Below are 57,545 nucleotides of genomic sequence, written 5' to 3'. Positions count from 1 at the left end.
GGCTCCGCGCGCGCTGGCCCCTCCAGAATGTTCAGGGATCCGCGCTCCGGTCGCTCGCGTCCCTCGCGAGGCGGCCCGGCGACGCGCGCCCGCGGCCAGCTGAGCCGCGCCGCGCGCCCCGCGGGCGCTTCTATCACGATGTCGGGCGCCGCGGGGCGCCTCTCCCGGGCCGGGCGACCGCGCGAGGCGCCTCGACAGCGAGGGCCGGCGCGTGGTAGCGCGCGGGGGTGAGCTCCACCGCGACCAGCCGCCGGTCAGATCGCCGCATCCTCGTGCTCGGCTCGGGGGGGCGCGAGCACGCCCTCGCGCGCGCGTTCGCCCGATCGCCCTCCGTCGCCGAGGTCATCGTGGCGCCCGGGAACGCCGGGACCCGCGCCGAGGGCGGCGCCGGCCGCGCGCCGATCCGCCGCGTCGACCTCGCCTCCCTGTCCCCCGACGAGGCGACCCGGCTCGCCGTCCGCGAGCGCGCCGACCTCGTCGTCGTCGGCCCCGAGGCGCCGCTCTGCGCCGGGGTCGCCGACGCGCTCGCCGCCGCGGGCATCGCCGTCTTCGGGCCGAGCGGCGAGGCGGCGCGCCTCGAGGGGTCGAAGGCGTTCCTGAAGGAGTTCGCCGCGCGCCACGGCATCCCGACCGCGCCGTTCCAGATCGCGCGCTCCTACGACGAGGCGGCGCGCATCATCCGCAAGCGCGGCGCCCCCATCGTCGTGAAGGCCGACGGGCTCTGCGCCGGCAAGGGCGTCGTCGTCGCGACGACCGTCGACGAGGCGCTCGCGGCGGCGAAGGACATGCTCGTGGATCGCCGCTTCGGCGACGCCGGCGCGACCGTGATCCTCGAGGACGCGATCCAGGGCGAGGAGGCCAGCCTGCACGCCATCAGCGACGGCCACGCGATCTTCGTCCTGCCGGCCGCGCGCGATCACAAGCGGGTCGGCGAGGGCGACACCGGGCCGAACACCGGCGGCATGGGCGCCTTCGCGCCGAGCGCCCGCGTCACCCCCGCCCTGACCGCGCGCGTCGAGCGCGAGATCCTCCGGCCGACGATCGACGGCATGCGCGCGGAAGGGAGGCCCTTCCGCGGGGTGCTGTTCGCCGGGCTGATGATCACGCCCGCGGGGGATCCCGTCCTGCTCGAGCACAACGTCCGCTTCGGCGACCCGGAGTGCGAGGCGCTGATGGAGCTCCTCGAGGGCGACGTCGCCGAGCTCTGCGCGTCGGCCGCGGCGGGCGCGCTGGATCCCGCGGCGGCGCGCGTCGCCCCCGGCCGCCACGCGCTCACCGTCGTCCTCGCGGCGCGCGGCTACCCCACGGCGCCCACGACCGGCGACGCGATCCGCGGCCTCGACGCCGCGGCCGCGGTGGAGGGCGCCTTCGTGAACCACGCGGGCACGGCGGAGCGGGACGGCGCGATCGTCACCGCGGGCGGCCGCGTGCTCGCCGTCACCGCCGCGGGCGACTCGCTCGCGGAGGCGCGGGAGCGGGCGTTCCGCGCCGCGAGCGCGATCGACTTCGACGGCAAGGTGCTCCGCCGCGACATCGGGGTGGACGGAGCGCGCGCGGCCGGGTGACCGGGTGAATCGACGCCATGGAGCCCATCATCGATCTCGCCCCGGGCGCTGAGGAGAACCCGCTCGCCGCGCTGTTCGGCCGGCTCATCCGCGAGCACCTCGCGCGCGACGGCAGGCGCGCGGCCGACTTCCGGGCGCTGCGCGGCTCGGTGCTCGTGGTCGCGCAGGACACCGGTACGTCGATGACGATGCGCTTCGATCACGGGCGCCTCACCATCCACGACGGCGCCATCGGCATCCCGTCCGTCACGTTCTGCGGCGACGAGGCGGCGCTGCAGAAGCTCCCCGACGTCGCGTTCCACCGCTGGCCGAGCCTGCCCAAGGTGGGCGTGCTGCACCGCCGCCAGAGCGGCCCGCTGCGCGAGCTCGCGCGCCTCGTGGCCAGCGGGGAGCTCAAGGTCTACGGCCTCGTCGCGCACCCGCGGCTCATCCTCACGCTGCTCCGGGTCCTCTCGCGCCACGCCTGAGCCGCGCCCGGACCTTGGGCGCCCCCCCCCCGGCGCGACCTGCCGCGCCTCACCGAGCACGCGGCCTGCCGCGCCTCACCGAGCACGCGGCTTGCCGCGCCTCACCGAGCACGCGGCTTGCCGCGCCTTGCCGCGCCCGGCCACGCGGCGCCTTACTGGTGTGACACTGTAAGATGACAGCAGACCTCTACGCCCGCACTCCACGAGCGTTCTTGTAGGCTTGCAAACCAATACCACGCGGCCTGGAAGCTGACTTTTGACGGCCTGTTGGGCTGTTGGTATGGCTCGATCATGGGCATCCGATTGCGCTACCTCGCCCACGATCTCGAGGTGCCGCTCGGCGAGTTCTTCATCGGACGGAGCGCCGACTGCCAGCTGTCGCTCGACGACCCGCTGGTGTCGCGCAAGCACGCGCTGCTGACCGTCGGCGAGGGCGGCGTGGCGATCGAGGATCTCGGCAGCCGCAACGGCGTGCTCATCAACGGCGCCCGGATCACGGGGCGCCAGCTCCTGTCGGACGGCGACAAGATCGCGATCGGGGGGCAGGAGATGTTCCTGCTCGGGGCGATCGAGCCGAGCTCGACGCACTCGCCGCGGAGCGCGCCGCTCTGGACCCGGCAGCAGAACGCGCGCACCGTCGACATGAGCGAGATGTCCTCGGGCGAGGACGACGGCGCGACGGCCATCGCCTCCCGGCGGTCGCTCCCCGGGCTCATCCCGCAGCACCCCGACAAGCGGGTGCACGCGCTCAGCCTCATCGGCAGCGTCGCCGACAAGGCGCTCGCCCTGGGGCGCGTCGACGAGGCCGAGCGCATCCTGCAGCGCTCGCTGTCCGACATCCTGACCAAGGCGCGGGAGGGCGGCGTCGGCGCCGTGCAGCCCGAGCTGGTCGAGAAGGCCAGCACCTACGCGGCCCGCCTCGCGGCGGCGACGACCCGGGGGTCGTGGATCAACTACATTTTCGAGCTGAACACGCGGCTCGAGCTCCTCCTTCCCGCCTACCTCGTCGATGAGCTGTATAGTGTCCTGCGCAAGGTGAAGGCCGTCGACATGTCCATTCTCCGTGGCTATGCGAAGCGGCTCCGCGAGCGTGCAGGAGAACGTACCCCGGCGGAGCGGTTCATCCTCCAGCGTATCGAAGGGCTCGAGCGCCTCGGCGCACTGAAATAGACCATGCCTTTCCGCCTCCGGTACTTGGCGCACGATTTCGAGCTCCCCGAAGGGCCCTTCGTGATTGGCCGGAGCGGCGACTGCCAGCTCTCGCTCGACGACCCGCTGGTGTCACGGCGCCACGCGACGCTGCAGGTGCGGAGCGACGGGGTCGCCGCGATCGATCTCGAGAGCAGGAACGGGGTGTACGTCAACGGCACCCGCATCTCGGGCCAGCGCGAGCTGACCGACGGCGACCGCATCATCATCGGCAGCCAGGAGATGCTGCTCTACGGCGGCGAGGAGTCGCGGCCCCACGACGCCTACGGCGTCGAGTTCCGGCGCGCGACCGCGACGCTCGGCGCGATGGCGCTGACCGAGATGCGCAAGATGTCGGACGACCCGACGGAGCTCACGAGTCCGACCGGGGACGGCGGCTCCAAGGGCTTCCAGTCGCTGCGCCTGCTCGCGAGCCTCGCCGACAAGGCGCTCGCGATGGGCCGGAGCGAGGAGGCCGAGCGCATCCTGCAGACCGTGCTGATCGACATCCTCAGCCGCGCGCGGACGAACGTGCCGCTGGAGATGCCGGCCGCGGAGCTGGCGGCGCGCTACGCGGCTCGCCTCGCCGGCGCCACGACCAAGGGGACCTGGGTCAACTACGCGTTCGAGCTCTTCACGATCGCGCGCCGCCCGCTGCCGGGCCCCGTCGTCGACGAGCTCTACACCGTGGTCCGGCGCGTCAAGTCGCTCGATATCCAGCCGCTCAGGATCTACCTCGACGACCTTCGCCGGATGGCTCCTTCGTTCGGTCCGACCGAGCGGTTCCTGATGCAGCGGATTGAGGGTCTCGAGCGGCTCGTCGCGGCGAAGTAGCGGGCGGCGGGTCGCCGCCGGGCGCCTTGCGAGCAGGCGCGGCGGCCTGAGGCGAGGCGCGCGGCGACGGCGGCGTCGCGCGCGCGGCCGCGCGAGACGCCGGCTGCGGGGCCGCGGGGGAGACCGGCGGCGAAGCGGCGCGCGACGCTGGCGGCGAAGCGGCGCGCGACGCCGGCGGCGAAGCGGCGCGCGATGCCGGCGGTGAAGCGGCGCGCGACGCCGGCGGCGAAGCGGCGCGCGACGCCGGCGGCGCCGCGCGCGAGGTCGCGTGAGACGCCGGCGGCGGGGCGGCGGGGGAGACCGGCGGCGGTGGGTTGCGAGGCCTCGAGCTCGCCTCCGCTTCCTGCCAGCCGAGGTTCCTCGAGGCGGCCTTCGCGATCGCGTCGCGCAGCTCGGGATCGGCGACCTTGCCGAGCTCCCGCCGCACCTCGAACGGGAGCGGCGCCTCCTTCGGCGCCGGGCGGACCTCCTCGCGCCAGGGGGGCCGCGCGACCGGCTCCACCTTGCCGACGCGGAACCGGAGCGACTGCACCGGCAGGCCGCGCGCGCGGAGCTGCGTGGTGATCGCGTCGCCGAGCATCGAGAGCTCCTGCGCCCACGTCGAGCTGGCCGCGCGGACGTGCAGCACGCCGCGCTCCAGCTTGAGCGGCCGCGCGCGCGCCGCGATCCGCGACCCCACCGCCGCCTCCCAGTCGCGGAACGGCATCGGCGCGGTGTCGACCTCCGCCGGCGCGGAGAGCGAGGACTCCCGCTGGATCATCGCGCCCAGCCGCTCGATGCCTCCGCTCCGACGCGCCATGCGAGCCGAGCGTAGCAGCCCGACAGCCCATTGTTCCGGCAGAGCGCGCCGTCCACGCTCGCCCAGCGTCACGGACGGCCGCATCCCGTCGCGCCGCGCAGCGACCAGGACGTTCGACCGCCAGCGCTGTGACTTCTTCGAAGAATTTGAGGGGATGTCTCCGCCCGGCGCCCGTGATCCGACGGAAGCCGTCAGCCGGCGCAAGCGCCGCCACCCGGCCGAAGCCGCAACTGGCCGGACGCCGTCACCCGGCGCCGCATCCTGGACCGGTCATTCTGGAACGATCAGTCCAGAATCGTGCATCCGACAAGCGCGAGCCCGCCAGCACCCTCGCCAGCGAAGGACGACCTCCGCGCTCCGGCGCATCGTCCATGGATTCCGCATCAGTACCGAAGGTGGGACTCGAACCCACAAGCCCGTGAGGACAGCGGATTTTGAATCCGCCGCGTCTGCCATTCCGCCACTTCGGCTCAGCGTTGCGATGTCAGGGAGCTACTGGAACCGTAGATCACCGGGCACGACCCTGGCAACGGTCAGAGAGCAGTCTGAGAGCAGCTCGAGCGCGGCGCGCGAGGGACGGAGCGACGGCGCCGCGCGCCGCGAGGCCGCGCGGCGCCGGATCACACCACGAAGTCCAGCATCTGGAGGCGCGTCAGGTAGTCCTGGAGCGCGGCGGCGTACTCGTCGATCAGGAGGTCGAGCTTCACCAGCGCGCTCCGCTCGTCGACCGAGTCGACCGTCCCGCTCACCGGGATCTCGCGCGCGGGCAGCACCAGCACGCCGCTCCAGTGCGCGCCCTTCGCGGCGTCGCGCAGGCCAGCGAGGCGCAGCCAGCCGTCCGAGAGCTCGACGACCGGGACGAGGGCGCCGCTGTCCAGACGGACGGCGCTCTTCAGCGTGTGGGCCGGCTCGACCATGTAGTGGGAGCGCCGGTTCTTCTCGATGAGATCCTCGAGCGTCGCGCAGATGACCTTGCTCAGCGGCGTCTCCTCGCTGTCGAGCACGAGCTCGAGCAGCCGCTTCATCGCCTTCTGCGTGCGGATCAGGTTCGCGCGGACCTCCTCGAGGCGCCGCGCGTCGCGGCGGATCTTGCCGGCGACCACGTTGAGCAGGTTGTTGTAGAAGGGGTAGGCGACGTCGCCGTGCTCCTCGAAGAAGTCCTGGAGCTCCGCGACGCCGATGCGCCAGATCTCCGAGGGCTGCGTCGTCACCGCGGTCGTCGTCCGCCGGAAGCCGGTCAGCGCGCCGAGCTCGCCGATGGGCGAGATGGGGGTCAGGCGGAAGCGCGTCTCGCCCGCGTCGAGCAGCGCGACCTCGCCCTTCACCAGGAGGAGCATGTGCGTCGGCGCGCTCCCGGCCTCGAAGAGCACATGGCCGTTCGGGACCTCCTGGCGCTGGAACGCCATCATCAGCTCGTCGAGGTGGTCCTCCGTGATTCGCTCGAACAGGGGGATCGCGTGCAGGTCGGAAGGGCGGACCGCCATGGGGTGACACTCCTCTTCAGCATGGGTCGGGAGCATGGGTCGGGCCCCGCGTCCGCGACGTCGCGGGACACGGAGCCTTGCGGCGCGCGGGCTCGGCGTGGACCGCGGAGGGGCATCCTACTCGAGGTCCCGACGCGAGGAAGAGGGATGGTCGCCCCGCCGCGAGCAGCGCGAGGTGGACCGCGAGCCCGCGCACCATCTCGCCTCGTCGACGCGCCGCCGCGCCGGCAAGCATGCACGGCTGGCGGGATCCGGGAGGTGCCGGTAACGTCGCCGGGTGATGCAGTCCGCTCGCCAAGCGCCCCTCGCCGCGTCGCGCCGGGCGCCGCTCCGGCTCCTCGTCATCGGCCTCGCCCTCCTCGTCGTCTCGTGCGGCTCCGCGTCGCCCGGCGCGCCGGCCCCGGAGACGGCCCCGCCGCCGAAGCCGCGCAACGCGGCCGCGATCGCGCAGTCGATCGCCGGGGGGAAGGTCTCGGTGCTCGTCTACGCCGACAGGACCCGGGGCCACCCCATCATGGCGCGGCTCGCGGCGCTCGATCTGTGGGGCCCCGTGCTCGGCGGCACCGGGCTCGATCCGGAGCGGGACCTCGAGCGCGCCTTCGTCACCGCGCCGCGCGCGGACGCGGCCAGCGAGTCGGTGATCGTCCTGGAGCACAACCTGCCGCCGGAGAGGCTCGAGTCAGGGCTCGACGCGCTCCTCTCGCGCAGCCAGCCGCCAGGGACGCGGGAGAGCGAGCTCGGCGTGCCGGCGGTGCGCGTGACCCTCAAGGGGCACACCCGCGTGGTCGCGACCGTGGAGCCGAACTTCCTCGTGGTGCTGCCGGTCGCGCGGGCGCGCGAGGCGCGGCGCTTCGTCGGGACGGGGGGCTTCCCCGATCCGACCGGCGAGGAGGCCGCGTTCGCCACGGCGGTCGACCCGGCGCGGACCCTGAAGGGGCCGCGAGAGGCGCCCCGCGTGCCGCCCACGCTGCGGTCGCTCGAGGCCACCGTGACGCTGGCCAAGGACGGCGGCGCCCTGCTCGCGCTCGACGGCCCGAGCGAGGGCCCCGAGCAGGCCGCGAGCGACGCGGAGTTCCTCAACGAGGAGATCGAGCGCACGACCTCGTTCCGCATCGCCATCGTCACGGTCCGCGTCGTCGATCCGATCGGGTTCTTCGCCGAGGGAGACCGGGTGAAGGCGAAGCGGCGCGTGACGCCAGGGGAGCTCGACAAGCTCTTCGGCCTGCTCAGCGCCGTGCTGCCGCGCTAGGCTGCCGCTCGATGCGACTCGTCAAGATCGGAATCGCCAACGTCAACGCGACCGTCGGCGCCGTCCGCTCGAACACCGACCGGTGCGTCTCGATCGCCCGCTCGATGGCGAGCGACGACGTCACGCTGGCGGTCTTCCCGGAGCAGGTGATCGGCGGCTACGCGGCCGAGGACCTCGTGCAGTGGCCGGCGTTCGTCGAGAGCCAGCAGCGCGAGCTCCGCCGGTTCGCCGAGGAGACGGCGTCGCTCCGCACCGTGTTCGTCATCGGCGTGACCGTCGGCGTGGGAGGCGACCTCTTCAACGCGGGCGCGATCGTCCACGCGGGCCGGGTGCTCGCCTTCTCCCCGAAGGAGAAGCTGCCGACCTACAACATCTTCTACGAGGCGCGGACGTTCTCGCGCGGCATGCCGTTCATGGAGCTCGACGCCGGCGGCGTGCTCTGCGGCGACCGCATCTACGCCTTCGACTTCGGGACGATCGCGGTCGAGGTGTGCGAGGACATCTGGTCGCCCGACGGCCCGATGCGGCGCCGCTGCTACGCGGGCGCCGAGGTCGTCTGCAACATCTCGGCGTCGCCGTTCCGCGCCGGGGTGGCCGGGACCCGGCGCGAGATGATCGCGACCCGGGCGGCGGACAACCAGTGCACGATCGCGTACGCGAACCTCGTCGGCGGCAACGACGGGCTCGTCTTCGACGGCGGCGGGTTCATCAACCAGAACGGCCGCCCGATGCTGGAGGCGCCGCGGTTCCGCGAGGGGTTCTCGGCGGCTGTCGTCGACCTCGACCGGACGACGCGCTGCCGCCGCGAGGCGAGCACCTGGCGCAGCGACCTCGAGGAGTTCCGCCGCGCCTCGCCGCACATGGTCGAGGTCCTCCGGGCCGAGGGGAAGACGGCGGACCGCTCGCGGCTCGCCTACCCCGCCCCGCCGCCCGGCACGACGCCGTTCCTGCCCTCGGCGGCGCTGCCGGCGATCTCCGCGCGCGACGAGCTGCTCGACGACTTCTACGAGGTGCTCGCGCTCGGCGTCGCCGACTATTACCGCAAGATCGGCGCCTTCAAGAGCATCGGCCTCGCGCTCTCGGGCGGGCGCGACTCGCTCCTCACGCTGCTCGTCGCCTGGCGCGCGGTGCAGCTCATCCACCCGGGCCTCGAGGGCGAGGCGCTCCGCGACCGGATGAAGAGCTCGCTCCACGCGTTCTTCATGCCGTCGCGCTACTCCAGCGACGCCACCCACCGGGCGGCGGCGCAGATCGCCGACGACCTCGGGGTGTCGTTCGCGGTGATCCCGATCGAGGACGCGTTCCCGCGGGAGATGGAGGCCGCCCAGGCGATGGTCGGCGGCGACCGGCAGCTCACCGAGCTCACGAAGCAGAACGTGCAGGCGCGCATCCGGGGCGGGCGCATGTGGAACTGGTCGAACACGAGCGGCGCGCTGTTCCTGCAGACGGGGAACATGAGCGAGAAGGCGCTCGGCTACACCACGGTCGGCGGCGACCTCGAGGGGGCGTTCAGCGTGATCGCCAACCTGCCGAAGACGGTGGTCATCGCGCTGATCGAGCGCCTCTCGCAGCGCTTCGGCTTCAAGGGCATCCAGCAGACGCTCGCCACCACCGCGGGGCCGGAGCTCGCCGACAACCAGTCGGGCGAGGCCGAGCTCATGCCGTTCGAGGTCCTCGACGCGTGCCTCTACCTCTACGGCGCGGAGAAGCTCGCCGCCGACGAGGTGGGCGCCGCCCTCCCCAGCCTGTTCCCCGACAAGGATCCCGCCGCGCTGCGGGCGTGGGCCGAGAAGTTCGCGACGCTGTTCTCGAGATCGATCTTCAAGTGGGTGCAGTCGCCGATCGCGATCCACCTCGGGTCGCTCGACCTCGATCGCGAGCGCGCGCTGCAGCTGCCCGTGGTGCAGCGGACCGAGTGGAAGGGCGGCTGAGCCCGCCCGGCCAGCGCGTCAGTTGGCGGCCTTCTCGGCGGGCACCGAGGCGCCGTGCCTGCCGTCCTTCCCGTCCTTCTGGACGATCTCGACGACCTCGTGGCCAGGCGCCGTGGGGGGCGGGGCGGGGCGGATCGAGCCGTCGGGGGAGAAGCGCTCCAGCTCCTCGGTGACGCGGCGGAGATACGCCTGCTTGATGTGGAACGGCAAGAAGGCGCTCTTGAAGCCGGCCACGATGGTCGACTTGATCTCGTTCAGCCCGAATCCCATCTTCGTGTGGCAGTGCCAGAGCTCGTGAGACACCGTCGTGTCGGTGACGAGGCGGTTGTCGGTGTTGACCGTCACCCGCAGGCCGAGGCTCTGATAGAGCTTGAGCGGGTGCGAGGCGAGGTCGCGCACCGCGCCTGTCTGCACGTTCGATGACGGGCAGCACTCGAGCGGGATGCGGTGATCGTTGATGTAGTGGAGCAGGCCGCCGTCCTCGCGCAGGCGACAGCCGTGGCCGATCCGGTGCGCGCCGCAGACGTGGAGCGCCTGGGCGATCGACTCGGGCCCGTACGCCTCGCCCGCGTGGATCGTGCAGTTGATGTTGTTCTGGCGCACGAGCTGGAACGCGGCCTTGTGGTGCTTCGCCGGGTGGTCGTACTCGGCGCCGGCGAGGTCGAACCCGACGACGCCGCGGCTCTTGTACGCCACCGCGAGCTCCGCCATCTCCAGCGACGACTCGGGCGAGATGTTGCGGATCCCGCAGACGATGACGTTGCTCTCGATGCCCAGCGCGTCGCGCGCCGCCCTGAGCCCGGAGAGCACCGCCTCGACCACGCTCGTGAGGCGCAGCCCGAGGCGGGTGTGCAGCATCGGCGAGTAGCGGACCTCCATGTAACGGACGTTCTCGCGCGCGGCGTCCTCCGCGAGCTCGTAGGCGACGCGGTAGAGCGCCTCCTCGGTCTGCAGGACGCGCAGCGTGATGTCGAACGCCTTGAGGTACTCGACGAGCGAGCCGCAGTTCTGACCCAGGTTCATCACCTTGCGCAGCTCGGTCGGCTCGTACGTCGGGAGCTCGACGCGGTGGCCGCGGGCGAGCTCGATGATCGTCTCGAGGCGCAGAGAGCCGTCGAGGTGGACGTGCAGATCGGTCTTGGGGAGCTGGCGGAAGAACTCCAGCGGGAGCTTGCCAGCTAGCTCGGGATGATCAGACATGAGCTATTCTGTCACCCGCCGACCAGCCGCGAAAGGCAGCGGCGGGCGCGATGTGGCTCAAGCCCGCGCCGACTTCGACGACGGCGGCGGCGACCCGGACGACGGCGGCAGCGACCCGGACGAGGGCGCCGCCTCGTGCGCGCCGCGCGAGCGATCCCTGCTGCCCACGAGCACGGCGACCGCGGAAACCCCGAAAAGCGCGACGAAGAGCCACGGGAGCGGCAGGCTCAGCGCGTCGCCGGCTGACTCGCGGCGCAGCGCATCGCGGAGGCGATCGGGGTTGTACCCCACCACGAGCCGCCGCCCGGCGTAGGTCGTGGGGAGACCGCGCGCCTCCATCCGCCCATACATGGCGACGTCTGCGTCGATGGCGGCCTGGGTCGCGGGCGCGGAGAGGCACGCCTCGAGGTCCGTGGAGGAGAGCCCGAGCGGCGCCAGCACGGAGGCGACGCGCTGGTCCGTGAGACGGCCGGGCGGCGCGCTGTAGAGCAGCGCCGCGGCCTGCTCGCGCTTCTCCTCGGGCGCGCAGAGATACGCCTTCGCCGCGGGGAGCGCGCCGGGGTGGCTCGGGAGCGGCACCATCTTGCGCACGTGGCGCAGCCGGTCGCCGTAGGGCTCCTCGATCTTGCTCATCTCGGGGTGCAGCTTGCGGCAGAAGGGGCACTCGAAGTCGGTGAAGGCGACGACCGTGATCTTGCCCGGCTCCTGCAGCGCCGCGATCTCCGGCGGGAGCGTCGGGATGACCGGGTGAGCGCCCCAGAGGAACGGCAGGCCGATCGCAGCGACGGACGCCGCGCCCCACGCCGTCGTGCTCGGCAACCCACCCTGGGCGGCGCGATCGAAGGCCGCGCGCGGCATGCGCCACGCCTGCCACGCGATGAGGGCCGACGTGACCGCGGCGGCGAGGGCCGCGAGGTCGACCGCGACGCACCACCCGCAGAACGCGCCGATCGCGAAGGCCTGCAGCCCGAGGAGCACCGTGGCGCCGAGACCGCCGATGGCCGAGGCGATCGCGATGGCGACGTGGTGCCGGCGCTCGCGCGCGAGCAGCGAGGCGGCGAGCAGCGTCGTGTAGGCGGCGAGGCCGAGGTTCGGCAGCGGCACCCCGAACGGGCGGCTGTACGGCGACACCCGGACGGCGAAGCAGCCCGAGGTGACGCCGCAGAACGCCGGGTCGCCCGCGTTCTGGTACTCGACGACGAGCGCCGCGCTCGCCGTGATCGCCACGAAGAGCGCGAGCCGGAAGAGCGTGACGAAGAACCGCGCGCGCCCGGCCTGCCTGTCTGCAGTCGACGGCGCGGATGCATCGGGGCTCGCCCGAGGACGATCGGGCGCCTCGCGACCAGCCTGTCTGTCGCCGGACGGACGCACCGCGAAGATGTTCCCCCTCGCAGCGAGAAAGACGAGGAGCGTCAGCGCGAGGAGCAGGGCGATCGAGTTCAGCAGCATCGGTCGTGGCGGCTCGAGAGAAGTGCGCTCGATGCATACCGGACCCGGGCGGAGACAGCCAGCGCGAGGAGACTCGTGCTAGTCGAGTTTCATGCGTTCTTCATCTCGAGGAGATTCCCCGACGACCGGCCTGGGCACGCGCCGCCGGGAGGCGGTGGTCGACCTGCTGTCCTCCTTCAAGCGCGCCCTGCACGCCAACGAGATCGCGGAGCGCCTCGGCATCGAGCCGAGCCGCTACTCGAGACTGCAGCGGGTGCTCGAGGAGATGTCGCTGGAGGGCAGCATCGTCGCGCTCCCCGGCCAGAAGTTCCGCGTGAGCTCCCAGCAGGTCGAGGCGCGCGGCGCCGAGCGCGAGGGGACGCTCACCGTGCACCCGCGCGGCTTCGGCTTCGTGTCGCTCGGAGGCGCGGCCGAGGACGTGTACATCTCGCCCGAGGCGATGGGCGGCGCGCTCCACGGCGACACCGTCGCGGTGCGCATCGCGACGCGCTCGCGGCGCGGCGTCGAGGGGGCGGTCGTCCGCGTGATCAAGCGGCGCCACACGCGCGTGGCGGGCGTGCTGCGGCGACGAGGCAGGAGCGCCTGGCTCGAGCCGGACGACGGGCGCGTCCGCGGGCCGATCGTGATCGTGCCGCGCGAGCAGGGCGGGCCGCTCGTGCCGCCCGACGCCGAGGACGGCGCCGCGGCGGTCGTGTCGCTCACCCGCTTCCCGGACCTGCCCGAGGAGAACCCGGAGGGCGTGATCGAGGCGGTGCTCGGGGCGCCCGGCGACCCGAACGTGGAGGTCGCCAAGATCCTGATGCGCGAGGGGATCGAGGAGGAGCACCCGCCGGCGGCGATCGCCGAGGCCGAGGCGTTCGGCGACGAGGTGCCGGCCGAGGCGCTCGAGGGGCGCACGGACCTCACCCACCTGCCCATGCCGACGATCGACCCGGAGGACGCGCGCGACCACGACGACGCGGTCTGGGTGATCCGCGAGGAGGACGGCTCGTACCGGGCCTGGATCGCGATCGCGGACGTCTCGCACTACGTGCGGCCGGGCAGCGCGCTCGACCAGGCGGCGCTCGGGCGCGGCAACTCGATCTACCTGCCCGACCGCGCGATCCCGATGCTGCCGCGGGCGCTGTCGTCGAACCTCTGCTCGCTCCTGCCGGGCGTGATCCGGCTCTGCCTGTGCGTGGAGGTCGAGCTCGACGCGGCGGCGACGGTGCGGCGCGCCCGCGTCATCGAGGGGTACATCCGCTCGGCGGCGAAGCTCACCTACCCGGGCGTGGCGCGCGCGCTCGGCTTCACCGCCGAGCCGCCGCGGAGCCCCGAGGCCGAGGCGTACAGGAGCGACCTCCAGGTGATGTGGGACCTCGCCCGGCTGCTCCGCGGCAAGCGGATGCGGCGGGGCGCGCTCGACCTCGACCTGCCCGAGGCGAAGGTGGTGCTCGATCCGGAGACGGGCGGGCCCGTCGACGTGCAGAAGCGCAGCCACGACCCCGGCGTGGCGAAGGCCTACCAGCTCATCGAGGAGCTGATGCTGCTCGCGAACGAGACCTGCGCGCAGTTCGTCGTCGACCAGAGCATCCCGACCGTCTTCCGGTACCACGCGCCGCCTGACCAGGCGAAGCTCGAGCGCTTCGCGACGATGTGCGGAGAGCTCGGGCTCGCGTTCGACCCCGAGGACGCGACCGACCCGAAGCGGCTGTCGGTGTTCCTGAAGAAGCTCGACGCGCACCCGCAGAAGCAGGTGCTGCACATGCTCCTGCTCCGCGCGATGAAGCAGGCGGTGTACGACATCGCCAACGTGGGCCACTTCGGCCTGGCCTCGAGCGCGTACCTGCACTTCACCTCGCCCATCCGGCGTTACCCGGACATCACGGCGCACCGGGCCATCCGCGCGGTGCTGCGCGGCGAGCGCATCGACCGGAGCGAGGCGGCCATCGAGCGGCTGCGCGAGGCGGCCATCACGGCGTCGGAGCGCGAGCGCAAGGCGATGGAGGTGGAGCGCGAGGTGGTCGATCTGCACCGCGCGCTCCTGATGCGCTCCCGGCTCGGGGACATCTTCGAGGGCACCGTTACGGGCCTCGTGGGCACGGGCGTCTACGTGAACGTCGAGGATCCGTTCGTCGACGTGCTCGTCCGCATGGAGTCGCTCGGCCCGGATCAGTACGAGATCGACGACGAGGGGCTGCGCGTCATCGGCCGCCGGTCGGGCGACCGGATCGCGATCGGCGACGCGACGCTCGTGCAGATCGAGGACGTCGCCATCCTCCGGCGCACGATCTACGGCCGGCGGCTCGCCGGCGAAGGCGCGTCGGACGAGCCGAAGCCGCGCCGGCTGCGGCGCGAGGCGGCGGACGGGCGGGCCACGCGCCGGGTCAAGAGCAGCAAGAGCACCAAGCTCACGAGGGCCGTCAAGGCCGGCAAGAGCGGCGACGGCGGCAAGCGCGGCAAGGCCGGCAAGAGCGGCAAGAGCGGCAAGGGCGCGAAAACTCGAAAGAAGCAGCGGTAGCTCGGCGACAGCCCGGCGCTGACTCGGCAGGAGCCCGCGCGATCCCCCCTGCCCGCCTCCGCCGCTCGACTCGAACACACGAGCGCGCACACCTCCCCAGCCAACCTCAATTCCGCGGACAAGCTCTCGAAACGTTCAAGAAACGCTTCAGAGCATGTCTTCAAATGCTCGAGAAACGACCTTGAAACACCAAGGCGCTCTCCGCGCTCGCGCCGCTGGGCGGCGGACAACCGCTCGAAATCGAGACACGGCACCTTCATTTTCCTTGCGCGGAGAAACCACAATGCTCTCAACTCGTCCACTCTAGGAGAGAGGTAACCAATGCCGAAGCCGACGTATCCCGCCTACAACGCTGGTGACTTCCTGGTCGATTACGAGGAGAAGGTCTTCGAAGACGTCAAGGCGAAGCCGGGAGAGAAGGCGCTGGTCACCTTTCACACCGTGGCCTTCGAGGGCTCGATCGGCCTCGTCAACGTGCTGACGGCGATCCGCCTCCAGCGCAAAGGGTTCGAGACATCCATCCTGCTCTACGGGCCGGGCGTCACGCTCGGTCTGCAGCGCGGCTTTCCCAAGCTCGGCAGCGAGGCGTTCTCCGGGCACCTCGCGGTCAACCAGCAGATCGGCCGCTTCATGGAGGAGGGCGGCAAGGTGTACGCCTGCCGGTTCGCGCTCCAGGCGCTCTACGGCCACGGCGAGCACGCGCTGATCCCGGGGATCAAGCCGGTAAGCCCGCTCGACGTGCTCGACATCCAGCTCCTCCACCGCCGGGACAACGCGTTCGTGGTCCACTCCTGGACGCTCTGACCCGGGCGCCGTCCATGGAGTACGACCGGAAGATCAGGGCGGCCGCCGTGCAGGCCAGCCCCGTCCTCGGCAGCCGGGACGGGACGACCGAGCGCGTCGTCGCCTCGATCGCCAGGGCCGCGAAGGAGGGCGCCGAGCTCTGCGTCTTCCCCGAGGCGTTCGTCCCGTATTACCCGTACTTCTCGTTCGTGCTCCCGCCGCCCGCCATGGGCAAGGAGCACATGCGCCTCTACGAAGAGGCGGTCACCGTCCCCGGCCCGGTGACCCGGGCCGTGGCGGCCGCCGCGCGCGCGCACGGGGTGGTGGTGGTGCTCGGCGTGAACGAGCGCGACCACGGGTCGCTCTACAACGCGCAGCTCGTCTTCGACAAGGACGGCTCCCTCGCGCTCCACCGGCGCAAGCTCACGCCGACCTACCACGAGCGGATGATCTGGGGGCAGGGCGACGGCTCGGGCCTCAGGACGGTGGACACCGCGGTCGGGAGGATCGGGGCGCTCGCCTGCTGGGAGCACTACAACCCGCTCGCGCGGTTCGCGCTCATCGCGCAGCACGAGCAGATCCATTGCAGCCAGTTCCCCGGCTCGCTGGTCGGGTCCATCTTCGCCGAGCAGATGGAGGTGACGATCCGTCACCACGCGCTGGAGTCGGGCTGCTTCGTGGTGAACGCCACGGCCTTCCTGACGCCGGAGCAGGTGCGGGAGATCGCGCCGAACGAGCAGCTCCAGGGCGCGCTGCGCGGCGGGTGCATGACGGCCATCGTGACGCCGGAGGGCATGCACGCGTGCCCGCCGGTGACCGACGGCGAGGGGATGGCCGTCGCGGACCTCGACTTCGCCCTGATCACGAAGCGAAAGCGGATGATGGACGCGGCCGGGCACTACGCCCGGCCCGATTTGCTGCGGCTCTGGATGGACTTGGCGCCGCGGTCGGTCGCGGTCGGCGCCGGCGACCCCAGGGCCTCTTCCCTCGAGCCTGCGGCGGTGGACCATGGATACCCAGACGCTGATCACCGAGCTCCAGTCGTTCGGCCTGAGGCTGGCTGAGGCCCCCGACGCGGACGCCGCGCCGCCGCCGGAGCCCGCCTCCGGCGACGGTGAGGGCCGCCGCGCGTGGACCTCGCGCCGCGGCGGGGCCGGGCCGACCCAGCACGTGGCCGCCACGCTCCGCGGCGCCACGGTGATGATCCCGATCCACACCGACAAGGCGGCGGCCTCGCCGTTCGTGGCGCGGATCGGGCGCGACGGGGCGGGGACCGTGGCGCGGGACGGCGAGGAGCTCGCGCCGATCGCCCTCGTGAAGGCGCCGCGCTTCTACGCGCTCTCGACGCAGGACGGGATCCCCTACCCCAAGATCGCGCTCCTGCACGGCGCGGACGTCCTCGCCTCGACGGTGCTCCAGACGTGCATCCGGTACTCGGAGCGCGAGAAGGCCTGCACGTTCTGCGCGATCGGGCAGTCGCTCGCGGCCGGGCGCACCACCGCGAAGAAGACGCCGGAGCAGCTCGGCGAGGTCGCCGAGGCGGCGGCGCGGCTCGACGGGGTGCGGCACGTGACGCTGACCACCGGCACCCCGCGATCGGCCGACCGCGGCGCGGCGCACCTCGCCGACTGCGCGCGCGGCATCAAGGCGCGCGTCGACCTGCCGGTGCAGGCGCAGTGCGAGCCGCCGGAGGATTTCGCCTGGTTCGAGCGGATGCGCGCGGCCGGCGTGGACAGCCTGGGCATGCACCTCGAGGCGGTCGAGGACGAGGTGCGCGCGGCGGCGATGCCGGGCAAGGCCGAGGTGAGCGTGGCCCGGTACTTCGAGGCGTTCGAGGCGGCCGTGCGCGTGTTCGGGCGCGGCCAGGTGTCGACGTACCTCATCGCGGGGCTCGGCGACTCGCTCGGGTCGCTGCTCGGCGCGAGCGAGCGGCTCATCGCGATGGGGGTCTATCCGTTCCTCGTGCCGCTCGTGCCCATCCCCGGGACGCCGTCGGCCGATCGCGCGCCGCCCTCGGGGGACTTCATGCGAGCGCTCTACACGCGCATCGGCCCGCTGCTCGCGCGGGCGGGGATGCGCTCGACCGACGTGAAGGCGGGCTGCGCCCGCTGCGGCGCCTGCTCGGGGCTCCCGGGCTTCGAGGCAGAAGGCCGGGCCGCGGCGCCGGCTGGACCCGGCGCGGCATGGACATCAACTCCGGAGAGCTCCGATGACGCCACCGTACAGCTTCGAGCTGGTGCAGAGCAGGGAGACGTATCTCGCGTACCTCCGCTTGCGCCGGGCCATCTTCTGCGACGAGCAAGGGCTGTTTAAGGCCACGGACGAGGACGAGCGGGACGCCGCCGCGTTCGCCATCGCCGCCGTGCACGCCATGCACCCCGGCGCGCGCGAGGGCGAGGAGGTCGTCGGCACCGTGCGCATCTACGAGGCGGAGCCCGGCCTCTGGTACGGCGGCCGGCTCGGCGTCGCGCGCGCCCACCGCAAGCAGGGCGTCGTCGGCCGCGGCCTCGTCCACAAGGCGGTGACCACCGCCCACGGCTGGGGGTGCCAGCGGTTCCTCGCCCTCGTGCAGGTGGCCAACGTCCCGTTCTTCGAGAGCATCCACTGGCGCTCCCTCGAGGAGCGGTCGTACCGCGATCACCCGCACCACCTGATGCAGGCCGACCTCGCGAGCTACCCGCCGGGCGACGAGCCGCGCCCGCCCTCCGGGGCGAGGTTCCGCTGATGCTCGCCGGCATCGCGGCAGAGCTGCGCGGCGCGCTCGGCATCCTCGCGAAGCGGGACGTGCAGATCCCGGCGCGGCACCTGTCCGGCAAGGCGGGCGCGGGCGGCGCGAGCGGCGCGGGCCACGCGGTCGAGAGGCCCGCGGCGCTCGGCGACGACTGCGCGGCCATCCCGGACGGGGACGGGTACCTGCTCCTCGCCGCCGAGGGGATCTGGCCGGCGTTCCTCGAAGGAGACCCGCGGTTCGCCGGCTACAGCGCGGTCATGGTCAACATCAGCGACATCTACGCGATGGGCGGCCGCCCCATCGCCGTGGTCGACGTCGTCTGGGGGACCTCGGCCGGCGCGCTGGAGCCGGTCTGTGAAGGCATGGTCGCCGCGTCGCGCGCCTACGGCGTGCCGATCGTTGGAGGGCATACGAGCGCGCGCAGCCCGTACAACGCCCTCGCCGTGGCCATCGCGGGGCGCGCGCGGCGGCTCATCACGAGCTTCGCGGCGCGCCCGGGCGACGTGCTCGTCGCGGCGATCGACCTGCGCGGCACGATGCACGCGGAGCACCCCTTCTGGAACGCCTCGACCGGGGTGGACCCGGCGCGGCTCCGCGGCGACCTCGAGATCCTGCCCGCCCTCGCCGAGGCGGGCCTGTGCGACGCGGGCAAGGACATCAGCATGGGCGGCGTCGCGGGGACGCTGCTGATGCTCCTGGAGACGTCCGGCGCCGGCGCCGTGCTCGACCTGGAGGCCGTCCCGAGGCCGCGCGAGGTGAACCGTCAGTCGATCGCGCGCTGGCTGCTCGCGTTCCCGAGCTACGGCTTCCTGCTCAGCGTGCGCCCCGAGGCCGCCGGGGAGGTGCTCGCGGCGTTCTCGCGGCGGGGCATCGCGAGCGCGGCGGTGGGCGCCGTCGACGGCTCGCGGCGGCTCACGCTGCAGGCCGGCGGCGAGCGGCACACGCTCTGGAACCTCGCCGCGGAGCCGCTCACGGGCTTCGCGGGGGAGCGGGCGCGATGAGCGAGAGCACGCGGGCGGGCGGGCGGGCGGGCGGGATCGGCGCGCCGCTCTCGGTCGCGCTCCTCACGTACTCGACCAAGCCGCGCGGCGGCGTCGTACACACGGTGGAGCTCGCCGAGGCGCTGCACGACCTCGGCGTCGAGGTCTGCATCTACGCGCTGAACAAGGACCAGGGCGGCTTCTACCGCGCGCCGCGCTGCCCCTCGGTGCTCGTGCCCGCCGCGCCCGCGCCGGCGGGGATCGACGCCGTCGTGGAGCAGCGGATCGCGGAGATGACGACCGGGCTGCGCCGGCTCGGGGCGCGGCACGACGTCTGGCACGCCCAGGACTGCATCAGCGCGAACGCGCTCGCGACGCTGCGCGCCGAGGGGCGCATCCCGCACTTCCTCCGGACGGTGCACCACCTCGACGACTACGACAGCCCGTACCTGCGCGCCTGCCAGGAGCGCTCCGTGCGCGAGGCGGACGCGTGCCTGGTTGTCAGCGAGGCGTGGCGGAAGGTGCTCCGGGTCGACATGGGCGTCGAGTCGGCGATCGTCCCCAACGGGGTGAGCCTGCGGCGCTACACGCCGGCGCCGGACGGCCAGGAGGCGGCGCTGCGGGCGCGGCTCGGCGCCACGGGGTCGCCGCTCTACGTGACCGTGGGCGGCGTCGAGCCGCGCAAGAACTCGATCGGCCTGCTGAAGGCGTTCCTCGCGGCGCGGCGGCGGCTGCCCGGCGCCCAGCTGGTCATCGCGGGCGGAGAGACGCTGTTCGATCACGCGCCTTATCAGCGCGAGTTCGAGGCGATCGCGCGAGAAGGCGGCGTGTGGCCGGCGGGCGCGCCGCCAGCGGGCTCGTCGCCGCCGCCGCTCGTGCTCGCGGGCGTGCTCCCCGACGCGCTGATCCCGCCGCTCTACCGGCTGGCGGACGCGTTCGTCTTCCCCTCCGTGCGCGAGGGGTTCGGGCTCGTCCTGCTCGAGGCGATGGCGTCGGGCGCGCCGGTGGTCAGCTCCGCGCAGCCGCCGTTCACCGAGTTCCTCCGGGACGGGGAGAGCGCGCTGCTCGTCGACCCCTCGAGGACAGACGATCTCGCCCGCGCGATGGAGGCTATCCTGGAAGAGGGCGTGAGGCGGCGCCTGCGCGCCGCGGCCATCGAGGCCGCGGCGCGGTACACGTGGGAGAAATCGGCCCGCATCGCGGCCGGCGTGTACCGCGAGTTCCTGGGATCCCGCCGGAGCTAGAGAGAGCCATGCCGGAGATGCGCTTCGTGGTCGAGTGGCCGAGCGGCGAGCAGCAGGTCTGTTACTCGCCGTCTCTCGTCGTGAAGGAGCACATCGAGGTCGGGGAGAGCTACGAGATCGACGACTTCGTCTCGCGCTGCCGGACGGCCCTCGACATCGCGAGCGAGCGGGTCCTCAAGAAATATGGGTTCCCCTGCAGCCTGGCGCGGGCGGAGGCGGCGCGCATCGCCAGCGCGGCCGCGCAGTTCCGCGGCCAGCCCGGGGTCAAGGTCCGAGTCCTCAGGTTCGTCGAGTGATGGCGAGTGATGGCGAGTGATGGCGAGTGATGGAAGGAGCAGCAGATGGTGTCGAAATCGAAGATGGAGCGCCTCCTGAGCGAGCGCCGGTTCCTCGTGTCCGCCGAGCTGACGCCCCCGCGTCACCACGACCTGGAGAAGCTGCTCCGGCACGCCCGGAGCATGGCGGACTGCGTCGACGTGGTGCAGATCAACGATCACCTGCTCTCCCAGGCGCGCTGCGCCAACATGGCAGTCGGCCATTTCGTGAAGCAGGAGGGGCTCGAGCCGGTGCTCCAGTTCTCGCTGCGCCACAAGAACAGGATCGCCCTCCAGGGCGACCTCCTCGGGATGGCGGCGCTCGGGCTGTCCAACATCATCATCCTCGGCGGCTATCCGTGCGCCATCGGCTCGGACCCCGACGCGAAGGAGGTGAGCGACGTCGACAGCTACGCGGCGATCGAGCTGACCCGCCGGCTGACGCGCGAGGGGAAGCTCTTCAACGGAGATGTCATCTCGCCGGCGCCCTACTTCCATGTCGGGACCATCGATTTCCCGTGCGGCGAGCAGGCGATCGCCGGGGCCATGGAACGGCTCAGCGCGAAGATCGACGCGGGGGCGAGCTTCATCCAGGTGCAGGCGGTGTTCGAGCTCGCGTCGATGCGCCGCTGGATGGCGGCCGTGGTCGAGCGCGGGCTCCACGAGCGCGCGCACTTCATCGCGGCGATCTTCCCGTTCGCGGGCGTGGATCGGCTGAACTTCCTGCAGAAGGTGCCCGGCCTCGTGGTCCCCGATCACCTGATCGAGCGCGTCCGGCAGAGCGGCGACGCCGAGGGGGAGAGCTACCGGATCACGCTGGAGCTCGTCCGGGGGCTCCGCGACATCCCGGGGCTCTCGGGCATCCACATGCGCTCCATCGGCGCGGAGGACTGGGTACCCCGGCTGGTCGAGGACGCGGGGCTGCGGCGGGCGGCGTGAGCGCGGCGCGGGCGGCGTGGGCGGCGTGAGCGCAGCGCGGCGGGCCCCTACGGCTTGCGGGCGACCCAGAGCAGCGCGAGGCCGTTCATCCGGCGCTCGCGGCGGTCGACCTCGAAGCCGGCGCCGCTCAGGTCGGCGCTGAGCCGGTCCTCGCTGTGGCGGTAGGTGACCTCCGCCGCGTCGGCCCAGGCGAGCATCGCGTGCGCCGTGGGCGGGTTGTACCGCTGGCCGCGCAGGTAGCCGGCCATCGCGACGCGGCTCATCAGGGGCGCGGGCTCCAGGAGCGCGAGGCGGCCGCCCGGGCGGAGCACGCGCGCCGCCTCGGCCAGCACCGGGCCCGGCTCGGGCACGTGCAAGAGCAGGTTCGACGAGGTCACCACGTCGAACGAGGCGTCAGGGAACGGGAGCCGCGTCGCGACCGCCTCCCGGAAGGTCACATTGTCCAGGCCGAGCGCCTTCGCCCGCTGCGAGGCGCGCTCCACCATGGCCCCCGCCGCGTCGATGCCGACCGCCTCGTGGCACCGGCGCCCCATCTCGCGCGCCAGGCGGCCCGTGCCGCAGCCGAGATCGAGGCAGCGCTCCTCTACACCCGGATCGACCAGCGTGACGAGCTCGTCGACGAGCGTCGCATAAGGCCCCTCCGCCTGCATGCGATCGAAGAAGTCGACCAGCTCGTGAAACGGGATCGCCTGCTCCTTCGCCGCATAACGGTCGCGCCACCGCCAGACGTCGTCGAGCGCCTGGTACGTGCCCCGGTAATACAGGAGCGGCGCGCCGGCCTCGCCCCGGCCCGACGCGAGCGCGCGACCGACATAGACGATGTGATCGCCCCCGTCGTACGCGTGCTCGACCTTGCAATCGATGAAGGCCAGCACGTCCTTGAGGATCGGGCTGCCGGACTCGGCCACATGCGCCTCGGTGAGGACCGCCTGGCGATCGATGTCCGTGCCCTTGCCGGCGAACAGGTCCGAGATGTCCCGCTGCTGCTCCCGCAGGATGTTCACCGCGAAGACGCCCGACGCCTCGATCGCCGCGCTCGTCCTCGACCGCCTGTCCGCGCAGAACAGCACGAGCGGCGGATCGAGCGAGACGGCGCTGAACGAGTTCACCGTCATCGCCAGCGGCGCGCCGTCCTGCACCGTGGTCACGAGCGTGACCCCGGTCGCGAACTGGCCCAGCACCTTCCGGAACTCCGCGGGATCGAAGAGCATGGGACATAGTACGCGCTCGACGCGCGCCGCGGATCCACGATCTGCGCCGCGCGCCGCGCGGACGCCGCGCGCTGGCACGGGAGCCGCGCGGCTCAGCTCACGCGCCGTCGCGCCGCGCGAGATCCGGCGCGAAGGCGGGTATGCAGAGGGCGAAGTACTCGCTCTCCTCGTCGAACGGGTTGCTGTAGCGGACGCGCTGATCGGGCTCCGTCCAGATGGCCTGGCCGGCAGAGAGGTCGACCGCCTCTCCCGCGATCTCGACCCGCATGCGGCCGCGGATCATCAGCGTCAGCTCGCCGAACGAAGGCGTCTGCGCCGGCTCGCTCCACCCCGGCGGGGCCACCATGTGCGCCAGGCTGAAGCCGTCCGTGCCGGTGTTCACGCGGCCGAAGAGCTCCTCGATCAGCTTGCCGCCAGGGACGGGGATCCGGGTCGCGGACGTGACGAGACGGTAAGGGCGCGCCATCGGGTACCTCGAGGTCAGAAAGCGCGCGTCCGGTCGTCGGACACGCGATAGAGCTGCATGAGCAGGTGACGGCCCCCGTACGGCTGCGCATAGCGGAGCGCGCCGGCCTTGCCCGTCACGAAGCGATGATAGCGCCGCGCCGGCACGACGACGAGATCGCCCGCGCCGACCCAGATGCGCAGCCACTCGTCGTTCAGGCAGCGGACGTCATAAAGGGCCTGCCCCTCCAGGAAGAGCCGCACCTCGTCGCCGAGGTGGCAGTGCTCATCCGCCTCTCTCGCGCTCTCCGCCTCGTCTCGAGGCCTGCTCATGTCGCGGTGGACTTCCTCGTGCTCCGTCCATCCACGCTCCGCGAGGACGCGCTGCAGGGCCGGCGCGGCTGCGCCCGGGTCGAACGCCTCGCACCGGATCCCCTCCGCCTGAAGCTCCGCCGCGGTGTACTCGATCTCGTCTTCAGCTCTCATTCGGATCGCACGCATGCGCACCTCTCCGGGCCTGCGCTCTTCCAACTCTGCGCGCGCGCGACGTCAAGACGCTAACCGCGTCCAAGCAGCCACAGCAGTCCTGCAATGCTGAGGGCCAGCACACCGACCGCGAGCAATGCAATGAGCGCCTCGGTGAAGCCCCATCCACCACCACCACCCTGGGCGACGGGAGGCGCCAGCGCCGCAGGCCGCGCCAGCGGCGAGAGCGTGCTCGCGGAGGCGGGAGAAGGCGTCGGCGTGGAAGCCGCCGCCGGCGGCTCCACGGGCGAAGGAGGCTCGAACACCGCGTCTGGACGGAGCGGCTCGCACGGACTGCGCTCGATCTCCGCGAGCGCCTCCGCGGCCGGGTGCTCGCACACAAGGCGATCTCCCGAGAGCGCGAGCACCTGTCCAGGACGCCACGTCGTATCGAACTGAGGCACCGGAACGCCGTCCAGCAAAGCCCCGACGCGCGATCCGAGGTCCTGAACCGAGAATTGATCGGCCCTGCGCGTAATGGCCACATGACGGCGCGACAGGTCCGGGTCGTCGAGGGCAAGGTCGGTGTCCTTGGCGCGCCCGAGGATGTAGGGGCGCCCCGACTGCTCGAGGCGCAGCTCGCGGCCGCGATCCGGGCCGTCGACGACGACGACGCGCGGCGCGGGGTCCTCGCCCTGCGCCAGGAGGCCGCGCGCGACGAGCTCGAGGGCGAGCTCCTTCGCGACCGCGGCCGGGGAGCCCTTCGGGACCGCCGGCTCGATCCGGAGCGCGAGCCAGACGCGGCCGACCCGGATGCGATCGCCCGAGCGCAGCGGCATCGCCGTGCGCGGGGCGATGCGGGTCTTGCCGAGGAAGGTGCCGTTCTCGCTGCCCTCGTCGAGGAGCAGGTAGGTCGCGCCGCGCTGCCGGATCGACGCGTGCCGGTGGCTCACGCTCGCGTCGGGGAGGCGCACCTCGCAGCCCTCCGCGCGGCCGATGATGATGCGGGGCGCGTCCAGGGTCAGGGAGAGCTCGCCGCCGTCCTCCTTGCCCGCCTCGGCGGGCGCGAGCACCACGATCGTCAGCGCCATGGATGCTGCCTGTGCGCGGAAGGGCGGCGTGGGGTCAAATCGCCGCCGTGCGACGCATCCGCTCGGCGGCGCTGACGAGCTGCCGCACCGCCTGGTCCTGCTGCCGCGCCGCCTCCTCGATGCGCTTGCCCGCCTCGATGAGCTGCTCGCCGCCGCGCGTCTGGCTGCGGTGCGAGGCGTTGAGGCTGTGGACCTGGTTCGAGATCTGCTCGATCGCGCTCGTGATCTGGCGCCCGCCGCGCGCCTGCTCCTGGCTCGACCGCTCCACGTGCTGCGTGATGGTCCGCATCTTCTCCGCGCTCTTCATGATGAGCTCCGACCCGCGCGCCTGCTCCGCCGTGGCGGCGGCGATCTGCTGCACCGTCTCGGCGATGCGGCCGATCGCGTCGGTGACCTGCTTCGACCCCTTGGCCTGCTCGACCGTGGCGCGGGCGATGGCGCGCACCATGTTCGTCGACTTCTGCGAGCTCTCCAGGATCTTCTTCAGGGCGCGCTCGGCCTCGTTCGACACCTCGACGCCGCGATCGACGTTGTGGGCGCCGCGCTCGACGGCGGCGATCGCGTTCTTCGACTCGGACTGGATGGTCTTGATGAGCTCCGCGATCTCCTTCGTGCTGCCGCCGGCGCGCTCGGCGAGGTCCTTGATCTCGTCGGCGACGACGGCGAAGCCCTTGCCGTGCTCGCCCGCCTGGGCGGCGATGATCGCGGCGTTCAGCGCGAGCAGGTTCGTCTGCTCGGCGACGTCGTCGATGACGGCCAGGATCTGCCCGATCGCCTCGATCCGGAAGCCGAGGTTCGAGATGACCGCCACGGCCTCCTGGCTCGACTCCTTGATGCGGTAGATCTCGCCGATCGTCTTCAGGATCGCCTCGGCGCCCTTCTCGGCGTCGGTCGCCACCTCCTCGGAGAGGCGGGCCGTCTCGTTCGCGTTCGACTGGACCTGGTCGATGGAGACGTCCATCTGGTTCATCGAGGAGCTCGTCTCCTCGGCCGTCAGCGCCAGGGCGTCGACGTTCTTCGCGACCTCGCGGATGGAGTAGGCCATCTCCTCGATCGACGAGACCGTCTCGCGCACGCTCGACCCGAGCTCGCCGACGTTCTCGGCGACCTCCTCGTTCGTGGCCGTCATCTCGAGGATGCTCGAGCTCGACTCCTCGGCGCTCGACGCGAGCGACTCGACGGACTGCGCGATGTTCGCGAGGGCGGTGATCATGTCGCGGATGTAGACGATCGCCTGCTCGCTCGCGTGCATGACGCTGCTCACGCCGTCGCTCAGCTTGGGCAGGAGCTCGTCGAGGAGCACGGTCGCCTGCGCCAGCTCGGTCCGGCGCTGCTTGTCGCGCTGCTCGGCCTGGGAGATCCGCTCCGCGATGCCGGTGAGCTCGGTGTAGAGGCGCGAGAGCTCCGCCGGGGCGCCGGGCGGGACGCGCACCCGCTCGCCGGTGGTGGCGCGCAGCACCGAGTCGACGAGCGCGTCGACGTCGACGTCCGGGCCCCGCTGCGCGAGGTCGTTCACCTTGCGCGTGAGCGTCGCGCACTCGCGCTCGAGGGTGTCGCGCTCCTTCAGGAGCCCGTCGCGCTCGCGGCTCAGGTTGTCCCGCTCCCGCTCCAGGGTGTCGCGCTGCCGCTCGACCCCGTCGCGCTCGCGGCTCAGGCCGTCCCGCTCCCGGGCGAGCTTGTCGCGCTCCTCGGCGAGCGCGTGGCGCTCCTCCGCGAGCTCGGCCTGGCGGCCGGCGAGCTCGGCGATCTGCTCGTAGGTCTCGGCGACGTCGGCGGGGGCGCCCTCGGGCAGCTTGGGCCGCTTGCCCCGGGCGGCCGCGCGGAGCGCGTCGCGGAGGCCCCCGAGGGGGACGCCGCCCTTGCTCGCGACGCTCGCGTACACCACCGCCACCGCCGCGGAGATGCCGAAGAACATGAACAGCTGGCTCGAGAACTCCGCCAGCGACTTCGACGCGAGGCTCAAGCCGAAGCCGATGAACGCGAGGATTACGGCGATGGCGATGGGGAGCTGCTTGGAGTTCATTTCGTGCGTTCCAGCGCGGTCGAGCAGCGGCGCCTGCGTGGGCCAGCGCGCACCCGACGACCTCGGAGGACGACCGAGCGTAAGAGGCGAGTGCCCCCCGGTGCAAGGAGAGCGCGCGGCAGAAGCGCGGTGAGCCGCCGAGGGCAGGCGAGCAGCGGACCGAGACCTCCTGGCCAGAGGCGCAGGGGCGGGCCCGCGCGGCTGGGGGAAAAGCCGCGAACTTGGACGACCGCGGGCCGATGGCGTATCCACGGAGACCGCGCCGGAGAAGGACCGCGGCGCGGAGGGCTCGGCGCGGCCGAAGATTCCTCTACCATCGACATCGTATCGAGACCCACCACCGCCGCGGACCGCGGCGGCCGCCCGGCCGTCCTGGCGGCCGGGGCGGCCTCGCGGCCGGCCGGCTGTCACGGCCCCCGCCATGCCCCTCGCCGCTCGCCTCCTGCTCGCCTTCGGGCTCGTCGCGATCATCGCGACGGCGTTCGTCGGGCTGACCCTGCGCGAGGCGTCGCGGGAGATCATCGAGAGCGGCTTCGCCGACCGGATCGACGCGGCGCACGCCGGCGTCCGGCAGCAGCTCGCGTGGGAGGCCGACGCCCTGGGCGCTCTCCTGCCGCCGCTCTGCCAGCACGACACGTTCGTCGACAAGGCCCACGTCGAGCTCGAGCGGGCCAAGGGCGACCCGGACGCCATGGATCCGTCGAGCCGCATCGCGATCCGCCGGCAGGTCCCGAGCCAGGCCAAGGCGCTGCGCCTCGACGAGCTCTCGCTCGTGGCGGGCAACGGGAGCGTCCTCGGGGCCGAGGACGCCGCGCGCATCGGCGCCCGCGACGCGCGGCTGTCGGAGCTGATCAAGGCGCCCGGGGGCGCGCCGCGGCTCCGGCCGGCGAAGGCGGGGGGCGAGCCGTCGCTGGAGGTCCACTGCGCCCTGTCGAGCCACGGGGTCACGCTCGGCCTCGTGGGCGCGCGGCGGATCGGCCCGGTGCTCGCGCGGATCGGCGACGCGTACGACGTGCGGCTCACCGCGGCGCGCGAGGGGCAGCCGGCTCCCCGGAGCAGCGAGGCGGAGGTGGCGCGCGTCCTGCACTTCCCGGAGGTCCCGGGCCTCGACGTGGTCGCCTCGGTGTCGCGCGACCCGCTGCGGCAGGCGCTGGCCCGGCTGGACCGCTCGATCGCGCTGACCGGCGCGACGGTGCTGGCGATCGCCCTCGCGATCGCGGTGGTGCTGGCGCGCAGCCTGTCGCGGCCGCTCGTGGCGCTGGCCCACGAGACGCGCGAGGTCATGAGCGGCGCGCCGCGGCGGGTGGAGGGGCGCGGCGGGCGAGAGATCGCGGATCTGGCGGCGGCGTTCAACGCGACGATCGACGAGCTCGCGGCGATGCGCAAGCGCCTGGCGGCGACCGAGCGCATCGCGGCGCGGCGCGAGGTAGCGCGCCAGATCGCCCACGAGATCAAGAACCCGCTCGCGCCGATCCGGGCGGCGGTGGAGACGCTGCGGCGGCTGCGGCAGCGCGAGGACCCCGCGTTCGACGACTACTTCGAGGAGGCGACGTCGACGGTGCTGAACGAGGTGCACCGGATCGCGAACATCGTGACCGAGTTCACCCGGTTCGCGCGCCTGCCGCCGCCCAACCTGGAGCCCGTCGATCTCGTGGCGATCGCGCGCGGGGTGGTGACGCTGCACGCGGCGCCGGCGTCGGGCGAGGCGGTCGTCACCGAGACGCGCGGGGCGGGCGCGGCGGCGCCGCCGCGCGTGGAGCTCGTGGCCGAGCCGATCCCGAAGGTCTCCGCGGACCGGGACCAGCTGATCCAGGTGCTCACGAACCTGGTCCAGAACGGGCTCGACGCGGCGGGCGCGGTCCGGCGCGACCCGCGCGTCTCGGTGACGATCGGCCCGCTGCCGAACGACCGCGTGCGGATCGTGGTGCGCGACAACGGGCCCGGCGTGGCGGAGGGCATGGTGCCGCGCCTGTTCGAGCCGTACGCGACCAGCAAGGAGAAGGGGACGGGGCTCGGGCTCGCGATCGCGCAGCGGATCGTGTTCGAGCACGGCGGGGAGATCAGCTACCGGAAGGCCCAGAAGGGGGGCGCGGTCTTCGAGATCTGGCTGCCCGTCGCGGGGCCGCCCCTCCTGGAGAAGCCGCCGGGGGAGACCACGGTGCGGCCGAGGAGCCCGGAGGCGCCCTGAGCCGGGGCGCTCCCGCGGTCGCGCGCCGAGGGGGCGCGGTCGAGGTGGCGGGAGGCGCGATGGAGAGGTGGGGGACGCGGCGGAGGGGGCGGGAGGCGCGCCCCAGAGGCGGGAGGCGCGCGGCTGACGGAGCGGGCGGCGCGGCTGAGGGGAGCGGGCGGCGCGCGCCGCTCCGCTCACCCGGTCGTCCGACTAGCGGGGCTGGCTGTCGTACTCGCAGGCCGAGCTGCAGCCGTCGCCGCTCCTGTTGTTCCCGTCGTCGCACTCCTCGTAGAGGGCCTGCCGCTGGCCGTCGCCGCAGTACGGCCCGTAGATGCAGCCCGGCGCGCACTTGCCGTAGCCGCCGGTGTTGTTGCCGTCGCCGTCGTCGCACTGCTCGGTGCCGTTGCGGATGCCGTCGCCGCAGCGCGGCCCGTACTTGCACTGCGGGCCGCACTCGCCGTAGCCGCCGTCGTTCACGCCGTCGTCGCACTGCTCGCCGAGGTTGGCCTGCACCACCGAGTCGCCGCACTGGGCGCCGAGGCGGCAGTTGTCGCTGCAGCCGGTCGCCGCGTTGGGCGGGTCGCACTGCTCGCCCCACTCCTCGTCGATGTTGCTGTCTCCGCACCGGGCCGCCGGCGAGCAGTCCGGGAAGCAGCTGCCGTAGAAGCCGTCGTTCACGCCGTCGTCGCAGGTCTCGGGGCCGTTCCTGACGCCGTCACCGCAGTACGGCCCGTACGAGCAGCGCTGATCGCACCCGTTGTACGCGCCGGTGTTGCTGCCCTCGCCGAGGTCGCAGGCCTCCTCGTCGGGCTGCACCACGCCGTCGCCGCAGCGCGGCCCGTACAGGCACATGGGGGCGCACTCGCCGTAGCCGCCGTTGTTGATGCCGTCGTCGCACTCCTCGCCGTAGCTCGCCTGCACCACCGCGTCGCCGCAGTGGGCCCCGAGCTGGCAGGCCACGCAGTTCGGGTCGGCCGGGTCGTCGCACTCCTCGCCCCACTCCTCGTCGACGCGGCTGTCGCCGCACCGCGGGGCGCGCGTGCAGTTCGGGTTGCAGGTGCCGTAGAAGCCGTCGTTCCTGCCGTCGTCGCACTGCTCGGTGCCGTTGACCGCGCCGTCGCCGCACGACGGCCCGATCTCGCACGAGGTCGTGCAGCCGCCGTAGCCGCTCGCCGTGTTGCCGGCGCCGAGGTCGCACGCCTCGTACGGGGCGTTGACCGAGCCGTCACCGCAGCGGGGCGGGTTCACGCACCCGGGCGCGCAGGCCCCGGACGCGTTGGCGTACATGCTGTTGTTGACGCCGTTGTCGCACTGCTCCGGGCCGTTCCTGACGCCGTCGCCGCAATAGGCCCCGAGCTGGCAGTTGTTGCACTTGCCGTAGCCCGTGCCGTTGTCGCTGCCGTCGTCGCACTCCTCCCCGGGCGTCAACACCGGCGGGTCGACCCCGCACTGCGGCGTGCAGACCGACGTGCCGGCGCTGAAGCCCGCCAGCGTGAGCTGGTAGTTCGAGCCGGTGACGTGGCGCTCGGCCTGGAACACGACGATCTCGTAGACCTTGCCCGCCTCGAGGTTGAGGTCGACGTTGTACGCGGCGCGCGCCGGGCAGTTGCTCTCGGCGCAGGGGGTCACGCGGGCGTCGCCGTTGTCGAGGATGGTGACGCTCTCCTGGTTGCGCTGGTGGATGCCGCCGATGTCCGCGGTCAGCGTGTTCTTGATGAACACCCAGACGTCGTCGTCACCGTAGAAGGTGAGCACCGGGTTGTTGCTCGCGGTGGTGTCCGGGTTGAACTGGAACCAGTACCGGATCTCGCTCGTGAAGTAGAAGTTGTGTCCGCTGTCGCGCGTCCTCTCGAGCCCGTCGGCGACGAGGCTGTCGAGCGCGGGATCGGCGCCGGGCGGGTCGGTGTCCACCGGCCAGAACGGGTTCCGCTGGTAAACGTACCTGCCGCTGCCCGCGTCGGTCAGCTCGATCGTGGTGACGAGCGTCCGGTTGTAGCTGGGGTTGTCCCGGTACCACCACCGGAAGTTGTTCTGCCCCGAGGTCCAGCCGTTCGCGGCGCTCGGCGTGAAGAAGCCGGCGCCGTACGCGTTCACCGGCTTGCCGTCGGCGTCGAGCGTCGCCTGCACGGTGCCGTCGGTCTGCGCGCCGTCGGGGGTGATCTCGAAATCGAAGTGCCCCGTGATGGAGTCCGTCAGGTTGGCGTCGCACGCGGAGTTGCTCGTGCCCGCGGTGTAGCTCTCCGGGCACCAGCCGATGAAGTCGCGGATGACCATCGGCAGCCGCATCTCGGTGGGCGCCACCGAGCAGACGTAGCCGGCCTCGATCCTGCACGTCGCGGAGCAGCCGTCGCCGCTCGCGGTGTTGCCGTCGTCGCACTGCTCGCTGGCATCGCCGGGCAGGAGGATGCCGTCGCCGCACTGCGAGGTGCAGGCCCCGCCGGCGCAGGTCGGCTCGCGCTTGCAATCCGGCGTGCAGCCGTCGCGCCAGTTGCCGTTGCCGTCGTCGCACACCTCGGTGCCCTCGCGGACGCCGTCGCCGCAGACGGAGAAGCCCCTGCAGTCCTGGGGCCGGCTGTCGGTGCACACCCGGCCAGGCTCGATCTTGCAGGTCTCGTCGCAGCCGTCGCCGCCGAAGGCGTCGCCGTCGTCGCACTGCTCGGCGCCGAGCTTGATCCCGTCGCCGCAGACCGTCTTGCAGGGGAACCCGACGCGCGAGCAGTCCCACCCCGGCTCGACGGTCCGGCAGTCGGCGCTGCAGCCGTCGCCGCTCGCCGGCGGGCGCTCTCCGTCGTCGCAGACCTCGGCGCCGCCGATCACGCCGTCGCCGCAGACCGGCGCCGGGGGCGGGGTACACGCGCCGCCGCCCGGCGGGCACGTCCAGCCGAGTTCGATCTTGCACTGCGCGGTGCAGCCGTCGCCGCCCTCGGGCGACGCGCCGCCGCCGTCGTCGCACTGCTCGCCGGCCTGCACCGCGCCGTCGCCGCAAAACGTCCTTCGCGTGCAGGGCTGGCCAGGCCTGCAGACCCAGCCCTCCTCGAGCCGGCAGTCCGCGGTGCAGCCGTCGCCGCTGTCCGGCACGGCCTCGCCGTCGTCGCACTGCTCGCTGCCGTTCACGCGGCCGTCGCCGCACCGGTAGAGGAGCAGGCAGGGCTCGCCCGGCTCGGGGCAAACGTACGACGGGTCCCGCACCTGGCAATCGGCGCTGCAGCCGTCGCCGTCCGCGGTGTTGCCGTCGTCGCACAGCTCTCCCGGCTGCACCTCGCCGTCGCCGCACTCGATCAGCAGCTCGCAGGGCGAGCCGGGGGTCGGGCAGGAGTAATAGGGCTCTTGCCGGCACAGGCTCGAGCAGCCGTCGCCGCTCGCCGTGTTGCCGTCGTCGCACCCCTCGCCGGTCTCCTTGGCGCCGTTGCCGCAGACGGGGAGCCGGGTGCACGCCTGGCCGGGGCGGCTGCACTGATACCCCTCCTCGCGCTTGCACGCGACGTCGCAGCCGTCGCCGGACGCGGGCGGGTCGTCGCCGTCGTCGCACTCCTCCGAGCCGTTCACGCGGCCGTCGCCGCATTTGTAGAGCAGGATGCACGGCTCGCCCGGCCGCGGACAGACGTGCGAGGAGTCGACGAAGTAGCAATCGGCGCTGCAGCCGTCGCCGTCGGCGGTGTTGCCGTCGTCGCAGAACTCGCCGGGATGGAGGATGCCGTCGCCGCACGCGATGGTGATCACGCAGGGCTCACCGGGGGTCGTACACTCCCAGTACGGCTCGACCTGGCACTGACCGGAGCAGCCGTCGCCGGGGAGCGTGTTGCCGTCGTCGCAGGCCTCGCTGTCCTGGTTCCGCTCGCCGTCGCCGCAGGCGGGGTCGGGCGGCAGAAAACACTCGGGCGGCGGCTCGGCGAAGTCGCAGGGGTCCGGCCCGGCGCCGCCGCCGCCGTTCAGCCCGACGCCGCTGCCGACCGTGAACTCGGGCTCACCGCCGGCCCCTCCGGAGCCGGGCCCGCCGCCGGAGCCGCTGCCGGAGCTCGACCCGCTCTCGGTGCCGGCCGAGCCAGAGGACGAGACGTCCCCGCCGCAGGCGGCTGTCACCTGGAGCAATCCCACCATCAAAGCCAGATAAGAGGTTCTCAAACCCACGACCCACCTCGATGACGCGCGTTGCGCTCTTCGGAGGCAAACGGCATCGGCGTGCACTTTATCGCGAAGAGCCACCAGGCCTCCAGGTGGAAAATGCCCGTCGGGACATTGCTCTCGTTATCCTGCCTTCAGCATCCAGCCTTCAGCCTGCTGGGCTCGGTGCGCGTGTTCTGCGTGTTGGGCGCGTGTTCAACGCGTTCGACGCGCGTCCGGCGTCATGCCGGGACCGCGCGAGGCGCCGCGAACGCATGACGCGCCCTGACGCGACGCGAGGTGCGACTCGGTATCACAACGTCATGTCAGCACGAGCGCGCCGGGGCTCTGGCCGTGACAGGTCTTGACATCTCGCCGCGCGCCGCGGATCAACCATGCTGTCTGGATTCGCCGCGGAGCGATGCGGTCGTGAAGCTCGGGGGACCTCGCGCCGCGATGGAGCCGCCGGACGCGAGCGAGCCGGCGCGCCCGCCGTGACGCGGCGATCGCGCCACAGTGCTTCGGGCGGCGAGGAGAGCCTGCGACAAAACGCCCCGACGGCCGCGGCGCGGACCTGCCGTGATCGCCTGTCCTCCGCGGAGCCCCGCGGAGGATGGCGGCGGATGGCGCCGCTCCGGTCGGGCTCAGGCCAGCTCATCCACGCCGCGCGGGGCACGGGACATGAATGGAGCCGCCGGCATGCACGCACGCTGGGCGCTCCCTCTCGCGGTGATCATGGCGCTTCCGCTCGGCTGCCTCGACCGGTCGGAGCAGCGACACCAGGGCGAGGTGCGCGGCGAGGCCGCCGCGCCGGCGCCGGGGCCGCTCGACGTGCCGCCCGACGCCCGCCAGGCGCTCTCTCTCCAGGAGGGCTTCGCGCCGATCGTGTCGCGCGTGAGCGCCGCCGTCGTGAACATCTCCTCCGTGCGGTTCGTCCGCCCGCCGACCCCGGAGCGCACCCCGTTCTTCTCGGATCCGTTCTTCCGCGACTTCTTCGGGCCGGAGGGGGGCGCCGGGCGGGACGGACAGCCGCCGCCGGCGCCGCGCGTGCAGCGCGAGCAGAGCCTCGGCTCGGGCGTGATCGTGTCGCGCGAGGGGCACGTGATCACCAACGCGCACGTGGTCGAGGGCGCGAGTCAGGTGCGCGTCGCGCTGCCGGGCAGGCCGGAGATGAAGGCGTCGGTCGTGGGCGTGGACGCGAAGACCGACGTCGCGGTGCTGAAGCTCGACGGGGGCGAGTTCGCCTTCGCGGCGTTCGGCGACTCGGACGCGGCGCGCGTCGGCGACTTCGCCCTCGCGATCGGGAACCCGTTCGGCATCGGCCAGACCGTCACCCAGGGGATCATCAGCGCCGTCGGCCGCGGCAACATGGGCATCGTCGACTACGAGGACTTCCTCCAGACCGACGCGGCCATCAACCCGGGCAACTCGGGGGGCGCGCTCGTCAACATGGCGGGGGAGCTCATCGGCATCAACACGGCCATCCTCGCGCGCGGCGGGCAGGGCAACCAGGGGATCGGGTTCGCCGTGCCGTCGAAGCTCGCCCGCGCGGTGATGGAGCAGATCCTGGAGCACGGCCGCGTGATCCGCGGCGCGCTCGGCGTCGCGATCCAGGACGTCTCGCCCGCGCTCGCCGAGGCGCTCGGGCTCCCGCCGGACACGCGCGGCGCCGTGGTCAGCGACGTGTCCGCGGGGGGCGCCGCCGAGAAGGCCGGCCTCCGGCGCGGCGACGTCGTGGTCGCGCTGCGCGGCGAGCACCTGTCCGACGGCCGCGACCTGCGGATGCGCATCGCCGAGGCGAAGCCGGGCACCCGGGTGGAGCTGCGCGTGCTCCGCGACGGCAAGAGCCTCACGCTCACCGCCACGCTCGACGAGCTGCCGGAGCCGCGGCCGGAAGAGCCCGCGCCGGCGCCGGCGGCGTCGGGCGCGCTCGGGATCGACGTCGCCGCGCTCTCGGACGAACTGCGGCGGCGGTTCGAGATCCCCGGCGACGTGAAGGGCGCGCTCGTCGTGGGGCTGAGCCCCGACAGCCCCGCGGCGAGGGCGGGGCTCGGCCCGGGGGACGTCGTCCTGGAGGCGAGCCGCAAGCCGGTGACGAGCCCCGAGCAGCTCAAGCAGGAGGTCGAGGCGACGGGCGACCGGCCGGTGCTGCTGCTCGTCTGGCGGGACGGCAGGACGCGGTTCGTGCTCGTCGAGCGGTGAGCCGCGGCGGCGGCCCTCGCGCCGGCGGCGCGGCGGCCGCTCAGTCGGCCAGCGGCTGGTCGTCGACCCGGCGCGGCCTGCGCCGCGCTACCTCGATCCCCGAGATGCAGGCGGCCAGCCACACGCTCCCTGCCGCGAACCCGGCGAGCACGTCGCTGAGGTAGTGCACGCCGAGGTACATCCGGCTGAAGCCCATGGCCACGGTCCAGCTAAGCGCGAAGGCGACGAGCAAGAGGCGCGCGCGGGGCGTCCGGACGAACAGGAGCCCGAGGTACGAGAGCATGCCGAAGGTGATGAACGTGCCCATCGAGTGGCCGCTCGGGAAGCTCCACCCCGCGGCGACCGCGAGCGGGTCGGCGAACGTCGGCCGCTGCCGCTCGAACAGGGCCTTGAGCGCCCAGTTGAGGAGCCCGCCCCCGGCGAGCGCGATCAGCCAGCCGATCGCGAGGACGCGGTGCCGCCGCCGGAGCAGCAGCGCGGCCACGACGATCGCGACGACGGTGAGCGCCGCGCCGCTGCCGAGGAAGGTGAAGGCGCGGAGCGACGCGACGCCGGCGCTGCTCGACGACGCGTGGAGCGCGCGGGCGAGCGCGAGGTCGACCTGCACGATCGCCGCGCCCCCGTTCACCGCCTCCGCGAGCGCGACGAAGACGAGCGCGGCCATGCTGAGCGCGAGGCCGAGGGCGAGGTGGATGACGAGGTACTCGGCGGCGGAGAGCCCGTGGAGCACCCGCGCGAGCGCGGGGAACCGCTGCACGGCCGGGTGCTCGGCCGCCGCGCGGTAGGCCCGGACGGCGCGCCCCCACAGCGCGCGCGCGTGGCGCTCGGAGAGGCGGGCGACGGCGACGAGCCCGAGCAGCGCCACGACCGTCCCGGTCATGAGCAGCGCGAGCAGCACGAAGGGCCGCGCGCCGACGGCGGTGGCGAGCTGTTCCGCGCTCAGATCCAGCGCTTGCATGCGGGAGCTCTAGCCGCGCGTCAGAAATCCCGCCAGCGCTCCCAGGGATCTGCCGGTCGCGGCGCTCCACAAGATCTGGCCGCGCCCGCGCAGATCGGGCGCGCTGCCCGCGCCCCCCCGGGCTCAGCGGACCTCCACCATCGGCTCGCATGCGGTCACCTCGACGCCGTCCCCCGGGTCGGCCCGCACGCGGAGCCTGCACATCTGCGCGATGGTGAGCATCGGAACGGTGTGGGAACAGTCGAAGTTCGTCACGACCGGGTATCCGCGGCGCGGTCCGAGGACCTCGAGCAGGAGATCGTCGAACGCGAACGCGAACGCGAACGGAGCGTCTTCGGACTCACAAAACAAAAAAGCTCACGCCGCAAAAATGGCCTAGACAGACGAAGTAAAGCTTCGTTATCTTGAAAAATGGTCCCGTGCGCATTCTGCATCAAATCTCGTCAGGCACCCCCGCGTACCTGATCCGATCCTGTTCGTCCCTCGACCCCTGCGAAGGGTCGGAGAGGGCTGCTGGGCGTCGCCGCGCACCGCCGAACGCCTAGGACACCGATCACGTTGATCAAGCGAGAGATGAACCGCCAAGACGCCAAGAACGCCAAGATAGGATTCTCTTCTTGGCGTCCTTGGCGTCTTGGCGGTTCGAATTTCTGCGCTTTTCAGGCAGCTTCAACCCGTTTGTCGCTCTAGCGCGCCGCCCGCGAACCGCGAGCTACGCACCGACCGTCGAGCTGGCGAGTGATCTGGTCATCGAACTCGATGCGCCAGACTGCGCTCGTCTCCACGGGTCACGAGCAGCCGCGAGAAGCCCAAAATCGTCACCGCACGACCCCAAAATTGTCACCACACAACTAGATACTTTTCTCGTGTCTGCCACCAAAAAGATCTGGACACTTTCATCTTCGAGTTGCTAACTTGAACACTGTCACCTTGCGCATCCGCTCTCCGATCGAAGCAAAAGCACCCGCGTACTTGATCTGATCCTGATCATCCCGCGGGGCTCAATCCGACCGGAGCCCGCGAAACCGACCTCGCCTGACCCGTGTGTCATGGTGCCTGCTATTCGGATGACGCTCCAGCAACGGTTCACCCGTGAGGACCTCAAGGAGCCACCAATGAAGCAGTTCGCAATCGCATCTTCTGCCGCGCTCGCCACGCTGTTCATCACCGCCACCAGCCTCGCCAACACCACCGCTCCGTCCCCCACGTGCACCGTGATCAAGCGGGGTGTCCTGGGCGACGTCTACAACGCCGAGATCTGGAGCCTCGCCCCGAGCTACCACGTCCCATCCCCCTTCGAGGTCAACACCGGGTACTCCAGCTCGGTCGGCGAGAAGCGCGCCCTGTTCCGCTTCGATCTGAGCCCCATCCCCGCCGGCTCTCTCGTCACGTCGGCCAGGTTCTACGCCCTGACGTACACCAGCACCGCGAAGACCGTGTACGTCCACCAGGTGCTCGCCCCCTGGAGCGAGGAGGTCGTCACGTGGAACAACTTCGGCGGCATGGACCCCGCCGCGTTCACCTCGTTCGTGCCCAACGTCACCGGGTGGAGCTCGGTCGACCTCACCGGGATCGTGCAGGACTGGGTGAACGGGACGGCACCAAGCTACGGGATCCTCCTCGAGGAGGGCGCCAGCGGGAAGACGTCGTACAAGGGCAGCGCCCACTCCGACATGGGTTATCGCCCTCTCCTCGAGGTCTGTTACACGGCGCCGAAGGGCTCGATCGGCGACAAGGTGTGGTTCGACGCGAACGCGGACGGCATCGAGGACGCCTCCGAGCTCGGCATCTCCGGCGTCGTCGTCGACCTCTTCGGCGACGCGAACTGCGACAGCGTCGCCGACAGCGCCGTGCTCCAGACGGCCGTGACCGGCGCGAACGGCGTCTACCGCTTCACCGAGCTCGAGGCGGGCTGTTACGTCGTCGACGTCGACGACGCGACGCTCCCGCTCGGCCACATCCTGACCAGCGACGACGAGCCGCTCGGCGTATCCCTCGACGTGGGCGAGAACGTGGCCAACGCCGACTTCGGCTATGTGACGTACTCGTCGATCGGCGACACGGTCTGGCTCGACAGCGACGCCGACGGGCTCTACGAGCCGGAGACCGGCGAGCTCGGCGTCAACGGCGTCCGTGTCGAGCTCTTCCAGGGGGCCCAGCTCATCGACTTCACCATCACCGGCACGAGCCCCTACACCGGCCAGCCCGGCTTCTACCTCTTCGACACGCTCCCGGCGGGCACCTACTCGGTGGTCATCACGCCCGACAACTTCATGACGAGCGGTCCGCTCACCGGTCAGGAGCCGACGGCCGACCCCGATGGCGGGCTCGACAACGTGGGCGTGGTCTCGCTCGGCTGGGCACAAGATCTCCTCGACGCGGACTTCGGTTACCGTCTCTCCTGCGGCAACGGCGTCTGCGGCGGCGACGAGAGCTGTTCCAGCTGCGCCGTCGACTGCGGCGTCTGCCCGCCCCAGTGCGGCAACGGCACGTGCGAGATCGGCGAGGACTGCGGCAGCTGCAGCGCCGACTGCGACGTCTGCCCGCCGGTCTGCGGCGACGGCACCTGCGACGCCAGCGAGAGCTGCAGCACCTGCGCGGCCGACTGCGGCGCCTGCCCGCCGGTCTGCGGCAACGGCACCTGCGAGGCTGGCGAGGACTGCGGCACCTGCTCGGACGACTGCGGCGCCTGCCCCGCGGTCTGCGGCAACAACGTCTGCGAGAACGGCGAGGACTGCTCGAACTGCACTGGCGACTGCGGCGCTTGCCCCGCGGTCTGCGGCAACGACGTCTGCGAGGCTGGCGAGAACTGCCTCGAGTGCCCGAGCGACTGCGGCATCTGCCCGCCGGTCTGTGGCAGCGGCGTCTGCGAGGCGGGTGAGACCTGCTCGAACTGCGCGGCCGACTGCGGCGCCTGCCCGCCGGTCTGCGGCGATAGGGTCTGCAAGGCGGGCGTCGAGAACTGCTCGAGCTGCGCGGCCGACTGCGGCGTCTGCAAGTGCTCGTCCCCCGGCACCGGCTCCCCCGGCTACTGGAAGAACCACCCGAGCGCCTGGAAGATCACGAAGCTGACCATCGGCGGCAAGACATATACGAAGTCCCAGCTCCTCGACATCATCAGCCGTCCGACGCGGGGCGACGTCACCTACATCATCGCGAAGCACCTCATCGTCGCCAAGCTCAACGTCGGTATCGGCAACCAGTCGAGCTGCATCGAGGACACCATCGCCAAGGCCGACGCCTGGCTCAAGAAGTACCCGCTCGGCAGCAACGTGAAGGACAACTGCAGCAGGAACGCGCCTTGGTCGACCGGCGAGCCTCTGGCCGAGAAGCTCGACAAGTACAACAACGGCTATCTCTGCGCCCCCCACCGCGACGACCTTGACTGCGAGGACAACCGCAACGATCGCGACCACGACCGCGGCTGCGGCCGCTGAGACCTGGACGCGAGCGCCTCCGGGCCAGCGCCGACTCCAAGCGACCAGCCTGGAGAGCCGCCGACGCTGGCCCAGCCCCCCTCCCCCTCCCGCGTTCCCTCTACCCTCCGTCTCCTCCTCCTTGCCGCGCCTGGTGTTACGGCCGCACGTCGGTGAACGCCGTGCAGCTGATCACGGCGACGCCCCCGGTGGAGCCCGAGCCCCGGCGGCAGCGGTGGGAGAAGGGCAAGCCCATCACGATCGGCAACAACGTGTGGCTCGGCCCCATGGTCATCGTGCTGCCGGGGGTGACGATCGGGGACAACACCGTCGTGGGCGCCGGCGATGTCGTGACGCGGGATCTGCCGGCCGACGTGCTGGCCGTCGGCAACCCCGCTCGAGTGATCCGCTCGCTCGACAGCGCCGAGGCGAGGACGGCGGCGGTGCAGGGCTACACGCGAGGGTGACGGAGGCGCGATGAGCCCCCGGAGGGCGAGGCCCGCCGCGCCGGCGCGGCGGGCCCGCCGCCACGACCCAGGGCGCGGGGAGCGCAGGAATCGACGCACCTCGGAGGCCGCTCACGCCGGCACGATCCAGTGCTCCTCGCGAAGCGGCTCTGTTTTTTAGCGTTACTGCAATCGAATCCTTTTCGAGGGGAGCATGTCAGCCGCAGCGGGCCTGCGGACTATTTCTCGAGCGAGCGCCGGGTGCACGCCGGTGGGAGCACGATGGAGGCCGGCAGCGCCCCACAGCCTTCGGGTGCATCCGCGGGGCGCCCACAGGAAAGGATCACGTCATGTCCACTTCTCACCGTTCCCCCGCGCGCGCCGACCTCCTCGCCCAGGTCGAGCGCATCAAGGAGATCGCGCTGCGCCATGCCGACGACTCCGAGAGGGGCCGCACGCTCGCGCCCCCGGTCGTCGATGCGCTCCGCGCGAGCGGGCTCCTCAAGATGTGCGCTCCTCGCGAGGTCGGCGGCGACGAGATCGACCCGCTCACCCACCTGGAGATCGCCGAGGCGGCTGCGCGCATCGACACGGCCACCGGGTGGTCGCTCAGCATCAACGCGTACTCCGCCGCGTGCGCGGGGGCTTACCTGCCCGACGCGGGCGTCGAGCGCGTGTTTCAACGCGGCTTCCCGATCGTCGCCGGCGCCCTCTTGCCCGCGGGCGTCGCGCGCCGGGTCCCCGGCGGCTACGTGATCCGCGGGCGGTGGGCCTTCGGGAGCGCCATTCGGCACGCCGGATGGGTCATCTCCTCCGCCGCCGTCGCGCCGGAGGATGGGCAGCCGCCGGCCGAGGGGCCCGGGCTGATCACCTTCCTCATCGAGCGCGAGCACGTGCGCATCGAGGACACGTGGGACACCTCCGGAATGCGGGGGACCGGGAGCGATCACTACCAGGTGGAAGACGCTTTCGTCGCCGAGGAGCTCACGTTCCCGTTCTCCAACGCCCCCGCGCAGCGCGGCGGCCTGGTCTTCTCGCTGCCGACGCTCCCTTCCGTCATGCCCGCGCACGTGGGCTTCGCGCTGGGCGTGGCCCAGCGTGCGCTCGACGAGCTCCTCCCGATGGCGTCACGGCGGGTGAACATGTGGACGTCGACGAGGGTGGCAGACTCCCCGGCCTTTCAGATGGATCTGGGCCGCGCCGCGGCCAAGCTCGCGGCGACGCGCGCCTATGCTTTCTCTGTCATCGGCTCGGTGTGGGATCGATTCAACGCGGGAGGGCCGCTCTCGATCGAGGAACACTCGGCCATCCGGCTCGCCGGCGCGCACGCGACCGACGTCGCTGCGGAGGTCACGACGTTCGCCTACCGAGCCGCCGGCGCGAGCGTGCTCTACGCGTCGTGCCCGCTGCAGCAGTACTTTCGCGACATCCATGGGGCCACGCAGCACATCGCCGTATCCGACGACGCCTATCAAGCGTTCGGGCGGCTCAGGCTGGGACACGACGTCTCGCACCCCCTCTTCGCGCCGCGCTCCCCGCGAGACAGCGTCGGCGGAGAATAACGCAATGCCGAGAACAGAAAAATGTTATCGTCGATAACATGACCGAGCGGGCCATGGACGTGCGGGAGCGCATCGTGCGGGCGGCGGCCGAGCTGCTGGCCCGCGGCGGGCGGGAGGCGGTGTCCACCCGGGCGGTGAGCGCGGCCGCGGGGGTGCAGGCGCCCACGATCTACCGGCAGTTCGGCGACATGCGGGGGCTGCTCGACGCTGTCGCCCGCGAGACGTTCGCCGAGTACGTGCGCCATAAGGCCACCCGCGAGCGCGCCGACGACCCGATCGAGGACCTGCGGCGCGGGTGGGACCTCCACGTCGCCTTCGGGCTCGCCAACCCCGCCGTGTACGCCCTCATCTACAGCGACCCGACCTCGGCGGCCAACGCGCCGGTGGTGCGCGACGGCGAGGCGATCCTGCACGGGCTCGTGGCCCGCGCGGCCGAGGCGGGGCGGCTCCGGGTGAGCGTCCCCCACGCCGTGCGCCTGATCGCCGCCGCCGGGGGCGGGGTGACGCTCTCGCTCATCGCCACCCCGCCCGAGGAGCGCGACCCGCGGCTCTCGGGCGCCATGCGCGACGCGGTGCTCGCCGCCATCACGGTCGCCCCCACGTCCGACGGCGCCCCCGACGAGGCGCCCGGCGCGGGCCGGGTGGCGGCGCGCGCCGTGGCCCTGCGCGCCGTGCTCGCCGAGGCGCCCGACGCCCTCTCCCCGGCCGAGCGGCACCTGCTCGGCGAGTGGCTCGACCGCCTGGCGGGCGCGGGCGGCTGAAGCGCATGGAAAGGGTCTTGTCGTGGTCCACGCTAGCCCCCGGAGAGAAGGGGAGCGGCTCCCATGATGTCTCTGCCGTCACACGCCGGGAACCAGACGAACGCGCGACCTGAGCCGACGTTTCTTGTTCGTGGCGAGGTTCGAGGCATCGCTCTCGAAGATCAAGGTGGCGCCGAGCGCCCCCCCGGGAGCGCTGAAGAGGTCGCCGGCGTTGCTCGTCCCGTCCTGCGGCTTCCTTTCGGTGTAGGCCACGAACGGCACGGAATCCTCGAGCTCCGCGACCTCCTTGCCCCCCGAGGGGTGAGCGAAAGTCGAGGTCACATCGATGTAGACGGTCGCCCCCCGGGACAGGGATGCGGGCAATGGGAACGATCTCCCCGCCAGGCGCTGCTTGAGGGCGCGAGCCGCCCGACGCCAGGCGAGGTCGTCCGAGCTGCCTTTGAGCTGGACGCCGAGGAGATTGCCACTTGCATCGAGTCGCACTTCGAACGTCGCCGAGCCGTCGACCGGCGTGCTCGTCTGGCGCACGGCGTCGAGCACGTCGCTCGCGAGGGCGGCGGCAAACGGCAGCGGCGCCGCCTCGGGCGAGCGCGCCGGGGTCGATTCGTTCCTCGGCCCGAGCGCGCTCGGGGCGGCCGCAGCGGCCGACGGGCCGATCGCGCCGGGGATGGACCACACGGGCGCGCCGCCGAGGCCTGGCGCCGCCGCAGACCGCGGCGCATCCGGCGGTGGGCCGTACTCGTCAGGCACGGCGGGGCTGCGGGCGTCGGCCTGCGCGGGAGGCGCGGCCTGCGCGGGAGGCGCGGCCTGCGCGGGAGGCGCGGCCTGCGCGGGAGGCGCGGCGGCGGCGTCCGGTGATGGGGTGGTCGGCTCAACCGGCCGCGAGCCTCCGCGCTCCGTCCCGCGACCCGGCCTCGACAGAGCGAGCGACGGCGCCCCGGGAGGAGCGGCCGGCGAACTGGCGGCCGCGGCGCGCGGCGCCGGCTCGGCGAGGAGGAGTTCGATCGGCTGCTCGTCCCCAGGCAGGTGACCCGGCGCGTCCGTCCGCGCCGCGCGAAGGGGACGAGCGACGTGTGCGAGAAGCGGAATCAGGATGTGCAGCGCGATCGCGAGCGAAGCGGGGCGATACCACCGGGCGGCGCCCTCTCGCAGCCTGGAAGCATCGCCGCTACCGAGCCCGAAGCGCATGTCCCCGCTTACCCGATCGACCGGGCAAGCACAAGCGGGCGGCAGGACCGTAGCGCCACGGTAAGGTCGAGGTCTTCAACGCCAGCGAATCACGTGCCGAGTCGAGCGCCGCCTTCGTGCGACCCATAACCTGGATGCGCGCGCCCAGGAGACTCCGTCACCACGGGAGTTGTCCGAGTGTTGCGTGCGAGAACGTACCCGTCGGGCCGTCCGGGCCGAGCAGCGCAAGGCGCACCGCCTCGCGGGCGCCCTCCTCGACAGTCTCCTTGCCCGCATCGTCGTTGAGGTTCGTCCTGGTGAAGCCCGGGGAGGCGGTGCCCGCGAGGCGGTCGCCGCTGACGAAACCCTCCGGACACCGCACCGTGGACGAAAACCACGTTGCGTGCTTAACAGCGGACAACTAGGGTGCGCCGATGAGCACGATTCATTTCATCGGGGGCGAGAAGGGCGGCGTCGGCAAGTCGGTGGTGGCCCGGCTGGTCGCCCAGTACTGCATCGATCGCGCGCTCCCCTTCGTTGCCCTGGACGCCGATGGCTCGCACGGGTCGTTGCTGCGGCACTATGCCGAGCACAGCCGGCCGGTGGATCTCACCCGCTTCGAGAGCGCCGATGACATCATCGCGCTCGCGACCGAGGCCGAGCGCCGGGTGGTGGTGGACCTGCCAGCGCAGAGCGAGCGTCCCCTCTTCGCCTGGATCACGGAGGCGGGTGTCCTGGACCTGGCGCGAGAGTGCGGCATCAAGCTCGTGCTCTGGCACGTGATGGACGACGGCAAAGACTCGTTGCTCACGCTGGATCGGCTGCTCAAGCGCGGTGGGACGGCAGCGCGCTACTGCATCGTGAAGAACCAGGGCCGGGGCAAGGATTTCTCGCTCTTCGATCGCTCGCCGACCCAGGCGGCGGCCGAAGCGCAAGGCGCCGTGGTGCTCGACCTGCCCGAGCTGCACCCGGCCGCGATGCAGAAGATCGATCACCTCGACGTGAGCTTCTGGGCCGCAGTCAACAACCCGGCGATCGGGGGCGAGACCTTCACGAGGATGGACCGCCAGCGCGTGAAGGTGTGGCTGCAAGCAGCGTTCGACCAGCTGGCGCGCGCCGACGTGATCTGAGCGGGAGCGGTCACGGCGCGCCGGGCGCCTCCTGGCGGCGGGCAGTCGAGACCACGAGTCTGGCCTGCGCGTCTCCAGGGCGCTCACGATGGCGTCTCCAGAGCCTCCGGGCGAAGCGCCGACCCTCTCTGGCCGCAATCCCCCCTCCGTCGCAGTCGACCCCATCAACCTCCCACAACCCGATCGATTCATCGCAGCTGGCGGTCGCTGTACCGCAATCTCGTCCTCGACCACGGCGCTCGCGCGCACTGGTTGTCCGTGGCTCTACGGAATCGGTAGGGCAACCCTCGACCTACAGCGCCCTGCGCGAGATACCTGCACCCTCTGCTCCTCGTTCGTGGCACCGTCTGGGCCTGGGTAACAATACCTATGGCCAGATCCGCGGGCGCGTCGCGCTCGATGGCGTTCGACATGAGCGGCGTGATCTGGGTCTGGGGCGCCAGCTCCTACGGGCAGATCGGCAACGGGTCGAGCGGAACCAACCAGGTGACGCCGACGAGCGTGATCCTCCCCGGGGGCGCCGCAGCGATCTCCGCGGGCTGGCACCACTCGCTAGCCGTGAGCACGGGCGGCTCCGTGTGGTCCTGGGGGCGCAACAACAATGGGCAGATCGGGAACGGCACCTCGGGGACCACGAACCGGACGACACCCTACCAGGTCGCTCTCGGCGGCACGGCCGCCGCGGTCGCCGCCGGCGGGGGGCACTCGCTGACGCTGCTCTCTGATAAGACGGTCAAGGCGTGGGGGTACAATGGGCAGGGTCAGCTCGGGCTTGGCAGCACCACGTCGCAACCCTTGCCGCAGAGCGGCGTGCGAACGGCGCTGCGTGCTCGTCCCGCGGACGCGCCGGGACGCTCCTGGCAGCAGGGAGGTGGCGACGTCCGCACTGGGCGCGCTACGAGGAGCCCGCCGCGACGGCTCCAGCGGCGCCCCGGTCCTCCATCACGCGCCGAGGCATCGAGACGATCCCGACGAGCGCGTCCTCCCTTGCAGGTCGTGTCCGGGATCCGCGCTCATTATGATCTCCGCCAACATGGATAGAAGCTCCGATATACCCGCTGCGGGTTCGACGCGCCGCCCAGGGTCGTCGACGCTGGCGCTGCTCTGGAGTGGGCTCCTCGCCCTGCTGCTCGGCTGCAGCGAGGCCGCCGATCCGCTGGACGCACGCGCCCTGCGGCGGCAATTCCCCGAGCAGGCCAGCGCCATCTTGGAAGGGCCGCTCGCCTTCGCCCTGGCGAGCGATTCGTTCGAGGCCCTCGGGCCGTCCGGCGCGCCCGCCGGCCTGTCCGGCGAGGCCGCGCAGCGTCCCCGCTTCCCGCGCGGCGGCGGCGCCCTCCAGCTCCCGCTGCCCGACGGCTCGGAGGCGTTCGTGCGCGAGCTCGGCGCGCTCGGCGAGGCGGTGGCCGTGGAGGGCGCGGTGACGTATCCGCGCCGCGGAGGGACCTCGTTCTGGACCGCCCTCGAGGACGGCTACGAGGAGTGGCTGCTGCTCGAGCCGAGCGCGGTGCGGCGCGACGCGCCCGTGGCCACCTGGAAGGTCGACGGCGCGGCCCTGCGGCAGGCAGGCGACGCGGTGGAGGTCGCGGACGCGCGCGGCGCGCCGCAGATCCGCGTGACGGCGCCCGAGGCCTACGGGGCGGACGGGAGGCCGGTCGGCGCGCGGCTCGTGGCGCAGGGAGAGCGGATCGAGCTGTGGGTCGAGGCCGAAGGCGAGACCGTGCTCGTGGATCCGCGGTGGAAGCTCAAGAGGGACATGAACGCCGCCCGCCTCCGTCACGCGACCACGCCGCTGAAGGACGGGCGCATACTCGTGGTCGGCGGTAACGGCACCGAGGGCACGCTCGACAGCGCGGAGGTGTTCGATCCGGCGTCGGGCACGTGGCTGCTCATCGAGCCCATGGGCACCGCCCGCGCGTGGCACACCGCGACGCTGCTCGCGGACGGCCGGGTGCTCGTCGCCGGCGGCCTCCACAAGAAGAGCGACGGCTTTTACGAGGACGTCGCCAGCGCCGAGCTGCTCGACCCGGCCTCCGGCGCGTGGTCGTGGCTCATGCCAATGCCGGCCGCCCGCAGCGCCCACACCGCGACGCTGCTCGCGGACGGCCGGGTGCTCGTCGCCGGCGGCTTCTACTCCCAGGGCGACGTGCTCGAGAAGCTCGCCAGCGTCGAGGTCTTCGACCCCGCCTCCGGCATGTGGTCGCAGCGCAGGCCCATGCTCACCGCCCGCAGCGGTCACACCGCGACGCTGCTCGCGGACGGGCAGGTGCTCGTCGCCGGCGGCGAGACCGAGGGTGGCGAGGCGCTCGCCAGCGCCGAGGTCTTCGATCCGGCCTCGGGCGCGTGGCGCGCCGTCGAGCCGATGCACGTCGGCCGCGCGTGGTACACCGCGACGCTCCTAACGGACGGCCGGGTGCTCGTGGTCGGCGGCGATGGCGGGCAAGACGGGCCCGAGAGCGCCGAGATCTTCGACCCGGGCACGCAGGCCTGGCAACCCGTCGGGCCCATGCTCAACCCGCGGATGGGTCACACCGCGACGCTGCTGATGGACGGGCGGGTGCTGGTGGCTGGCGGCAGCAGGAACCCGACCTCGCTCGACAGCGCCGAGGTCTTCGATCCGGCCTCGGGCGCGTGGCGCTTCGTCGAGCCCATGCGCGCGACGCGCTGGGATCACACCGCCGCGCCGCTGCCCGACGGGCGCGTGCTCGTCGCCGGCGGAGACGCCCGGGGGGGAGGATTGCTCAGCAAGGTCGAGGTGTTCGATCCGGAGTCCAGCACGTGGCTCCCGGCGAGGCCCATGCTCGCCGACCGCACGGAGCACACCGCCACGACGCTGCTCGACGGTCGCGTGCTAGTCGCCGGCGGCCGTCTCAGCCGCGCCGATGTACTCCTCGGCGACGCGGAGCTGTTCAATCCGGCGTCCGGCGCGTGGCTGCTCGCCGCATCCATGAACACCGCGCGGACGCAGCACACGGCGACGCTCCTGTGGGACGGCCGCGTGCTCGTCGTCGGCGGCCAGGACATCGCGGGAGAGCTCCGAGGCGCCGAGCTGTTCGATCCGGCGTCCGGCGTGTGGTCGCCCTCCCTCATGCACACCCTCCACACGGGTCACACGGCGACGCTCCTGCGGGACGGACGCGTGCTCGTCGCGGGCGGCTATGGCCCTTCGCAGAGCATGTCTGGACGGACCGAGCTGCTCGACCGCGTCGAGGTGTTCGACCCGGGATCGGGCATGTGGGAGCCCGCCGTGCCCATGCTCTTCGCCCGCGAGCAGCACAGCGCCACCCTGCTCTCGGACGGGCGCGTGCTCGTCGCCGGCGGCGCTGGCGCCACGGGGGTGCTCGACACCGCCGAGGTGTTCGACCCGGCCTCGGGCACCTGGCTGCCCGTCGCGCCCATGCTCACCACCCGCTCTCGCCACACCGCCACGTCGCTGCGCGACGGGCGCGTGCTCGTCACCGGCGGCTTCGGCGGTGCCGAGCCGCTCGACAGCGCCGAGGTGTTCGATCCGGCCTCCGGCACCTGGCTGCCCGTCGCGCCCATGCTCATCACCCGCGTCGCGCACACCGCCACGCTGCTGCCGGACGGGCGGATGCTCGTCACCGGGGGCACCCAGCTCGGCTTCGGGGAGCGCTATCTCGACAGCGCCGAGGCGTTCGATCCGGCCTCGGGCACCTGGCTACCCCTCGGCCCCATGCTCACCACCCGCGCTCACCACACCGCCACGCTGGTCTCCGACGGGCGGGTGCTCGTGGTCGGTGGCGATAGTTACGATCCCGCGCCCGGCGCCGAGGTGTTCCGCCCGATGCCGGGCGGCAGCATCTGCGCGTCCGACGTCGAGTGCGAGAGCGGCTCCTGCACGGACGACGTCTGCTGCGACCAGCGGTGCAACATCTATCTCTGCGAGGCGTGCTCGGAGTACCGGGGCGGGTCCGCGGACGGCGTCTGCACCTCGCTGCACCCCGACTATGCGCCCTTCGCCTGCTCGCCCCAGACCGGGCGACGGACGAGCCCGTGCGACTCCGTCCACGACTGCATCGACGGCTTCGTGTGCGACGCCTCGGGCGACTGCATCCCGCCGCCGCCGAACGGCGGTTACCTCGACGACGGCGGCTGCGGCCTCGCCGCCCCGGCGAGAGACCCCGCCGCGCCGGCGCCGCTGGAGCTCGGCCTACTGGTGCTCTCCGCCCTGTCCGCGGCGCTGCGCAGGCGCCGGCGGTGACGGCTCGATCCTGACCCGTCACGGCGCCGACCAGGACACCTGGCAGGCGTGGCGCGCATGGCGAACGTGTCGGCCGGCACGTCTTCCTGCGCGCCCGCGGCGGCGGTGATGCTGGGGCGCCGCCCGACGCCAGGCGAAAGGTGGAGGTCTTCAACGCCAGCGAATCACGTACCGAGTCGAGCGCCGCCTGCGTGCGACCCATAACCTGGATGCGCGCGCCCAGGAGACTCCGTCACCAAGGGAGCTGTCCGGGTGTTGCGTGCGAGAACATACCCGTCGGGCCGTCCGGGCCGAGCAGCGCAAGGCGCACCGCCTCGCGGGCGCCCTCCTCGACAGTCTCCTTGCCCGCATCGTCGTTGAGGTTCCTCCTGGTGAAGCCCGGGGAGGCAGCGTTGACCTTCATCCCGGTCGACTCCAGCTCGATGGCCATGGCGAGCGTCATGGCGTTGAGGGCCATCTTGGACGCAGGGTAGACGGGGCCGAAGATCGAGCGTCATGGGAAGGTCGGGTCCGAGTTCATCGTCAGCGAGCCAGCGCCGCTCGACACGTTGACGATGCGGGCTGCCGGCGCCTCGCGCAGGAGCGGCAGCATCGCCTGCTCGACGGCGACGATCAGGCCACCGGAGGAAGCCCGGGCGCCGCGGCGACCACGCCGCGCCGAGCGTCACGGGCATAGCTCACGGCGAGGCCCGCGAGGCGGTCGCCGCCGACGAAACCCTCCGGACACCGCACCGTGGACGAAAACCACGTTGCGTGCTTAACAGCGGACAACTAGGGTGCGCCGATGAGCACGATTCATTTCATCGGGGGCGAGAAGGGCGGCGTCGGCAAGTCGGTGGTGGCCCGGCTGGTCGCCCAGTACTGCATCGATCGCGCGCTCCCCTTCGTTGCCTTGGACGCCGATGGCTCGCACGGGTCGTTGCTGCGGCACTATGCCGAGCACAGCCGGCCGGTGGATCTCACCCGCTTCGAGAGCGCCGATGACATCATCGCCCTGGCGACCGAGGCCGAGCGCCGGGTGGTGGTGGACCTGCCAGCGCAGAGCGAGCGTCCCCTCTTCGCCTGGATCACGGAGGCGGGTGTCCTGGACCTGGCGCGAGAGTGCGGCATCAAGCTCGTGCTCTGGCACGTGATGGACGACGGCAAAGACTCGTTGCTCACGCTGGATCGGCTGCTCAAGCGCGGTGGGACGGCAGCGCGCTACTGCATCGTGAAGAACCAGGGCCGGGGCAAGGATTTCTCGCTCTTCGATCGCTCGCCGACCCAGGCGGCGGCCGAAGCGCAAGGCGCCGTGGTGCTCGACCTGCCCGAGCTGCACCCGGCCGCGATGCAGAAGATCGATCACCTCGACGTGAGCTTCTGGGCCGCAGTCAACAACCCGGCGATCGGGGGCGAGACCTTCACGAGGATGGACCGCCAGCGCGTGAAGGTGTGGCTGCAATCAGTGTTCGACCAGCTGGCGCGCGCCGACGTGATCTGAGCGGGAGCGGTCACGGCGCGCCGGGCGCCTCCTGGCGGCGGGCAGTCGAGACCACGAGTCTGGCCTGCGCGTCTCCAGGGCGCTCACGATGGCGTCTCCAGAGCCTCCGGGCGAAGCGCCGACCCTCTCCAAGTGGTGTCGATGATCCCCAGCATCGGCCTCGCTCCCGAGGCAGCCCGAGAGTACGAGCGCGCTCGCGCAGACCGACACGATCCCCGGCCGAGCGGCTCCTGCTCGGCGAGTGGCTCGACCGCCTGGCGGGCGCGGGCGGCTGACGCGCCCGGAAAGGGTCTTGTCGTGGTCCACGCTCGTCCCCGGAAAGAAGGGGAGCTGCTCCCATGATGTCCCTTCTGTCACACGCCGGGAATCAGGCGAACGCGCGATCTGAGCCGCCGCTTCTTGTTCGTGGCGAGATTCGAGGCATCGCTCTCGAAGATCAAGGTGGCGCCGAGCCCCACCCCGGAAGCGCTGCTGAAGAGGTCGCCGGCGTTGCTCGTCCCGTCCTGCGGCCTCCTTTCGGTGGTTGCCGCGAACGGCGCGGCATCCTCGAGCTCCGCGACCTCCTTGCCCCCCGAGGGGTGAGCGAAGGTCGACGTCACGTCGATGTAGACGGTCGCCCCCTGGGACAGGGATGCGGGCAGCGGGAACGATCTCCCCGCGAGGCGCTGCTTGAGGGCGCGAGCCGCGCGACGCCAGGCGACATCGTCCGAGCTGCCTTTGAGCTGGACGCCGAGAAGGCCGCCCCTGGCATCGAGTCGCACTTCGAACGTCGCCGAGCCGTCGACTGGCGTGCTCGTCTGGCGCACGACGTCGAGGACGTCGCTCGCGAGCGCGGCGGTAAACGGCGGCGGCGCCGCCTCGGGCGAGCGCGCCGGGGTCGATTCGCTCCTCGGCCCGAGCGCGCTCGGGGCGGCCGCAGCGGCCGACGGGCCGATCACGCCGGGGATGGACCACACGGGCGCGTCGCGGAGGCCGGGCGCCGCCGCAGGCCGCGGCGCATCCGGCGGCACGCCGTACTCAGCGGGCCCGGCGGGGCTGCTGGCGTCGGCCTGCGCGGGAGGCGCGACGTGCGCGGGAGGCGCGGCGGCGTCGGCCGGTGATGGCGTCGACGGCTCAACCGGCCGCGAGCCTCCGCGCTCCGTCCGGCGACCCGTCCTCGACAGAGCGAGCGACGGCGCCCCGGGAGGGGCGGCCGGCGCTCTGGCGGCGTCGACGCGCGGCGCCGGCTCGTCGAGGAGGAGGTCGATCGGCTGCTCGTCCCCAGGCAGGTGACCCGGCGCGTCTGTCCGCGACGCGCGGAGGGGTCGAGCGGTGTGCGCGAGCAGCGGAATCAGGATGTGCAGCGCGATCGCGAGCGACGCAGGGCGATACCACCGGGCAGCGCCCTCTCGCAGCCTGGAAGCACCGTCGCCGCCGAGCCCGAAGCGCATATCCCCGCTTACCCGATCGACCGGGCAAGCACAAGCGAGCGGCAGGACCGCAGCACCACGGCGAGGGAGAGGTCTTCAACATCAGCGAATCACGCGGTGCCAGCCGCTGAACGTGTGCTTCGGGTGCAGTGGCTGCCCGAGCTTCGTCATGAGCAACTCGCCGTGTACGATCGGGCGCATGACATGGCTGTCGTCTGTCCGGCTCGTCGAGATGTCCGGTTTTTACAATCGGGGGCCGCGGGCGCGCCGCATGAACACCCCATGACCCACCTCGACACCACCATGAGCCGCTCCCCCCTCCGATCGACTCCGCTGGGCAAGACCGGGCCCAGCGTCTTTCCCGTCGGCCTCGGCTGCATGGCGATGTCCGGCGCCTACGGCCCGGCCGAAGAGGCCGAGAGCGTGGCGACGATCCGCCACGCCATCGAGCGAGGGATCACCCTGATCGACACCGGAGACTTCTACGGCCACGGGCACAACGAGCTCCTCATCCGGCGCGCGATCGAGGGGGTGCGCGACAGGGTCCAGCTCTCGGTGAAGTTCGGCGCGATGCGCGGCCCGGACGGCGCCCCGCTGGGCATCGACGCCCGCCCGGCGGCCGTGAAGAACTTCGCTGCGTACAGCCTGAAGCGGCTGGGCGTGGAGGTCATCGACGTGTACCGCCCCGCGCGTCTCGACCCGGAGGTGCCCATCGAGGACACCGTCGGGGCCGTCGCCGACCTCATCAAGGCCGGCTTCGTCCGGCATCTCGGGCTGTCCGAGGTGGGGGTCGAGACGATCCGGCGTGCGAGCAAGGTGCACCCGATCGTGGACCTGCAGATCGAGTACGCGATCGCGACGCGCGGGCCCGAGGCGTCCGTCTTCCCTGCCCTCGCCGAGCTCGGGATGAGCGCGACGCTCTACGGGGTCTTTGCGCGGGGGCTGCTCACCGGCAGCAAGCCTTCGGGAAAGGGGGACTTCCGGCAGTACATGCCGCGCTTCGCAGGCGAGGAAGGGGCAAAGAACGCGAGCGTCGTCGAGAAGCTCCACGCCTTCGCCGGCGAGCGAGGGATGACGCCGGCGCAGGTCGCGCTCGCGTGGGTGCTGGCGAAGCAGCCCACGCTGGTGCCGATCGTCGGGGTCCGCACGCGAGCCCAGCTCGACGATGCCCTCGTGGCCCTCGACAAGCCGCTGCCGGCGAGCGACGTCGCGGCGCTCGAGAGCATCGTGCCAGCGGACGCGATCGGCGGCACGCGCTACCCCGCCCAGCAGATGAAGGCTCTCGACAGCGAGCGGTAGCCGATCGACGCGGGAGCCCGCGCCCGGCTTGAACGGCCGCCCGAGAGGCGTGAGAATGATGAACGTGGCCGCAGCGATGGATCTCCCGGCTCTCGCGCTCCCGCGCTTCGTCGAGGACGTCCATGCGGTCGCGCCACCCCCCGGTCAGGCGTTCGACCTCGAGTGGCTTCCCGACGGCAGAACGGCCCTTTTTTTTCGAGCGCTTACGGGCGGGCGCGAGGGGGGCGTGTGGGTCGCGGGCCCCCGGACGCGCGCGATCATCAAGAGCAAGACCGGAGTCGCGCGGACGGTCGTTCTTCGGTTCAAGCCAGGCTGGTCGGTTCCGCTGCTCGGCGTGGCAGCGGGCGAGCTCACGGACCGGATCGTTCCGCTGGAGGACGTGTGGGGCCGCGCGGGGCGCGAGCTCTGCGGTGAGCTGCTCGCCGCAAGGAGCCGCGCGGACGTGATGGACCGCATCGCCCGGGCGCTCGCCCTTCGTGCGGGTAAACCATTGGAGACGGCATCGGGGCAGCTCGCTCGTCGTGCGGTTCGCTTGCTCGAAGGGGGCGAGGTCCGGGTGGAAGGTGTTGCCGACCGGCTCGGCGTCACGGCGCGGCATCTTCGCCGCGCTTTCACCGAGAACGTCGGCATCGGCCCGAAGGAGTTCGCGCGGGCCGTCCGCCTGCAACGCGCGGTGCGAATGGCAGCGACCTCGTGCGACTGGGCACGCATCGCCGCAGACGCCGGCTATTATGACCAGGCCCACCTCATCGCCGACTTCCGTCAGCTCCTCGGGCTCACACCGGGCGCGTTCTTCAAGCGCGCGGGTGGCCGGACGAAGCGATTGAAGCCGATCGCGTCGGATCTTCCATTGCCTGTTTGGTAGCTCGGGCACGACGACCTTCATCGCCATGGGTGAACAGAAGCGTTGGCCCCGGTCGAAGATCGACGTACAATGCTGCGCTCATGTCAACGTTCGGATCGAGACAGGAGGCCTCGCAGCGTCCCTGCTATCGTCCGTGGAGGGCGGGCGGCTTTGCGCCGCCGTTCCGCGGCGCGCGGCGAGCTCCTGCGCGATGAGCCGCAGGCCATGACGCGTAAGCGCCCGACAATCTCCCTGTTGATCGACAACATGGCGGGCGACTACCAGTCGGAGGTGCGGTCCGGCATCGAGCGCGCCGCCGAGGCGCACGGCGTCAACCTCCTGATCGCGTTCGCGTTCGGAGAGCAGATCCCCCTGCACGGGTCGACCGACGCCGCCAGGAGGAGCCTCTACCACATCATCGGTTCGGAGATCGTCGACGGCATCATCGTCGCTTCGTCGACCCTTTGCCATCTCGTCAGTATCGACGCCGTGCGGGAGTTCTGCCGGTCCTCCGCGTCGTTGCCGCTCTGCAGCATCGGATTGGCGGTAGACGATATCCCGAGCCTCATGGTCGACGACGCCCTCGGGACCGAGATTGCGGTCCTGCACCTGATCGACGAGCACGGCTGCAGAAGGATCGCGTACATCAGTGGTCCTGCTAATAGTGAAGAGGCGCTCCTCCGCGCCGGCGGTTACCGGAGGGCGCTCGCGGCGCGCTCCATTGCTTACGATGAGCGCCTCTTCACGTCCGGCGCGTTCACGGTGGGCAGCGGTCGCGCCGCGATCCGCGAGCTCCTGGAGCGCGGGGTCGATTTCGACGCCCTCGTCGCCGCCAACGACTGCATGGCGCTCGGCGCGATCGACCTGCTCAAGCAGCGGGGCATCGACGTGCCCGGCGACGTCCTGGTGTGCGGCTTCGACGACATCCGCACGGCGCGCTTCGCCAAGCCGTCGCTCTCCACCGTTCGCCAGCCCACCAAGGAACTCGGGGGGCTCGCCGTGGAGACGGTCCTCCAGATGATCAAGGGCGAGCCTGTCCCGGTGCTCCGTCTGGTGGGCGTGGAGCTGACGCGGCGCGTGTCCTGCGGCTGCGGGCGCCAGGCGGGCCCCTTGCTTCTCCCTCCGGGGGCCGCCGCGTGGAGCGGTCCGAGTTCGCTCGCCGGCCAGCGGGCGTCGCTGGAGCGCGCGCTCGCGCAGGCGGTCACGATCTCGGCCCGCTCGCTCGACGGATGGGCGGACAGGCTGCTCTCGGCGCTGGAAGAAGAGCTCGCCGGGGACAGGGGCCGTTTCCTGCGTGGGCTCGAGGAGCTCCTCGACGCGGCCCGGCGCGAGCGGGTGCTCCTCGAGCAGTTCCAGTCCGTGATCTCGCTCCTGCGCGCGCGGCTCCAGAGGGCGCCGGAGCAGGGCGGCGACGCCGCTCTGAACGAGACGCTGGAGCAGATCTGGCACGCTTCCCGGATCGCCATCGGAAGCGCGTCCGTGCATGTCGAGGGGGAGCAGCGGCTCAAGGTGGAGCTCGCCGCGATCGACGTCAACTATGGGATGAGGCACTTCTCCACGTGCCTGAACCTGCCGGTGCTCCGGTCCACGCTGGCGGCGGATCTGCCGAAGCTCCAGTTCTCGCGCGTCGCCTTGTCGCTCTTCGACGACGCGCAGCGCTCCACCCTGAGGCCGTTCTTCTGGATGGAGGACGGCCGCGAGGTGGAGGTGCCGCCCGTGAGCTTCCCGGCGCACCTCCTCGCGCCCCCGGGGTTCCTGAGCGGCGATGAGCGCTGGAGCGTGATCACGTTCCCGATCGCATTCGGCGGGGTCGAGAAGTTCGGCCTCGCGGTGGTGGACGGCCAGCCGAACGAGATGATCTACGACGCGTTGCGCCTCCAGCTCGGCTCGGCGGTGAAGGTGGCGACGCTGCACCGGGAGGTGGTGCGGCAGGTGGAGCTGCGCGAGCGGCTCGAGCAGGAGAAGGTCCGCGAGGAGAGCCGCGTCGCGGCGCGCATCCAGACGACGCTGGTGCCGGAGCAGCTCTCGGTCGAGGGGCTCGAGCTCTGCGCGACGATGAAGCCGGCCGCCGAGGTCGGCGGCGATTACTACGATGTGATCGCGACGCCGGACGGGGGCTGGATCGGGATCGGCGACGTGGCGGGGCACGGGCTCGCGGCGGGGCTCATCATGCTGATGATGCAGAGCATGGTGTCGGTGATGGCGTCGAGCCCCGCGGCGGCGGGCCCGCGCGAGATCGTGTGCGCGGTCAACCGGGCGGTGTACAAGAACGTCCGCGACCGCATGAAGCGGGACGAGCACGCGACGCTCCTGCTCATGCGGTACACACGCGACGGCCGCGTGACGTTCGCCGGCGCGCACGAGGACATCCTCGTCTGCTCGCCGCGCACGAGGCGCTGCGCGACGATCCCGACGAGCGGGGTGTTCATCGGCGTGCTGCCCGAGATCGACGCGATGACGCAGGACGCCGAGCTCGTGCTGGAGGACGGAGACGTCCTCGTGCTCTACAGCGACGGCGTGACCGAGGCACGCAACGAGCATCAGGAGCAGTTCGGGCTGGACCGGCTCTGCGCCACCGTTGAAGCGGCCCAGTCCGCGCCCGTGGAGGAGATCCGCGATCACATCCTCGGGGCGGTCGAGGGCTGGTGCCCGAGCCTGGACGACGACATCACGATCCTCGTGGCGCGGTACCGCAAGCCCGGGTAGCCGGAGGCCGGTGTACGCAGCGAGCGCACGTCATGCCTCTCAGCGGCAGTGATGTTGGGGCGACCTTTGCCCGGTCGCAGGGCTTCTCGGGCCTTGCCTGGAGCGACAGACGGGTTGAAACCGCGAGGCGCTGGACGGTACGTCGCGCCTCCTCGTCGTGGAGCCGCCCGCACCCGCCGCGCGCGGGAACGCGGCCCTTGACTGGCCCCTCACGTTCAGCGGCATCAACAAGCTCGCGAGCACGGGTGGACGCGAGCGCCCGGATGCCGAGCATCGTGCGCCGTTCGAGGCGGCGGGGCTCTGCGGGAAGCAGGTGCGCGATACGCCGAGCTTCTATAAAGGTCTTCGAGGCGGTCCGGGCCTGAGCCGCCCTCACGACGGCGACCCACCCCTTACCGAGGCGCACCGCCATGATCTCCTCCGACGATTTCCGAAGACTCGCGCTGTCGCTGCCCGAGGCCGAGGTGCAGGACCACTTTGGTAAGCCGTCGTTCCGCGTGCGAGGGAAGATCTTCGCGACCCACTGGGTGGCGGAAGAGGGCGCGGTCCTGAAGCTGTCCCTCGAGGAGCAGGACAGCCTGGCGCGGGCGCAGCCCGACGTCTTCTCGGTGACGCCGTGGGGACATCAGGGCTGGACCCGGGTGGAGCTCCGTCGCGTCGACCCGGCGCTGCTGGAAGAGCTGCTCGTGGGGGCCTGGCGTCGCGTGGCGCCGAAGCGCACGGTCGCGCAGTGGGACGCCAGCCGCAGCGCGGGGGAGCCGGCGGCGCCGCTCGGGTCTGCCTC

General features: G+C 72.1%; 42 protein-coding genes, 1 tRNA gene and 3 pseudogenes (1 of these 46 running past the window's edge). 29 read left to right on the top strand and 17 right to left on the bottom strand.

What is annotated here, in order from left to right; translation table 11 throughout:
* The first annotated feature begins 227 nt into the window (after positions 1–227).
* The 4 genes from purD (at position 228) to WME85_RS52290 (ending at position 4,054) form a co-directional block, all read left to right on the top strand.
* Complete coding sequence (gene purD, locus WME85_RS52305) at positions 228–1,565, top strand: phosphoribosylamine--glycine ligase (protein WP_437833206.1); 1,338 nt, start codon at positions 228–230, stop codon at positions 1,563–1,565.
* Positions 1,566–1,582: 17 nt separating this feature from the next.
* The gene (locus WME85_RS52300) at positions 1,583–2,032 is read left to right on the top strand and encodes a hypothetical protein (RefSeq protein ID WP_437833203.1); all 450 of its coding nucleotides are present in this window, start codon (positions 1,583–1,585) and stop codon (positions 2,030–2,032) included.
* Between the two features lie 291 nt (positions 2,033–2,323).
* On the top strand, positions 2,324–3,202 hold the full coding sequence (locus WME85_RS52295) for an FHA domain-containing protein (RefSeq protein ID WP_437306622.1): 879 nt from the start codon (positions 2,324–2,326) through the stop codon (positions 3,200–3,202).
* 3 nt (positions 3,203–3,205) lie between these two features.
* Positions 3,206–4,054, top strand: a complete 849-nt coding sequence (locus WME85_RS52290; RefSeq protein WP_436624019.1) for an FHA domain-containing protein — start codon at positions 3,206–3,208, stop codon at positions 4,052–4,054.
* Here WME85_RS52290 and WME85_RS52285 read toward each other — a convergent pair.
* The 3 genes from WME85_RS52285 to WME85_RS52275 all read right to left on the bottom strand — a co-directional run bounded on the left by WME85_RS52285 (position 3,945) and on the right by WME85_RS52275 (position 6,337).
* Entirely contained in the window at positions 3,945–4,853 is a 909-nt protein-coding gene (locus tag WME85_RS52285; protein WP_437833200.1) for a DciA family protein, read from the bottom strand. The genes WME85_RS52290 and WME85_RS52285 overlap by 110 nt on opposite strands.
* Before the next feature lie 387 nt (positions 4,854–5,240).
* Positions 5,241–5,323, bottom strand: a tRNA-Leu gene (locus tag WME85_RS52280).
* A 150-nt stretch (positions 5,324–5,473) separates the two neighbouring features.
* Positions 5,474–6,337 (bottom strand): Crp/Fnr family transcriptional regulator, encoded by an 864-nt coding sequence (locus WME85_RS52275; protein ID WP_437833198.1) that lies wholly within the window; start codon positions 6,335–6,337, stop codon positions 5,474–5,476.
* A gap of 280 nt (positions 6,338–6,617) precedes the next feature.
* Here WME85_RS52275 and WME85_RS52270 point away from each other — a divergent pair, with 280 nt between their 5' ends.
* Together WME85_RS52270 and nadE are read left to right on the top strand one after the other, a co-directional pair.
* Positions 6,618–7,586: a hypothetical protein gene (locus WME85_RS52270; protein WP_437833196.1), complete on the top strand. Its 969-nt coding sequence runs from the start codon at positions 6,618–6,620 to the stop codon at positions 7,584–7,586.
* 11 nt (positions 7,587–7,597) lie between these two features.
* The gene (nadE, locus tag WME85_RS52265; protein ID WP_437833193.1) at positions 7,598–9,517 is read left to right on the top strand and encodes an NAD(+) synthase; all 1,920 of its coding nucleotides are present in this window, start codon (positions 7,598–7,600) and stop codon (positions 9,515–9,517) included.
* Positions 9,518–9,535: 18 nt separating this feature from the next.
* On the opposite strand, the gene add is transcribed toward nadE, so the two are convergent.
* On the bottom strand, positions 9,536–10,717 hold the full coding sequence (gene add, locus WME85_RS52260; RefSeq protein WP_437833191.1) for an adenosine deaminase: 1,182 nt from the start codon (positions 10,715–10,717) through the stop codon (positions 9,536–9,538).
* 57 nt (positions 10,718–10,774) lie between these two features.
* A complete protein-coding gene (locus WME85_RS52255; protein ID WP_437833188.1) occupies positions 10,775–12,166 on the bottom strand; it encodes a vitamin K epoxide reductase family protein in 1,392 nt (463 codons plus the stop codon).
* A gap of 91 nt (positions 12,167–12,257) precedes the next feature.
* Here WME85_RS52255 and rnr point away from each other — a divergent pair, with 91 nt between their 5' ends.
* The 9 genes from rnr to WME85_RS52210 all read left to right on the top strand — a co-directional run bounded on the left by rnr (position 12,258) and on the right by WME85_RS52210 (position 21,657).
* Positions 12,258–14,666, top strand: a complete 2,409-nt coding sequence (gene rnr, locus WME85_RS52250; RefSeq protein WP_437833186.1) for a ribonuclease R — start codon at positions 12,258–12,260, stop codon at positions 14,664–14,666.
* A gap of 321 nt (positions 14,667–14,987) precedes the next feature.
* Positions 14,988–15,470, top strand: coding sequence for an MSMEG_0572/Sll0783 family nitrogen starvation response protein (locus WME85_RS52245; RefSeq protein ID WP_436624011.1), 483 nt, complete (start codon positions 14,988–14,990; stop codon positions 15,468–15,470).
* Positions 15,471–15,484: 14 nt separating this feature from the next.
* Positions 15,485–16,513, top strand: coding sequence for a Nit6803 family nitrilase (locus tag WME85_RS52240; RefSeq protein ID WP_437833184.1), 1,029 nt, complete (start codon positions 15,485–15,487; stop codon positions 16,511–16,513).
* A complete protein-coding gene (locus WME85_RS52235; RefSeq protein ID WP_437833181.1) occupies positions 16,458–17,762 on the top strand; it encodes an MSMEG_0568 family radical SAM protein in 1,305 nt (434 codons plus the stop codon). Before WME85_RS52240 ends, WME85_RS52235 begins: the two co-directional genes overlap by 56 nt.
* Positions 17,722–18,174 (top strand): MSMEG_0567/Sll0786 family nitrogen starvation N-acetyltransferase, encoded by a 453-nt coding sequence (locus WME85_RS52230; protein ID WP_437833178.1) that lies wholly within the window; start codon positions 17,722–17,724, stop codon positions 18,172–18,174. The genes WME85_RS52235 and WME85_RS52230 overlap by 41 nt, the downstream gene beginning before the upstream one ends.
* A complete protein-coding gene (locus WME85_RS52225) occupies positions 18,174–19,181 on the top strand; it encodes a sll0787 family AIR synthase-like protein (protein ID WP_437833175.1) in 1,008 nt (335 codons plus the stop codon). The genes WME85_RS52230 and WME85_RS52225 overlap by 1 nt, the downstream gene beginning before the upstream one ends.
* On the top strand, positions 19,178–20,404 hold the full coding sequence (locus tag WME85_RS52220) for an MSMEG_0565 family glycosyltransferase (protein ID WP_437833172.1): 1,227 nt from the start codon (positions 19,178–19,180) through the stop codon (positions 20,402–20,404). Before WME85_RS52225 ends, WME85_RS52220 begins: the two co-directional genes overlap by 4 nt.
* A gap of 8 nt (positions 20,405–20,412) precedes the next feature.
* Entirely contained in the window at positions 20,413–20,700 is a 288-nt protein-coding gene (locus WME85_RS52215; protein WP_437833169.1) for an MSMEG_0570 family nitrogen starvation response protein, read from the top strand.
* A 45-nt stretch (positions 20,701–20,745) separates the two neighbouring features.
* Complete coding sequence (locus WME85_RS52210; RefSeq protein ID WP_437833166.1) at positions 20,746–21,657, top strand: methylenetetrahydrofolate reductase; 912 nt, start codon at positions 20,746–20,748, stop codon at positions 21,655–21,657.
* A gap of 47 nt (positions 21,658–21,704) precedes the next feature.
* Here WME85_RS52210 and WME85_RS52205 read toward each other — a convergent pair whose 3' ends face one another.
* The 5 genes from WME85_RS52205 to WME85_RS52185 form a co-directional block, all read right to left on the bottom strand.
* A complete protein-coding gene (locus WME85_RS52205; protein ID WP_437833163.1) occupies positions 21,705–22,868 on the bottom strand; it encodes a flavin reductase in 1,164 nt (387 codons plus the stop codon).
* 97 nt (positions 22,869–22,965) lie between these two features.
* Positions 22,966–23,334, bottom strand: coding sequence for a cupin domain-containing protein (locus tag WME85_RS52200; RefSeq protein ID WP_436624002.1), 369 nt, complete (start codon positions 23,332–23,334; stop codon positions 22,966–22,968).
* 14 nt (positions 23,335–23,348) lie between these two features.
* Entirely contained in the window at positions 23,349–23,798 is a 450-nt protein-coding gene (locus tag WME85_RS52195; RefSeq protein ID WP_437306604.1) for a 1,2-dihydroxy-3-keto-5-methylthiopentene dioxygenase, read from the bottom strand.
* Positions 23,799–23,869: 71 nt separating this feature from the next.
* Entirely contained in the window at positions 23,870–24,868 is a 999-nt protein-coding gene (locus tag WME85_RS52190; RefSeq protein ID WP_437833159.1) for an FHA domain-containing protein, read from the bottom strand.
* 34 nt (positions 24,869–24,902) lie between these two features.
* Positions 24,903–26,891, bottom strand: a complete 1,989-nt coding sequence (locus tag WME85_RS52185) for a methyl-accepting chemotaxis protein (protein ID WP_437833156.1) — start codon at positions 26,889–26,891, stop codon at positions 24,903–24,905.
* Positions 26,892–27,312: 421 nt separating this feature from the next.
* Between WME85_RS52185 and WME85_RS52180 the strand changes: the two genes are divergently transcribed.
* Positions 27,313–29,079 carry a sensor histidine kinase gene (locus WME85_RS52180; RefSeq protein ID WP_437833154.1) on the top strand — a complete coding sequence of 589 codons (1,767 nt, stop codon included), beginning with the start codon at positions 27,313–27,315 and terminating at the stop codon, positions 29,077–29,079.
* Between the two features lie 192 nt (positions 29,080–29,271).
* Here WME85_RS52180 and WME85_RS52175 read toward each other — a convergent pair whose 3' ends face one another.
* Positions 29,272–33,159, bottom strand: coding sequence for a DUF4215 domain-containing protein (locus tag WME85_RS52175; RefSeq protein WP_437833151.1), 3,888 nt, complete (start codon positions 33,157–33,159; stop codon positions 29,272–29,274).
* 702 nt (positions 33,160–33,861) lie between these two features.
* Between WME85_RS52175 and WME85_RS52170 the strand changes: the two genes are divergently transcribed.
* A complete protein-coding gene (locus WME85_RS52170) occupies positions 33,862–35,364 on the top strand; it encodes a DegQ family serine endoprotease (protein WP_437833149.1) in 1,503 nt (500 codons plus the stop codon).
* A gap of 40 nt (positions 35,365–35,404) precedes the next feature.
* On the opposite strand, the gene WME85_RS52165 is transcribed toward WME85_RS52170, so the two are convergent.
* Both WME85_RS52165 and WME85_RS52160 read right to left on the bottom strand, forming a co-directional pair.
* The gene (locus WME85_RS52165) at positions 35,405–36,322 is read right to left on the bottom strand and encodes a phosphatase PAP2 family protein (RefSeq protein WP_437833146.1); all 918 of its coding nucleotides are present in this window, start codon (positions 36,320–36,322) and stop codon (positions 35,405–35,407) included.
* Positions 36,323–36,445: 123 nt separating this feature from the next.
* Positions 36,446–36,673 (bottom strand): hypothetical protein, encoded by a 228-nt coding sequence (locus tag WME85_RS52160; protein ID WP_437833144.1) that lies wholly within the window; start codon positions 36,671–36,673, stop codon positions 36,446–36,448.
* Between the two features lie 764 nt (positions 36,674–37,437).
* Between WME85_RS52160 and WME85_RS52155 the strand changes: the two genes are divergently transcribed.
* The 4 genes and pseudogenes from WME85_RS52155 (at position 37,438) to WME85_RS52140 (ending at position 42,507) form a co-directional block, all read left to right on the top strand.
* Entirely contained in the window at positions 37,438–39,759 is a 2,322-nt protein-coding gene (locus WME85_RS52155) for an SdrD B-like domain-containing protein (protein WP_437833142.1), read from the top strand.
* Positions 39,760–39,920: 161 nt separating this feature from the next.
* Positions 39,921–40,205, top strand: a pseudogene (locus WME85_RS52150) (DapH/DapD/GlmU-related protein); the annotation flags it as partial.
* Positions 40,206–40,534: 329 nt separating this feature from the next.
* Positions 40,535–41,746, top strand: a complete 1,212-nt coding sequence (locus WME85_RS52145) for an acyl-CoA dehydrogenase family protein (protein WP_437833139.1) — start codon at positions 40,535–40,537, stop codon at positions 41,744–41,746.
* 38 nt (positions 41,747–41,784) lie between these two features.
* Positions 41,785–42,507 carry a TetR/AcrR family transcriptional regulator gene (locus WME85_RS52140; protein ID WP_437833136.1) on the top strand — a complete coding sequence of 241 codons (723 nt, stop codon included), beginning with the start codon at positions 41,785–41,787 and terminating at the stop codon, positions 42,505–42,507.
* Between the two features lie 78 nt (positions 42,508–42,585).
* Here the strand turns inward: WME85_RS52140 and WME85_RS52135 are convergent, their stop codons facing one another.
* Both WME85_RS52135 and WME85_RS52130 read right to left on the bottom strand, forming a co-directional pair.
* Positions 42,586–43,257, bottom strand: a complete 672-nt coding sequence (locus WME85_RS52135) for a hypothetical protein (protein WP_437833133.1) — start codon at positions 43,255–43,257, stop codon at positions 42,586–42,588.
* A 595-nt stretch (positions 43,258–43,852) separates the two neighbouring features.
* Positions 43,853–44,008, bottom strand: a pseudogene (locus tag WME85_RS52130) (dehydrogenase); the annotation flags it as partial.
* 100 nt (positions 44,009–44,108) lie between these two features.
* Here WME85_RS52130 and WME85_RS52125 point away from each other — a divergent pair.
* The 3 genes from WME85_RS52125 to WME85_RS52115 all read left to right on the top strand — a co-directional run bounded on the left by WME85_RS52125 (position 44,109) and on the right by WME85_RS52115 (position 49,023).
* Positions 44,109–44,804 carry a mobilization protein gene (locus WME85_RS52125; protein WP_436623982.1) on the top strand — a complete coding sequence of 232 codons (696 nt, stop codon included), beginning with the start codon at positions 44,109–44,111 and terminating at the stop codon, positions 44,802–44,804.
* Between the two features lie 369 nt (positions 44,805–45,173).
* A complete protein-coding gene (locus tag WME85_RS52120; protein WP_437833130.1) occupies positions 45,174–45,845 on the top strand; it encodes an RCC1 domain-containing protein in 672 nt (223 codons plus the stop codon).
* Complete coding sequence (locus tag WME85_RS52115) at positions 45,838–49,023, top strand: kelch repeat-containing protein (RefSeq protein ID WP_437833128.1); 3,186 nt, start codon at positions 45,838–45,840, stop codon at positions 49,021–49,023. Before WME85_RS52120 ends, WME85_RS52115 begins: the two co-directional genes overlap by 8 nt.
* 232 nt (positions 49,024–49,255) lie before the next feature.
* Here the strand turns inward: WME85_RS52115 and WME85_RS52110 are convergent.
* Positions 49,256–49,636: pseudogene (locus tag WME85_RS52110) on the bottom strand (SDR family NAD(P)-dependent oxidoreductase); the annotation flags it as partial.
* A gap of 171 nt (positions 49,637–49,807) precedes the next feature.
* Here WME85_RS52110 and WME85_RS52105 point away from each other — a divergent pair.
* Positions 49,808–50,503 (top strand): mobilization protein, encoded by a 696-nt coding sequence (locus WME85_RS52105; RefSeq protein ID WP_437833125.1) that lies wholly within the window; start codon positions 49,808–49,810, stop codon positions 50,501–50,503.
* A gap of 353 nt (positions 50,504–50,856) precedes the next feature.
* On the opposite strand, the gene WME85_RS52100 is transcribed toward WME85_RS52105, so the two are convergent.
* A complete protein-coding gene (locus tag WME85_RS52100; RefSeq protein ID WP_437833123.1) occupies positions 50,857–51,933 on the bottom strand; it encodes a hypothetical protein in 1,077 nt (358 codons plus the stop codon).
* A gap of 261 nt (positions 51,934–52,194) precedes the next feature.
* Between WME85_RS52100 and WME85_RS52095 the strand changes: the two genes are divergently transcribed.
* The 4 genes from WME85_RS52095 to WME85_RS52080 all read left to right on the top strand — a co-directional run.
* Positions 52,195–53,211: an aldo/keto reductase gene (locus WME85_RS52095; RefSeq protein ID WP_437833121.1), complete on the top strand. Its 1,017-nt coding sequence runs from the start codon at positions 52,195–52,197 to the stop codon at positions 53,209–53,211.
* A 55-nt stretch (positions 53,212–53,266) separates the two neighbouring features.
* A complete protein-coding gene (locus WME85_RS52090) occupies positions 53,267–54,076 on the top strand; it encodes a helix-turn-helix domain-containing protein (RefSeq protein WP_437833120.1) in 810 nt (269 codons plus the stop codon).
* Between the two features lie 204 nt (positions 54,077–54,280).
* A complete protein-coding gene (locus WME85_RS52085) occupies positions 54,281–56,761 on the top strand; it encodes a SpoIIE family protein phosphatase (RefSeq protein WP_437833119.1) in 2,481 nt (826 codons plus the stop codon).
* A gap of 410 nt (positions 56,762–57,171) precedes the next feature.
* A protein-coding gene (locus tag WME85_RS52080; RefSeq protein ID WP_437833118.1) for an MmcQ/YjbR family DNA-binding protein crosses the window boundary here: on the top strand, positions 57,172–57,545 show its 5' portion. 31 nt of this gene lie beyond the right edge of the window; only the first 374 of its 405 coding nucleotides appear in the window; the start codon lies at positions 57,172–57,174; its stop codon lies beyond the right edge, outside the window.

The organism is Sorangium sp. So ce1153 (assembly GCF_051521595.1).
In the GTDB taxonomy this organism is placed as follows: Bacteria; Myxococcota_A; Polyangia; order Polyangiales; family Polyangiaceae; genus Sorangium.
This window is presented reverse-complemented; position numbering and strand designations above follow the sequence as displayed.

What these genes read in the sequence shown, in the direction of transcription:
- WME85_RS52200 (WP_436624002.1), bottom strand. Translation starts at nt 23,334, where the DNA reads ATGGCGCGCCCTTACCGTCTCGTCACGTCCGCGACCCGGATCCCCGTC.
- WME85_RS52255 (WP_437833188.1), bottom strand. Translation starts at nt 12,166, where the DNA reads ATGCTGCTGAACTCGATCGCCCTGCTCCTCGCGCTGACGCTCCTCGTC.
- WME85_RS52165 (WP_437833146.1), bottom strand. Translation starts at nt 36,322, where the DNA reads ATGCAAGCGCTGGATCTGAGCGCGGAACAGCTCGCCACCGCCGTCGGC.
- WME85_RS52155 (WP_437833142.1), top strand. Translation starts at nt 37,438, where the DNA reads ATGAAGCAGTTCGCAATCGCATCTTCTGCCGCGCTCGCCACGCTGTTC.
- WME85_RS52175 (WP_437833151.1), bottom strand. Translation starts at nt 33,159, where the DNA reads ATGGTGGGATTGCTCCAGGTGACAGCCGCCTGCGGCGGGGACGTCTCG.
- WME85_RS52295 (WP_437306622.1), top strand. Translation starts at nt 2,324, where the DNA reads ATGGGCATCCGATTGCGCTACCTCGCCCACGATCTCGAGGTGCCGCTC.
- WME85_RS52180 (WP_437833154.1), top strand. Translation starts at nt 27,313, where the DNA reads ATGCCCCTCGCCGCTCGCCTCCTGCTCGCCTTCGGGCTCGTCGCGATC.
- WME85_RS52210 (WP_437833166.1), top strand. Translation starts at nt 20,746, where the DNA reads ATGGTGTCGAAATCGAAGATGGAGCGCCTCCTGAGCGAGCGCCGGTTC.
- WME85_RS52220 (WP_437833172.1), top strand. Translation starts at nt 19,178, where the DNA reads ATGAGCGAGAGCACGCGGGCGGGCGGGCGGGCGGGCGGGATCGGCGCG.
- WME85_RS52090 (WP_437833120.1), top strand. Translation starts at nt 53,267, where the DNA reads ATGATGAACGTGGCCGCAGCGATGGATCTCCCGGCTCTCGCGCTCCCG.
- WME85_RS52100 (WP_437833123.1), bottom strand. Translation starts at nt 51,933, where the DNA reads ATGCGCTTCGGGCTCGGCGGCGACGGTGCTTCCAGGCTGCGAGAGGGC.
- WME85_RS52125 (WP_436623982.1), top strand. Translation starts at nt 44,109, where the DNA reads ATGAGCACGATTCATTTCATCGGGGGCGAGAAGGGCGGCGTCGGCAAG.
- WME85_RS52085 (WP_437833119.1), top strand. Translation starts at nt 54,281, where the DNA reads ATGACGCGTAAGCGCCCGACAATCTCCCTGTTGATCGACAACATGGCG.
- WME85_RS52195 (WP_437306604.1), bottom strand. Translation starts at nt 23,798, where the DNA reads ATGAGAGCTGAAGACGAGATCGAGTACACCGCGGCGGAGCTTCAGGCG.
- WME85_RS52245 (WP_436624011.1), top strand. Translation starts at nt 14,988, where the DNA reads ATGCCGAAGCCGACGTATCCCGCCTACAACGCTGGTGACTTCCTGGTC.
- WME85_RS52140 (WP_437833136.1), top strand. Translation starts at nt 41,785, where the DNA reads ATGACCGAGCGGGCCATGGACGTGCGGGAGCGCATCGTGCGGGCGGCG.
- WME85_RS52275 (WP_437833198.1), bottom strand. Translation starts at nt 6,337, where the DNA reads ATGGCGGTCCGCCCTTCCGACCTGCACGCGATCCCCCTGTTCGAGCGA.
- WME85_RS52105 (WP_437833125.1), top strand. Translation starts at nt 49,808, where the DNA reads ATGAGCACGATTCATTTCATCGGGGGCGAGAAGGGCGGCGTCGGCAAG.
- WME85_RS52095 (WP_437833121.1), top strand. Translation starts at nt 52,195, where the DNA reads ATGACCCACCTCGACACCACCATGAGCCGCTCCCCCCTCCGATCGACT.
- WME85_RS52185 (WP_437833156.1), bottom strand. Translation starts at nt 26,891, where the DNA reads ATGAACTCCAAGCAGCTCCCCATCGCCATCGCCGTAATCCTCGCGTTC.
- WME85_RS52235 (WP_437833181.1), top strand. Translation starts at nt 16,458, where the DNA reads ATGGATACCCAGACGCTGATCACCGAGCTCCAGTCGTTCGGCCTGAGG.
- WME85_RS52120 (WP_437833130.1), top strand. Translation starts at nt 45,174, where the DNA reads ATGGCCAGATCCGCGGGCGCGTCGCGCTCGATGGCGTTCGACATGAGC.
- WME85_RS52225 (WP_437833175.1), top strand. Translation starts at nt 18,174, where the DNA reads ATGCTCGCCGGCATCGCGGCAGAGCTGCGCGGCGCGCTCGGCATCCTC.
- WME85_RS52205 (WP_437833163.1), bottom strand. Translation starts at nt 22,868, where the DNA reads ATGCTCTTCGATCCCGCGGAGTTCCGGAAGGTGCTGGGCCAGTTCGCG.
- WME85_RS52300 (WP_437833203.1), top strand. Translation starts at nt 1,583, where the DNA reads ATGGAGCCCATCATCGATCTCGCCCCGGGCGCTGAGGAGAACCCGCTC.
- WME85_RS52240 (WP_437833184.1), top strand. Translation starts at nt 15,485, where the DNA reads ATGGAGTACGACCGGAAGATCAGGGCGGCCGCCGTGCAGGCCAGCCCC.
- WME85_RS52270 (WP_437833196.1), top strand. Translation starts at nt 6,618, where the DNA reads ATGCAGTCCGCTCGCCAAGCGCCCCTCGCCGCGTCGCGCCGGGCGCCG.
- nadE (WP_437833193.1), top strand. Translation starts at nt 7,598, where the DNA reads ATGCGACTCGTCAAGATCGGAATCGCCAACGTCAACGCGACCGTCGGC.
- WME85_RS52285 (WP_437833200.1), bottom strand. Translation starts at nt 4,853, where the DNA reads ATGGCGCGTCGGAGCGGAGGCATCGAGCGGCTGGGCGCGATGATCCAG.
- WME85_RS52115 (WP_437833128.1), top strand. Translation starts at nt 45,838, where the DNA reads ATGGATAGAAGCTCCGATATACCCGCTGCGGGTTCGACGCGCCGCCCA.
- rnr (WP_437833186.1), top strand. Translation starts at nt 12,258, where the DNA reads ATGCGTTCTTCATCTCGAGGAGATTCCCCGACGACCGGCCTGGGCACG.
- WME85_RS52145 (WP_437833139.1), top strand. Translation starts at nt 40,535, where the DNA reads ATGTCCACTTCTCACCGTTCCCCCGCGCGCGCCGACCTCCTCGCCCAG.
- WME85_RS52190 (WP_437833159.1), bottom strand. Translation starts at nt 24,868, where the DNA reads ATGGCGCTGACGATCGTGGTGCTCGCGCCCGCCGAGGCGGGCAAGGAG.
- WME85_RS52290 (WP_436624019.1), top strand. Translation starts at nt 3,206, where the DNA reads ATGCCTTTCCGCCTCCGGTACTTGGCGCACGATTTCGAGCTCCCCGAA.
- add (WP_437833191.1), bottom strand. Translation starts at nt 10,717, where the DNA reads ATGTCTGATCATCCCGAGCTAGCTGGCAAGCTCCCGCTGGAGTTCTTC.
- WME85_RS52170 (WP_437833149.1), top strand. Translation starts at nt 33,862, where the DNA reads ATGCACGCACGCTGGGCGCTCCCTCTCGCGGTGATCATGGCGCTTCCG.
- WME85_RS52215 (WP_437833169.1), top strand. Translation starts at nt 20,413, where the DNA reads ATGCCGGAGATGCGCTTCGTGGTCGAGTGGCCGAGCGGCGAGCAGCAG.